The 57,671-nt window shown below is 40.3% G+C and carries 41 protein-coding genes (1 of these 41 only partly in view); 27 read left to right on the forward strand and 14 right to left on the reverse strand.

Going from position 1 to position 57,671, the window contains the following annotated elements; all coding sequences use genetic code 11:
* The 4 genes from yajC to AC1EU0_RS11830 form a co-directional block, all read left to right on the forward strand.
* On the forward strand, window positions 1–301 hold the 3' portion of the coding sequence (yajC, locus tag AC1EU0_RS11815) for a preprotein translocase subunit YajC (RefSeq protein WP_480302610.1). It extends 29 nt beyond the left edge of the window; 301 of the gene's 330 nt are visible here — the last part of the coding sequence; the start codon falls outside the window, past its left edge; its stop codon occupies window positions 299–301.
* Window positions 302–316: 15 nt separating this feature from the next.
* Complete coding sequence (gene secD / locus AC1EU0_RS11820; RefSeq protein WP_480302612.1) at window positions 317–2,164, forward strand: protein translocase subunit SecD; 1,848 nt, start codon at window positions 317–319, stop codon at window positions 2,162–2,164.
* 13 nt (window positions 2,165–2,177) lie between these two features.
* On the forward strand, window positions 2,178–3,125 hold the full coding sequence (gene secF / locus AC1EU0_RS11825) for a protein translocase subunit SecF (protein WP_480302613.1): 948 nt from the start codon (window positions 2,178–2,180) through the stop codon (window positions 3,123–3,125).
* 72 nt (window positions 3,126–3,197) lie between these two features.
* On the forward strand, window positions 3,198–3,500 hold the full coding sequence (locus AC1EU0_RS11830) for a putative signal transducing protein (protein ID WP_480302615.1): 303 nt from the start codon (window positions 3,198–3,200) through the stop codon (window positions 3,498–3,500).
* A 2-nt stretch (window positions 3,501–3,502) separates the two neighbouring features.
* On the opposite strand, the gene AC1EU0_RS11835 is transcribed toward AC1EU0_RS11830, so the two are convergent.
* The 9 genes from AC1EU0_RS11835 to map all read right to left on the reverse strand — a co-directional run bounded on the left by AC1EU0_RS11835 (window position 3,503) and on the right by map (window position 21,745).
* Window positions 3,503–6,994 (reverse strand): hypothetical protein, encoded by a 3,492-nt coding sequence (locus AC1EU0_RS11835; protein WP_480302617.1) that lies wholly within the window; start codon window positions 6,992–6,994, stop codon window positions 3,503–3,505.
* A 192-nt stretch (window positions 6,995–7,186) separates the two neighbouring features.
* On the reverse strand, window positions 7,187–8,923 hold the full coding sequence (locus tag AC1EU0_RS11840) for a S8 family serine peptidase (protein ID WP_480302618.1): 1,737 nt from the start codon (window positions 8,921–8,923) through the stop codon (window positions 7,187–7,189).
* Between the two features lie 176 nt (window positions 8,924–9,099).
* Window positions 9,100–10,386: an OmpP1/FadL family transporter gene (locus AC1EU0_RS11845; protein ID WP_480302619.1), complete on the reverse strand. Its 1,287-nt coding sequence runs from the start codon at window positions 10,384–10,386 to the stop codon at window positions 9,100–9,102.
* A 545-nt stretch (window positions 10,387–10,931) separates the two neighbouring features.
* Entirely contained in the window at window positions 10,932–12,383 is a 1,452-nt protein-coding gene (gene putP / locus AC1EU0_RS11850; RefSeq protein WP_480302620.1) for a sodium/proline symporter PutP, read from the reverse strand.
* Window positions 12,384–12,466: 83 nt separating this feature from the next.
* Window positions 12,467–14,908, reverse strand: a complete 2,442-nt coding sequence (locus tag AC1EU0_RS11855; RefSeq protein ID WP_480302622.1) for a hypothetical protein — start codon at window positions 14,906–14,908, stop codon at window positions 12,467–12,469.
* 169 nt (window positions 14,909–15,077) lie between these two features.
* Complete coding sequence (gene dapD / locus AC1EU0_RS11860) at window positions 15,078–15,902, reverse strand: 2,3,4,5-tetrahydropyridine-2,6-dicarboxylate N-succinyltransferase (protein ID WP_480302623.1); 825 nt, start codon at window positions 15,900–15,902, stop codon at window positions 15,078–15,080.
* A 16-nt stretch (window positions 15,903–15,918) separates the two neighbouring features.
* Window positions 15,919–18,492 carry a [protein-PII] uridylyltransferase gene (gene glnD / locus AC1EU0_RS11865; protein ID WP_480302625.1) on the reverse strand — a complete coding sequence of 858 codons (2,574 nt, stop codon included), beginning with the start codon at window positions 18,490–18,492 and terminating at the stop codon, window positions 15,919–15,921.
* A 124-nt stretch (window positions 18,493–18,616) separates the two neighbouring features.
* Window positions 18,617–20,533, reverse strand: a complete 1,917-nt coding sequence (asnB, locus tag AC1EU0_RS11870; RefSeq protein WP_480302626.1) for an asparagine synthase (glutamine-hydrolyzing) — start codon at window positions 20,531–20,533, stop codon at window positions 18,617–18,619.
* 411 nt (window positions 20,534–20,944) lie between these two features.
* Window positions 20,945–21,745 (reverse strand): type I methionyl aminopeptidase, encoded by an 801-nt coding sequence (gene map, locus AC1EU0_RS11875; RefSeq protein ID WP_480302627.1) that lies wholly within the window; start codon window positions 21,743–21,745, stop codon window positions 20,945–20,947.
* 368 nt (window positions 21,746–22,113) lie between these two features.
* Between map and rpsB the strand changes: the two genes are divergently transcribed.
* The 20 genes from rpsB (at window position 22,114) to AC1EU0_RS11975 (ending at window position 46,485) form a co-directional block, all read left to right on the forward strand.
* Window positions 22,114–22,839, forward strand: a complete 726-nt coding sequence (gene rpsB, locus AC1EU0_RS11880; RefSeq protein ID WP_480302628.1) for a 30S ribosomal protein S2 — start codon at window positions 22,114–22,116, stop codon at window positions 22,837–22,839.
* Between the two features lie 159 nt (window positions 22,840–22,998).
* Complete coding sequence (gene tsf, locus AC1EU0_RS11885) at window positions 22,999–23,847, forward strand: translation elongation factor Ts (RefSeq protein WP_480302630.1); 849 nt, start codon at window positions 22,999–23,001, stop codon at window positions 23,845–23,847.
* 176 nt (window positions 23,848–24,023) lie between these two features.
* Entirely contained in the window at window positions 24,024–24,755 is a 732-nt protein-coding gene (gene pyrH / locus AC1EU0_RS11890) for a UMP kinase (RefSeq protein WP_121838883.1), read from the forward strand.
* Window positions 24,756–24,796: 41 nt separating this feature from the next.
* Window positions 24,797–25,354, forward strand: coding sequence for a ribosome recycling factor (frr, locus tag AC1EU0_RS11895; RefSeq protein WP_480302632.1), 558 nt, complete (start codon window positions 24,797–24,799; stop codon window positions 25,352–25,354).
* 122 nt (window positions 25,355–25,476) lie between these two features.
* The gene (uppS, locus tag AC1EU0_RS11900; protein ID WP_480302634.1) at window positions 25,477–26,307 is read left to right on the forward strand and encodes a polyprenyl diphosphate synthase; all 831 of its coding nucleotides are present in this window, start codon (window positions 25,477–25,479) and stop codon (window positions 26,305–26,307) included.
* 18 nt (window positions 26,308–26,325) lie between these two features.
* Entirely contained in the window at window positions 26,326–27,180 is an 855-nt protein-coding gene (locus AC1EU0_RS11905; RefSeq protein WP_480302635.1) for a phosphatidate cytidylyltransferase, read from the forward strand.
* Window positions 27,181–27,183: 3 nt separating this feature from the next.
* Window positions 27,184–28,374: a 1-deoxy-D-xylulose-5-phosphate reductoisomerase gene (ispC, locus tag AC1EU0_RS11910; RefSeq protein ID WP_480302637.1), complete on the forward strand. Its 1,191-nt coding sequence runs from the start codon at window positions 27,184–27,186 to the stop codon at window positions 28,372–28,374.
* A gap of 16 nt (window positions 28,375–28,390) precedes the next feature.
* Entirely contained in the window at window positions 28,391–29,785 is a 1,395-nt protein-coding gene (gene rseP / locus AC1EU0_RS11915; protein WP_480302639.1) for a sigma E protease regulator RseP, read from the forward strand.
* A gap of 96 nt (window positions 29,786–29,881) precedes the next feature.
* Window positions 29,882–32,353 (forward strand): outer membrane protein assembly factor BamA, encoded by a 2,472-nt coding sequence (gene bamA, locus AC1EU0_RS11920; protein ID WP_480302641.1) that lies wholly within the window; start codon window positions 29,882–29,884, stop codon window positions 32,351–32,353.
* Between the two features lie 236 nt (window positions 32,354–32,589).
* Window positions 32,590–33,039, forward strand: a complete 450-nt coding sequence (locus AC1EU0_RS11925; protein WP_480302831.1) for an OmpH/Skp family outer membrane protein — start codon at window positions 32,590–32,592, stop codon at window positions 33,037–33,039.
* 113 nt (window positions 33,040–33,152) lie between these two features.
* Entirely contained in the window at window positions 33,153–34,181 is a 1,029-nt protein-coding gene (lpxD, locus tag AC1EU0_RS11930; RefSeq protein WP_480302643.1) for a UDP-3-O-(3-hydroxymyristoyl)glucosamine N-acyltransferase, read from the forward strand.
* Between the two features lie 13 nt (window positions 34,182–34,194).
* On the forward strand, window positions 34,195–34,665 hold the full coding sequence (gene fabZ, locus AC1EU0_RS11935) for a 3-hydroxyacyl-ACP dehydratase FabZ (protein ID WP_480302645.1): 471 nt from the start codon (window positions 34,195–34,197) through the stop codon (window positions 34,663–34,665).
* Window positions 34,666–34,667: 2 nt separating this feature from the next.
* On the forward strand, window positions 34,668–35,438 hold the full coding sequence (gene lpxA, locus AC1EU0_RS11940) for an acyl-ACP--UDP-N-acetylglucosamine O-acyltransferase (RefSeq protein ID WP_480302647.1): 771 nt from the start codon (window positions 34,668–34,670) through the stop codon (window positions 35,436–35,438).
* 62 nt (window positions 35,439–35,500) lie between these two features.
* The gene (gene lpxB / locus AC1EU0_RS11945) at window positions 35,501–36,661 is read left to right on the forward strand and encodes a lipid-A-disaccharide synthase (RefSeq protein WP_480302649.1); all 1,161 of its coding nucleotides are present in this window, start codon (window positions 35,501–35,503) and stop codon (window positions 36,659–36,661) included.
* A gap of 1 nt (window position 36,662) precedes the next feature.
* Complete coding sequence (gene rnhB / locus AC1EU0_RS11950; RefSeq protein WP_480302651.1) at window positions 36,663–37,283, forward strand: ribonuclease HII; 621 nt, start codon at window positions 36,663–36,665, stop codon at window positions 37,281–37,283.
* A 440-nt stretch (window positions 37,284–37,723) separates the two neighbouring features.
* Entirely contained in the window at window positions 37,724–41,200 is a 3,477-nt protein-coding gene (gene dnaE / locus AC1EU0_RS11955; protein WP_480302653.1) for a DNA polymerase III subunit alpha, read from the forward strand.
* A gap of 2 nt (window positions 41,201–41,202) precedes the next feature.
* Window positions 41,203–42,537, forward strand: coding sequence for a tRNA lysidine(34) synthetase TilS (gene tilS / locus AC1EU0_RS11960; RefSeq protein ID WP_480302832.1), 1,335 nt, complete (start codon window positions 41,203–41,205; stop codon window positions 42,535–42,537).
* 111 nt (window positions 42,538–42,648) lie between these two features.
* Window positions 42,649–44,184, forward strand: coding sequence for a hypothetical protein (locus AC1EU0_RS11965; protein WP_480302654.1), 1,536 nt, complete (start codon window positions 42,649–42,651; stop codon window positions 44,182–44,184).
* A 143-nt stretch (window positions 44,185–44,327) separates the two neighbouring features.
* Window positions 44,328–45,311, forward strand: coding sequence for an isopenicillin N synthase family dioxygenase (locus tag AC1EU0_RS11970; RefSeq protein ID WP_480302655.1), 984 nt, complete (start codon window positions 44,328–44,330; stop codon window positions 45,309–45,311).
* 19 nt (window positions 45,312–45,330) lie between these two features.
* Window positions 45,331–46,485 (forward strand): trans-sulfuration enzyme family protein, encoded by a 1,155-nt coding sequence (locus AC1EU0_RS11975; RefSeq protein ID WP_480302657.1) that lies wholly within the window; start codon window positions 45,331–45,333, stop codon window positions 46,483–46,485.
* Here the strand turns inward: AC1EU0_RS11975 and AC1EU0_RS11980 are convergent.
* Window positions 46,454–47,449, reverse strand: a complete 996-nt coding sequence (locus AC1EU0_RS11980; RefSeq protein ID WP_480302658.1) for a sigma-54 interaction domain-containing protein — start codon at window positions 47,447–47,449, stop codon at window positions 46,454–46,456. The two genes, AC1EU0_RS11975 and AC1EU0_RS11980, sit on opposite strands and share 32 nt — an antisense overlap.
* 275 nt (window positions 47,450–47,724) lie before the next feature.
* Between AC1EU0_RS11980 and AC1EU0_RS11985 the strand changes: the two genes are divergently transcribed.
* The gene (locus AC1EU0_RS11985; protein WP_480302659.1) at window positions 47,725–49,677 is read left to right on the forward strand and encodes a methyl-accepting chemotaxis protein; all 1,953 of its coding nucleotides are present in this window, start codon (window positions 47,725–47,727) and stop codon (window positions 49,675–49,677) included.
* A gap of 19 nt (window positions 49,678–49,696) precedes the next feature.
* Here the strand turns inward: AC1EU0_RS11985 and AC1EU0_RS11990 are convergent, their stop codons facing one another.
* The 3 genes from AC1EU0_RS11990 to AC1EU0_RS12000 form a co-directional block, all read right to left on the reverse strand.
* The gene (locus tag AC1EU0_RS11990) at window positions 49,697–51,970 is read right to left on the reverse strand and encodes an aminotransferase class V-fold PLP-dependent enzyme (protein WP_480302660.1); all 2,274 of its coding nucleotides are present in this window, start codon (window positions 51,968–51,970) and stop codon (window positions 49,697–49,699) included.
* Between the two features lie 314 nt (window positions 51,971–52,284).
* Window positions 52,285–53,253 carry a cysteine synthase A gene (gene cysK / locus AC1EU0_RS11995; protein ID WP_480302662.1) on the reverse strand — a complete coding sequence of 323 codons (969 nt, stop codon included), beginning with the start codon at window positions 53,251–53,253 and terminating at the stop codon, window positions 52,285–52,287.
* 188 nt (window positions 53,254–53,441) lie between these two features.
* Entirely contained in the window at window positions 53,442–54,287 is an 846-nt protein-coding gene (locus AC1EU0_RS12000) for a class I SAM-dependent methyltransferase (RefSeq protein ID WP_480302663.1), read from the reverse strand.
* 192 nt (window positions 54,288–54,479) lie between these two features.
* Here AC1EU0_RS12000 and AC1EU0_RS12005 point away from each other — a divergent pair, with 192 nt between their 5' ends.
* Window positions 54,480–56,429, forward strand: coding sequence for a DNA topoisomerase III (locus tag AC1EU0_RS12005; protein ID WP_480302665.1), 1,950 nt, complete (start codon window positions 54,480–54,482; stop codon window positions 56,427–56,429).
* A gap of 74 nt (window positions 56,430–56,503) precedes the next feature.
* Entirely contained in the window at window positions 56,504–57,142 is a 639-nt protein-coding gene (locus AC1EU0_RS12010; protein ID WP_480302667.1) for a class I SAM-dependent methyltransferase, read from the forward strand.
* A gap of 13 nt (window positions 57,143–57,155) precedes the next feature.
* On the opposite strand, the gene AC1EU0_RS12015 is transcribed toward AC1EU0_RS12010, so the two are convergent.
* Window positions 57,156–57,479, reverse strand: a complete 324-nt coding sequence (locus AC1EU0_RS12015) for a hypothetical protein (RefSeq protein WP_480302668.1) — start codon at window positions 57,477–57,479, stop codon at window positions 57,156–57,158.
* Between the last annotated feature and the right edge of the window lie 192 nt (window positions 57,480–57,671).

Raw genomic sequence — 57,671 nt, forward strand, 5'->3', positions numbered from 1 at the left:
AGCTCCTGGCGCTCAAGGTGGAACCATGGAATTAGTATTCATGCTGGTTGTTTTTGGCTTGATCTTCTACTTCATGATTTTCCGTCCACAAAACAAGCGTGTAAAAGAGCACAAAAACCTAATGTCTTCGATCTCTAAAGGTGATGAAGTACTTACTAATGGTGGCGTGCTAGGTAAGATTGCCAAAATCAGTGATGAAAATGACTACGTTCTACTTGATCTGAATGAGTCTACTCAAATCACTATTAAAAAGGACTACATTACAGCAGTATTGCCAAAAGGCTCGATCGAATCGCTGTAGGCCTGGAGGCTTAACGTGTTAAACAAGTATCCAATTTGGAAGAACCTGATGGTGGTGTTAATGCTCATCATCGGGGGCTTTTATGCTTTACCTAATATCTTTGGTGAAGACCCAGCCGTTCAAGTGGCGGGTAGCCGTTTTGCTGAAGTAAATGTATCTACGCAAACTCAACTTAATGACTTACTGACTGAAAACGGTATTGATGTTAAAAAATCTGAGCTTGCCAATGATCAATTACTGTTTCGTTTGGCTCATGCCGACGATCAGCTGAAAGCCAAAGAACTCATTTCTAGCCAACTTGGCGACAAATATACCGTAGCGTTAAACCTTGCTCCTGCAACCCCTGATTGGTTGGCCGATTTAGGCGGTGCACCAATGAAGCTTGGTTTGGATTTGCGTGGTGGTGTTCACTTCTTAATGGAAGTGGATATGAGCGAAGCGATTCGCAAGATGGAAGAAGCCAAAGTGGCTGATTTCCGAAGCCAACTTCGTAAAGAGCGCATTCGTTACTCTGGTATCAAAATCAAGTCTCGTGGCATTGAAATCAAATTCCGCAACGAAGAAGCCCTCTCTAAAGCTGAATTCCAACTAAAACGCACGAATAACGAAATGGTATTTACTGATGTATCGAAAGATAGTCAGCCAATGCTACTCGCGGTTATGAGCGAGGAATACATCAAACAAGTTAAGAATGATGCGGTTTCTCAAAACATGACCACGATTCGTAATCGTGTTAACCAGCTAGGTGTTGCTGAGCCTGTGGTACAACGTCAAGGTGCGGATCGCATTATCGTTGAGCTACCGGGTGTTCAAGATACAGCTCGTGCTAAAGAAATTCTTGGTGCAACGGCGTCTATTGAACTTCATATGGTAGACCAAAATGCTGATGTCGGTCGTGCGGTAAGAGGTCATGTTCCAGCCGGTTCGGTACTTTACTATCGCCGCAGCGGTGAGCCAGTTGTGCTTAAGAAAAAGGTTATCCTGACGGGTAACTATATTACTGACGCACAGCCAAGCTATGATGAGTATTCTCGCCCACAAGTTAGCCTTAGTTTAGATGCTAAGGGTGGCAACATTTTTTCTGATGCAACGAAAGAAAATGTTGGCAAACCAATGGCTACCGTGTTTATCGAGTACAAAGATAAAGGTAAACGTAACCCTGATGGCAGTGTAAAACTAGACAAAACTGAAGAAGTTATTAACGTAGCGACAATTCAGCAACGTCTAGGTCGTAACTTTGTTATCAACGGGTTAACTCAACCAGAATCACAAGAGCTAGCTTTGCTTCTTCGTGCTGGTGCTTTGATTGCGCCTGTTTCGATTGTTGAAGAACGTACCATTGGTCCGAGCTTAGGTGCTGAGAACATTCAAAATGGTCTAAGTGCGATGATCTACGGTATGGCTATCGTATTGGTATTCATGCTGATTTATTACCGTGCCTTTGGTTTAATTGCCAACCTAGCATTGAGCTTTAACCTCATCATGGTTGTGGCTGTAATGTCGATGCTAAGTGCTGTTCTTACGCTTCCGGGTATTGCGGGGATGGTGTTGACTGTGGGTATGGCAGTTGATGGTAACGTACTGATATACGAGCGTATTCGTGAAGAGTTACGTGCTGGTCGCAGTGTTCAGCAAGCGATTCATGAAGGTTATGGCAACGCATTCTCTACCATTGCTGATGCAAACATCACCACCTTTATTACGGCACTTATCCTGTTTGCTATAGGTACTGGTGCAGTTAAAGGCTTTGCGGTAACGCTTATGATAGGTATTGCAACTTCAATGTTTACCGCTATTGTCGGTACTCGTGCGATTGTGAACGCTCTTTGGGGCGGCAAGCGTATCAAGAAGTTGTCTATCTAGGGAGAGATTGATTATGTTTCAGATTTTATCATTTAAAGGCACAGTCAATTTCTTACGTCATGCTGTACCTATCAGTTTTCTGTCTATGGTATTGGTGCTGGGTTCGCTTGCATCTTTAGCGACTAAAGGTATTAACTGGGGATTAGATTTTACAGGTGGTACTGTTGTTGAGCTTGAGTTTGAACATGCGCCAAACCTTGAAAGCTTACGTGCTGATTTAGATCACGACAGTCTATCTGGTGCGGTTATCCAAAACTTTGGCTCAACTCGTGACATTCTTATACGTCTTCAAGTTAAAGAAGGTGTTAAGAGTGACGATCAAGTTAGCTTGGTATTGGATGCGGCACGTCAGGTTGATAAAAACGTAGTTCAAAAGCGTGTTGAGTTTGTTGGTCCACAGGTTGGTAAAGAACTCGCAGAGCAGGGCGGTTTAGCGGTACTTGTAGCGTTAATCTGTATTCTTGTGTACGTGTCGTTCCGATTTGAGTGGCGTTTAGCAATGGGTTCTGTAGCCGCATTGGCGCACGACGTTATCGTAACCCTTGGTGTGTTCTCAGTATTGCAACTAGAATTCGACTTGACCGTATTGGCAGGTCTACTAACGGTTGTGGGTTACTCACTTAACGATACCATTGTTGTGTATGACCGTATTCGTGAGAACTTCCTTAAAATGCGTAAGGGCTCACCAAGCGATATCGTCAATGCGTCGATAACTCAAACCATGAGCCGTACCATTATCACGACGTTGACAACCTTAATCACTGTTGTTGCCTTGTTCCTAAAAGGCGGTAGCATGATCCACGGTTTCGCAACAGCGTTGCTAATGGGTATTATGGTTGGTACTTACTCATCGATTTATGTAGCAAGTTACTTGGCTATCCGTTTGGGTATTAGCCGTGACCACATGATGCCTGTTGAGATTGAAAAAGAAGGTGCAGATCAACCTTCAATGATGCCTTAACTGCTTTTATCAATAGCAAAAACTTGATACTGTAAAGCCACCATTTGGTGGCTTTTTTATTAGGTGAATTGCATGTCGAATATGCACTTATTATGTAAGGACAATAGTTTAGTAATACATGCACTAAAAGGCTTGTTGCAGACTCAAGGTGTTGAAGCTGAAGTGCGAGGAGAGGCCCTGCTTGGCGCTATGGGTGAATTAGCTGCCGATGTAGCTTTAGTTGAGCTTTGGGTTGAAAAAAATGATTTAGATACCGCTAAACAAGCCTTAGCCTCAACTAAGCAAGAAGGCTCACCTTGGGTTTGTAGAGAGTGCGGTGAACCTAACGAAGCCACATTTGAGATTTGTTGGCAGTGCGGTACTGAATCGCTTTAATTCTATAAAACATAAGCAGGAGCTAAAATTGGGTCGTATTCTTGCCCAAGCTGTTCGTAAAAATGACTAGGGGTAAACTGAGGTTGGCTTCCTATGGCTTTATCCACTTTTTGGCTTAGTTCTTTACGTAGTAAAACAAGTTGTTCAGTATTGCTTTGATTTTGTTTAACGGCTTCACTTTCGGCTTGAAGTTTGAGTTGATCTAGTTGTTGCATTTGATATTTTGCATCTTTTTCTAATTGAGCTTTCTTTTGCGTTTGTGACTCTGCCTCTATTTCACTTAATCTTGCCTCTTGCTCAAAAGTTTGTCGTTGTCGATCGATTACCTGTGTTTTACTCAATATTGCTCCCAGTATTTGTAGGTGCAGTTGTTTTATATTGTGCCAAGGCTGAGGAAGAACTAGCTTATCTTCTCCAAGTTCCATACATCTATGAAGTATTTCTATATGTGAAAGGAGTTGATCCATAAATTTAAATTGTTTAAAGCGCTCACCCACTTCAAGTTTTGTCGTAGGTAGCATTGAATCATTGGCATTTGTAATTTGAGAGATAAGACTTTCTGTTAGGATGCTCGGTGTCTGTTGTAGTTCTTGCATTGTACTATTGAATAATTGTTGAAATTCTTCAATAACTTGTGGAACTTCATTGTTTTCTGATTTTGCAACAATCAATTGTAGATACAAATCTTTAATGGCATTCAAGGTAGCATCAGAAGAACCTTGTGGTTCAGCCTTATCAAGTTGTCGTTTTACATGTGATATTTTTACAAGTAGCGCTTTCTCGGTTACTGACATCCACTGTACTGTTTGTTGTTTAAAGTCCACCCCTTGTTTTTTAAGTATGGCAACCCGTAATGTTCTAACTTGTCTTAGCTGCTTAAAATGTTCTTCAGCCATTTTATTTAATTGTTGGAAGTCTTCTTGTTTTAGTTTATCAATATTTAAATTTGCTAATGGGGCAAATATCTCTTGATGGCGTTGATTTGCTTTAGCGACTATTTCTTCGCAAATTGGTAATACAGTTAAGCGAGAATCTCCTATTTCTTTAATTTGGCGTTGGTACGTTGGCCAACATTCAGAAAGTTGCTTTAAGGCTAACTCCGAGGCCCGAATAGGATCGCGATTAGCAAGCTTCCAAGCATTTTGTTTTAATTTCAATTCTGCTTCTTGGTGAGATAAAGTGTATTCAATATGTTTTATTTCTGATTGTATTTTTGCTAGCTGCTGCTGAGCACTATATATCTTTTCAACGGTTTGACTAAGTTTTGCATGCTGTGCTAATTCTGGGTGATTGGCCGTTAGCCATGAGTGCTCAGCTGAATCGGGTAAAACTGGTATGATGCATAAAGGCGTACATAAGCCTAAAGTATGTTCAATGACTTCGATAACGATGAAAAGTTGTTTGCATTCAGGGCTATTTTCAGCTTCGGGCAATATATGACACTTGGGTGTCAGTGCAACTGTAATATCTTCGGGTTTTTTTGTTAATTGTTGTTTTCCTGTTTGTATACTATTTATACTTTCTAATCTTTGCTCCATTGAACTGGCTGAGCTGCATAAAGCTTTAAAGTCAGCTTTAGCATTCGCATCATATAACGTTCTTAAAGCACCATCGTTGTTGTCAAACATTGCTTCAACTTCTGCATCAGATTGAAAAATAAATACTGCGGGAAGTTCGATTTGACTTTCCAAAGTACGAAGCCGAGCGATTGATTGATGTTGTAACCGAGTGAATTCATCTATGGCTTGTGAGGCATGGTTTGTTAGTTTTCCTGGGTTACGTACAACAAGCTTAGCCAATCTTTGTTGGTATGCTTTTTGTTCAGCTATAGCTCCTTTTTCTTTAATCTCCCTAATGCATTGTTCTTTAACTTTTTCTTTTTCCAAAAGGCTCATCGGGTGACCCGCTTTGGGCGAAAATTGATGAAAAACAATTGCAGCGTCTTGCAATTTATTGATGCAGCTATCGACAAATTGTGCGCGTTTTGTTACTTGCAGAGCCTTTTCTTTTTCAGCTTGTAATTGCTCTTCCATCCGTTGTAAGTGAGCTTCTTCTGTTCCTTTACAACAAACTAGCTCAATCGGGATTTCACCCTCAATACAGCATTCATATACCGTATGGGGAATGTTGTCTTTTGTAATGACTCTACTGGTAAAAGCTGGCTTTATACCTCTGGTCCCTAAATAATCATTTAAGGAATCCTTAGCGATTATTAACATTGAGATGTCTTCGTCTGGTGAAGTAAGCGTTTCTAGGTACCCTATAAGATCTCTGTCACCTCTAATCGCAATTCGCATGCTTTTTAATGCTGATTCTACCGCTTCAATTGCTGGGTTTTCTTGCGTTAGTTGTGTTGAGTTAGCTTTACTGATTGATGAATCAAACATCTGTGGGATATGCTGCTCTGCCAATTTTGCGGTTTCATAATCTGAAATAAGTTGATACTCACCAATGCAAAGCGTCATTGGTTGATCTTGAACGGTTTTTCCATTTGGAGCTGTCAGTAAAGGTTGAGGGAGTACGCTAAAGTTTGCACCTTCTATCCCAGAAAGCGCTCTTGCCAGCTTCGGTTTTAACAATAATTTATGTTGTAAGTTGCTGGTAAAAGTAAAGCTCCTGATCATAGTAACGACATCAGAATGTTTATGGGGATAGATGATTCTTGCTTGTGTCAGGTCTGCAAAAAATTTAGACACTTCTTGCTCTTTTTTCCATACTGCAACCGGAGCATCCATAAAGGGGAGTATCTCAAAATAAGATTTATTTACTCTTTTTTTACCTGGTGTATGGTCAAGCCCCATCAATTGCCACTGAGCTTTGCCGGAGGATTCTGAATTAGAAATTACTATTATTTCAAATTTGAAATGCTCTATGACTTCATTGAGATTGCGCAAAACTCTTAAAACTTCATGAGGAGTTGTAGCTTTGTATAGATCCGTTAACAGTGTTGTTAATTTTGTTTGGTCTGTTATTTTTAAGCCTTTAGGGATGGAATCATACGACTTAGATACGCATAATTTTGCTTCCATCTCTGCAAATACTTCTTGAACTTGATCCTGAAAATTTTGACCAAATTGGGCGTTAACAGTAAAGAATTTCTCCCCTTTAAATTGTGGGTTGGGCTTAACATGAAGCGCACAGCTAATCATATGGTCAGAATGGGAAGATGATGAATCTGAAACGGATGTTGAGTCATTCGGGTCATTAGCTGGTTCAAATGATAAGTATTGTGCATTGTTGTCAGCCAGTTGCTGCAACCTAAGAAAACACCAAATTGCTTGTTTGGGGTTGGATTCTTGAATTAATTCAAGAAATACTATGCGCGCCTCAGTATGGCATATTGGGTTAAAAAATTTGACTAGTAAACGGTTAAAGAAAGTTTCGGCTTTTTGAACAGGATTTTTAAGGCTTTCATGTGTTGCATTAACCTGTACACGGTCATCACGAAAAACACGTTGTGGTAAAGAGCTTGAGCTGACTTTAGCTGTTGCCATAATGATTTACTGCCTTCAAAAAAGCGACGAACTGTTGGCGCCAATAATTTTTGGGTTTTATAACGAAAAGTAGGTAACTTCAGCAATGACTGCTCGTTAATATCTAATGTTACTTCGCAATCATCACCGACATTATCTTGTCGCAAGGCAGTTGTAAATAAATCTAAATATATGTTAATTGCTAGAGAATCTTTAGTTCACCCCGCAAGACTGCCCGAGAAATTTATCGAGATTTTGACCATTAATAAGACCGTAACCGAATTCAGGATTGCGCCCTGATTCGCCGAGGTGAGAAGCAGAGTGATCAATGGCACTCCTTACTTGGGTTGCTGAGCATTCAGGGTGCTTACTCCAAACCAATGCGCTGACTGCTGCTACGTACGGTGTCGCCATAGAAGTACCGTTGTAATAAGCATAATCTTGTTTTGGTAGCGTGCTTACCGTTACTTGTTGATTTTCTTTACTCTTCATCTTGGTTGCAGTTGCTTTTGATATTGAAACAGCGATGATTTTGACAGCTCTTTTGTCATCAACCAAAAATGGATTTTGCAGGCCAGAATATTTGTTGCTGCTGAAAACGATAGCAGCTTTCGCACCAGCATTTTGGCAAGCCATTACTGGGTTTATATCTGGGTATATTTCTTCAATATTCTTCGCTCTAGGCGTACGTTGCTGATCGTTAAGTCGCTGTATCAAACAAATACTGTTTGTCATATCACCACAGTCATATTTACCTTTAATAACCTGACATTTTGAAAGCTTACCTGTAAACGAGCCATTTATGTTTTTAACAATATGAGAGCCAGAACGGGTAGGGATGTTACGCTCTAATGGTACAACGCCATCTGAAAAATAGGAGTGGTTGCCAGCTTTAATATCGGCTAATCGTCCATCTCCCGGAATGACGGATGAAAGTATGGCTTCTCCCGGAGCGGAAATTTCAACTTGAGAGTTTGATTGTGAAAATGCCGAGTGCGCCATTTGGCTATCAACGGATCCTACGGATATAACTTCAGGATAAGAAGCAGGGTAGGATTTGGAATTATCACCAGCGTTACCTGCGGCAGCTAAAATTAAAATACCAGCCTTTTGAGCAGCTTTGTAAGTTTGTTCTTCAAGCTTGCTTTTTTCGGGACCTCCGAGACTCATGGTAATCACATTGGCATGATTATCTTTACACAGATTAACTGCTTTGATGACATCTGAAGTAAGAATGCTGCCACTATCGCTCTCCACTTTAGCCATAAATATATTGATTTGGCCGTTAGGCATGATTCCACGAACACCTTTATCCTCCTCGGCTAAATTGGGTTGCATTGCGGCAATGATCCCTGCGACATGAGAACCATGGGAGCTGTGTGGTGTATCCCAGCTACCTGATTCTGTGACATCTTTACCAGCTACATTATTGCTGATTAAAGCTGGGTGATTGATGGCATATCCTGAATCAATAATACAAACTGTACGGTTACCGGCATCAGAATCTGAAATATCGTTAGTTTTAATTAGAAATGGTTCCCAGTTGACATTGGTCGTCGCTTTGGGAACGGTACTATTTATTGTTGTGTTGAGCTGTTCTGAATACAAATATTTGGGATAGTCTGGCTCTACATATTCAACATTAGGATTGTTTTTAAGTTGTTGAAGTTGGCTATCTGAGAGTTGAGTCGTGTATGAATTATGACTGTCGATAGCTGTAGCTGATGTAAGATTTAACTGATTGAAAGTTTGCTTTGCAAGTTGTTGACGGGGCAATGTATTAGCGTTTGTTTTTGTATATTCTTTGAATTTTACGATGTATCTATGAGGCTGTTTTGATGAAGCGTTTATATGTTTTGGAGTTAAGGAAGTATTAGCGAGAGCAGGTGTTATGCTTATTGCTGAAAAAAGAAAAAATAGCAAGGTCTTGTATTTGTGGGGTAATGCCATGGTTTAACCTCATTATTAGCGGAGATTCCATGCGCTGAACACGTCCATAACCAATTGATATGTAGATATATATCAAACCTGCCTATATGGAATAAAGTTAACAATTATTCATGTTCATGATTTTACATAAAAAAACCGCAGACTAGCTGCGGTTAATTAGTAAGCACTGATTGAGATTAGAACTCTCTGCTGTACTGAACTGAGAAGTAATTAGCGCTACCTTTTGTGTAAGCGATAGTGGCGCCAAAGACTTTACTGATTTCATTTACTTTAGTGTACTTGCCTCGAACGTTGGCATAACCAAAGTCAATGGTTGAATTTTGATCTAACTTGTAGCTAAGGCCTGCAGTATACCAATTACGGTCTGAGTCAGGCAGTGAGATTGAAGTAAGTTTATCAATAACTGATTGGTCAAACATGTAACCCGCTCTTACTTTCCATTTATCATTGATAGTGTAGGTACCACCTACTGATAATAACCAAGAGTCTTTCCATTCATAGACTTTTAATGGCTGATCAGGAACTGGGTTGCCACCTAGTTTCCCACCCTCTAGAGAGATTTGATCGAAGCGACTCCACTGAGTTAACTTAGCCGTGTAATGTACAGCAAACTTATCATTTAGCTGATGGAAACCAGCCACTTGAAAGATGTTAGGAAGTGGAAGAATGAGTTCATCAAATGATGCGGTGGCTTTTGCTTGAGGAACGAATAAATCCAAGTCACCTTTGGCTTTGAATTCAGGGCTTACACGATAACTGATACCCCAGCGATTATTTTCATTAAGTTGGAATAAAGCGCCAACTATACCGCCTACCGCCCAACCTTCGGCGTCTACATTAACCAGACTCGCATCAATTAATTGGCCGTTAGGACCAAATGGAAGTTGACCTTTACGGCTTAATTTACCGCCGCCTTTAATGATGTCTAACCCGAAACCAAGAGATACATGCTCATTGATTTTGTATGAAATACTACCATTTAAGTTGATTGTAGTTACTTCGGTATTACCTAATAGATCAACAGGCAATACTTGATTTGGATTATCTTTTAAAATGCTGGTGTTATCAGTACCTGTACCAAAGTTGGTAAACAAGCCTGCACCAAAAGCAATTTTATCGCTATACGGGTGAACATAGAATAGATTTGGGATAGCTCTATTTTCTGCAGCACTGTCGTTGTGTCCAAAGCTTACAGGGTTGGCTACATCTTTGGCTACGTCTCTTACCTCAACATCTGCTGCAGCGTATGTAATACCGCCTGAAAAAGCACGCTTTTTAAACATAGACATGGCTGCAGGGTTTCTTGCTAGCACGGCAGCATTATCTGCAATGGCGGCATCACCGGACCAAGCACGGCCAATACCATTAGCAGATTGGGCGTTTACTTGAAAGCCTGCGGCAAAAGTTTGTGTAGAAAGTAATGTGGTTGCAATTGCGAAACTTAATTTTTTTAAGTTGGTCATATTATTATCCAATGCACTGATGTCGTAGGGATTCAGGCTGTGGCCTGAAAAACATGTGAGGAACAGATAACTTCTCACCCACGGTATAGTGATTTTTGTAATTAGTTTTTATGAAAATACCAATCGTACCAATTAAACATGCTATAAATGAATCCTTAGCTTTGCCATTACTGCGTTGCTGTTCCTTGCCATAGCGATGGCTATGACTCGTTACAGCGACTTGTTTTGTCTTCGCTAATGCTCCCTAATGAACATATTTAATTAGTGTGATTGGTATTAGGTCGTAATATTATGATGGAGCTGGTTTTGTTGTAGCAAGTCTGACCAGTAATGGTTGGCGTTTTCTTGCTCAAAATTCCCCCTCGCAGCCCCACAAATGTTTATGTGCTTTTTTGACACACAAACTCATCCTAGTGATTTAATTAGATAATTTCAACATAGGAAACGAATTGAGATAAAAAGCTCATGCGAATTAATTATGATTAATCTTCGTACAATGGCGCTAAAGTCCCCTTTAAGCGCCATATTCAGAAAACGGCAATAAGTTATAGCTTAGATTCAAATTCGCTAAATTCGGCATGTGTTTGTTCGTTTGCAGGTGCTGCATAGCTGGCGATAACACCAGCTATAGTTGCAAAGGCGAACCCTGGTAAAATTTCATATAAATCGAAAATACCACCGGTTAGCTGTTTCCAGATAATGACAGTAAGGGCACCCGTAATGATAGTGCAGATAGCGCCAAGTTTGCTGTACTTCGACCAGAACAGAGATAGCACTACTACAGGACCAAAGGCGGCACCAAATCCAGCCCAAGCGTAGCTGACTAACGATAGAACGCTGCTTTTTGGATCTAATGCTATAAATCCAGCAATTAATGAAATTGCAATAACGCTGAAGCGACTGATAAACATTAATTCTTTGCTGCTGGCTTTCTTTTTAACCCAACGTTTATAGAAATCTTCAGTAATCACACTTGAGCAAACCAATAACTGAGAATCAATGGTACTCATAATGGCTGATAAAATGGCTGCAACCAGCAGACCGCCAATCCAAGGGGAAAAGGCAACTTGGGTTAAATGAATAAACACGGTTTCTGGGTTTTCTAATGGTTCACTTGAGAAGTAAATAGCTCCTGCTAGACCTGTACCTAAAGCACCAATTAAAGATAAAACCATCCAGCTCATACTAATGCGGCGAGAGGTTTTAAGATCATTATGATCTCTAATTGCCATAAAGCGTGACAAAATATGAGGTTGTCCAAAGTAACCTAGTCCCCAAGCTAACAGAGACAGTAAACCAATGACTGTGGTTTTATCATTGAACATGCTTAGCATACTTGGATCGAGTGCTTCGAGTTGGTGTTGATGTTCTGGTGAGAGAAAGATAAAGGTAGGAACCAGTAATAAAGCGACTAACATTAAGCAGCCTTGGACAAAGTCAGTCCAGCACACGGCAAAAAAACCACCTAAAAAGGTGTATGAAACAATAATCACACTACCTACTATCAGGGCTATTGTGTAATCAAGGCCAAAGACCTTTTGGAATAAAATGGCTCCGCCTACCATGCCTGATGAGGTATAAAAAGTGAAGAAAATTAAAATGGTAACTGCTGATATCAGCTTCAATATACCTTGTTTATCGTGAAAGCGTTTTTCAAAGAAGTCCGGTAAGGTTAAGGCATTATCGGCTTGCTCAGTATAAATTCGAAGGCGTTTAGCAACAAAAAGCCAGTTAAGCCAAGCACCAAAAATAAGGCCGATACCAATCCAAGCAGAACTTAGCCCTGTTAAATACACGGCTCCCGGAAGCCCTAGCAATAACCAGCCGGACATGTCAGAAGCCCCAACACTCAACGCGGTAACGGCAGGCCCCATTTTTCGGCCACCTAAAATATAATCATCAAGGCTATCTGTTGATTTATAGGCCCAAAATCCAATGGCTAGCATGGCAATAAGATAGCCACTAAATGTGATAATTATGGGTAGGCTAATTTCCATAGTGTTCTGTTTCCATTATTGTTATTTGTATTGTTTTGAATACTAACAGAAAGTCTATAGAAAAATCAGCTTATCTTCTTTTGTCACAAATATAGGTGGCCATGTGATTCTAATGCATCTTTTAACGTCATCTTTGTGCCGTCACCTCCTGCTTTAACATCGTATGAAATAAGCTCTGCTCCCCAAATCGGTACCAATGCTGAGTCATCCCAGCAATTAGCAGGCAATACGTGCTTTTTGCTTTGAAAGTCTTCGCTCTTTAAGTATTCCAACATACTACTGACATTGCGGTATTGTGTAATATTGGTAACCATTTCTTTTGCCAGTGCTTCAGCGGTTAGAGGCTCAGGAGTAGGTAAGGGGAGTTCTAGTGCAACGCTCTTTGGCACGTCTGTATCCGTTTTAAGGTAAGAACAACTGAACGTTGGTTGTCGGGTGCTTTTAGCCTTAGTCGCGGTTGAAATACAATAGTCAGGTATGTCTAACCAAATTCTTTTCGCGCGTTTATGAGCGGTAATGAGTCCCGCTGCTGTATGCTCAACCTTAGGTAAACTCGGAGTTGCAGGGTAGCCAAGAAGCTCTTTAATTTCGTTTATACTAGTTGGACCGCTTTCTTTCATTTTTTTGTCTAATTCTGTATTACCTACTTTTAAGTGCAAATAGTATGAGCCATTTTCGTATATAGGTTCGAAGCTAGCAATGAAGAGGGGAACTACTTCAGGAATAAGAAAGTTTCTTAAAAGATAAAAAGCATCGAGTTTTGTTTGTGGGTTTATGGGGAATTTATATAGTGCATCATTCCCCAATGCATTAAGTAGAGTTGTATATGCATTAGAGAAGCCTTCAGTTCCAGGCCGACGCCAACTGTCTATTTTGGCTTTCAAGTCTTCAAATGAAATGGTAGCGGTAAATTCAAGTTCTAAATAAGAAGTGACTTGGTTTATCGTTTTAGCTTGTAATGATGATTCTGGGTATGAATCTGAAGCAAACAAGATTTGCTGATTAAAGCAGACCTGCAATTGTATTGTATTGTTAGAATGCACTTTACTGCTAACTGTCAGTAGCGGTTTTGCTTCTGATTTGAGGGTTTCTCTCAATTCCCTTAAATGGGGCAATAAAGCGTTTATTAACTCTTTATCGCTCATTTCCACTGGTACTTGAGACTGAGTGCTAACTATAGCCTCAAAGGTTTGATAAGCGGTTTCATGATTGTCTTTATCACAAAATTTTTCCATCACCATCCATAGGTTATATCTAGCTTTTTTCTGGTTGAGTTCAGCTTCTACTTTGGTTAGTTGCTGTTGATATTTTTTTTGCTCAAGACTTTCAGAAATTAACTTGTCAACATTATTAAGTAAAGTAATGATGCTTTCTTGGCTGTCATCATTAAATTCAATGTTCGCCAAAGTTAGAAGTATGTGTTCAATCTCTCTATTTATTTGGTTTTGCTCTGTTTTTTTATTAATGGTATTAATGAGGGCTGTAATGCCTTCCATATTCGTTTTCATATCTCCAACAACTATCGAACCATCTACTAAGGTTGCGATGGGACTGGAGTTGAATATAGGAGTACCGTTGAAGCTTAAAGTGAGAAACTTGATATTTGCGTTTTCAAGCTCAGCTATTTCGGCAGTTAGTTTGGTATCGTGTTGCTCTATGCATAACTTCTGTATCTCTTGAAATGTTTGTAGATGCTCGACAAGGCTTTGCTCTTGTTCAAGTTTTGCCAATAGATGTAGAACTTCAGGTGTGTCATCTGGTTTACACATGCAAAGCAGGTATTCTATCTGCTCAATACGGTTTAGCCGTTGATAGTCATCATGCTCATCCCCTTTGAATTTAGGAGAGTGTGTCATAATACAAACGTTGGGAAGTAAAGGGGGACCACCTGCGTTTTCAACTGGTTGGTAACGTTGGACTTCGAAATACCATCCGTCTTCTTCATCATGTTTAACAATTTTGAACTGTGACTGTATTTCTTCAGGGAGCAACTCGATTAATCGTTTTGCAGCTAAGAAGTACGAGTGCTCTGAGCTTGTCTGTAGTTTAGTTGCTTGCTCGAATAACTTTTCGATTTCGGCCTGAGGTTGCCCTGCGCAGGTATCGACAAACCACTGCCGGCAACTCAATTGATAGAACTCATGCAGACAAACTAAATCATCATTACTATTAGCAGGGATTCCATTTTGAATGAATACAGCTTCACCATTAAAGGTAATGGAAAAGCTCCATAGCTTCTGCTCCTCAAAATAGTTTGTCGTCAAATTGAGTTTGGAGGCATCCTCTTTAGGCATTAATTGTTTTAATTGTAGATATGCCGACATGCGATCTAACGGAGGGAGATCTTGAGCAAACAGCTTGGTAACATGAACAGTAAATTTGGCTTTGTCATTTGCTAATAATTTCGCTTCAAGTTCGTTGAACAATGCAGGGTAGGGCTCGGCCTGTTCTTGGAACTGTAATTGATTTTGCCCTGTAGCAGGTATAATTTCAGCTCGTTGGAGAGAGGGTGAAGCTAATGACATTGATAACCTCAGAAAATAACAGCCATTAAAACAAGATATTAGGCTTATTTGAGGAAACAAGCATGTTAAATATGTTTAATAAGAGTATCCAAAAAAATTCATGGTTTTCTGAAAGAGAGTAGTCAGAGTGTGAGAAAAGGTTGGTGCTTATACACCAACCTAGGAGAGATTATTCAGCGCTTCTTAACAGTTCGTTTATACCGACTTTGCTACGAGTCTTAGCATCAACTTTCTTAACGATAATTGCAGCGTATAAGTTGTAGTTTCCACACTTGGACGGCAGTGTACCTGAAACAACTACTGAGCCAGCCGGTACTCGACCATAGTGAATTTCACCTGTTTCACGATCGTAAATTCGAGTGCTTTGACCAAGATATACGCCCATTGAAATTACCGAGCCTTCTTCAACTACAACACCTTCCACAACTTCAGAGCGTGCACCAATAAAGCAGTTGTCTTCGATGATGGTTGGTCCCGCTTGTAGTGGCTCTAATACCCCACCGATACCCACACCACCAGATAAATGTACATTTTTTCCAATTTGTGCACATGAACCAACAGTTGCCCAAGTGTCAACCATAGTCCCTTCATCAACATAAGCGCCTAAATTGACGTAAGACGGCATCAAGACCGTGTTTTTACCGATAAACGAACCTTTACGAACAGTGGCTGGTGGCACGACTCGCATTCCTTCAGCTTTAAAGCGGGCTTCGTCATAATCAGCAAACTTTAGAGGTACTTTGTCGTAATATTTAGTTTCGCAACCATCTACAACTTCGTTATCAAAAATGCGGAAAGATAACAGCACGGCTTTTTTTAGCCATTGATTAACGACCCACTCGTCATTGATTTTTTCGGCAACACGGGCTTCACCGCTATCCAGCATTGCTATTGTGTTTTCAATATCCAGCTTTAACTCTGCGCTTACTGTGCTCGGGGTTATTGTTTCGCGTTCTTCAAACGCGGCTTCAATTCGTTGGCGTAAAGCCTCCATTGAATACTCCTATCATTTATGATTTTGAATTTAATCGAGAAACTAATGTTTCTTTTAAAAGTTGTTTCTGGTTATCGTCAAGCGCTTTGCCATCATGAGTCTGAATGCGGAAAAAGTCTTCAGCTCGTTCGCCTATGGTGGTAATTTTAGCTCCAACTAAGGTTATATTGCATTGATAAAATATCTCGCCCACTTTTGCAAGTAATCCCGGTGTATCTAACGCGACTAATTCCATCATTGTGGTGGCGTTCCGCTTACTGGGTAAAAAAGAGACTTGAGTATCAACTTGAAATGGCCGCATTTTTCGAGAGAGTTTTTTAAAGTTAGGCAGTTTATTGTCATCGGCTTTAATTGATTTTACCAATGCCTTTTGAATTGACTGGATACGAGATGCTCCAGATACAGTTTTGCCACTTTGCTCAAGAATAATAAAGGTATCCATAGCGTAGTTAGACTTAGTCGTCAGAATACTTGCATCGTGTACTGTGAGGTTTTTGTTATCCAGTACTGCCATTACTGTGGCAAATAATTTAGGGCGATTCAGGCAGTGTACAAATACTTCCGTGCCACCACGAGTTGCTTTTTTAGAGACCAATACCAATGGATCTTCGCTGTCATGCCGAATAATAGACTGGGTGTGCCATACAACTTGTTCAGGGGTATGTCTTAAAAAGTAATCAGCTGGCATAGATTGCCAGAATTCATCAGCTTGAGCTGAATCAAAGCTATTTTCAATCAAACTTTTTTTAGCTTTAGCTTGGTGCTCTCTTACTCTGGCTCTAATGTCGGTAGTTTGTTCCTGACCACGAGATAACATTCGTTGAGTAGCAAAATAAAGCTCTTTTAGTAAAGAGTCTTTCCAACCATTCCACAAGTTATCGTTGGTCGCTCTAATATCTGCAACAGTTAGGCAGTAGAGATAATTGAGGCGATTATTATCTCGCACTTTTTCGGCAAAATCTAAGATGACATCGGGATCCGAAATATCTCGTCTTTGAGCGATCATAGACATTAATAAGTGATTTTCGACTAACCAACTGACTAGCCGACCGTCATGATTATTCATGTTGTGATGCTTACAAAACGTTAACGCATCTACTGCGCCTAGCTTACTGTGGTCACCGCCACGACCCTTTCCAATGTCATGGAAAATAGCAGCTAATACTAATAACCCTCGTTTGGGTAAATGACTTGATATCTTTGAAGCTAAAGGAAGTTCTTGATCATGTTCGGGCATGAAAAAGCGATTGATGTTTTTTAATAACCGATGCGTATGTTCATCAACTGTATAAGCATGAAATAGGTCAAACTGCATTTGACCTTCTATTTGTTGCCATGCAGGCAAGTAGTTACTTAGCACACCGTGCTTATGCATAAATGAGAGGGCCGCGATACCTCGCTCGTGCTTCAGAATGGCTACAAATAACTGACGACATTCAACAAAATCGACTAAAGGTCGATTGAGAGCGTTAAGCCCTTCACGCATTCTTCTTAAGGTGGTGGCATAAATGCCTTTAATACTTGGGTAATTGAGCGCAGTTACCAGCATGAGCATGATGTTTTGTGGTACATGTAAGTCTACGTGAGGTAATGCGTCAATATAGCTTCCACGGCGTTGATAATCATCATTAATACGCTTTAGCGGTAATTTTGAAGCATGTCCTAAAGTTGCTTGATAGAACAATTGCAGTAACATTTCGTTAAGTTCCATTACCCTGCGAACGGAGCAATAGAAGCGTTTCATCATTTGTTCAACGGCAAGCTGATTTTCGTTGTTTTTAAATCCCATCATTTCAGCTACATCTTTCTGGTAATCGAACAAAAGCCGGTTTTCATCTCGCCCAGTAAGCATGTGTAATGCAAAGCGTAGCTGCCATAGATAATCGCGACACTCAAGGAGTTCACTGAGTTCATCTGGCTCTAAAAAACCACGAGCAACAAGTTCTTCAGTACTACTTGCTTTAAAATGGCGCATGGCGACCCAAGTGATATTTTGTATATCTCTAAGCCCACCGGGGCAATTTTTTAGATTAGGCTCTAAGTCAAAAGCATTGTTTCTATCGTGTCTGTCTTTTTGTTCTTGATGCTTTGCTTGGTAGAATTGATGTTCAGGCCAAAAGCCCTCTTGGTGGATGGCTTGCTGAAGCTGATAAAAGAGTACGGCCTCACCGCATATCAATCGTGCTTCTAATAGTGACGTTGCAATTGTGACATCATCACGTCCAAGCTCTGTACTTTCTTCAACGGTTCGAACGCTGTGTCCTAACTCAAGGCCAATATCCCACATTAGGGTTAACACATCACTGATCGCGTCAAATTGCGCTTTGTTTGGGGTTTCTGCTACTAGAAATAATAAATCAATATCCGATTGAGGATGCAAAGTGGCACGACCATATCCACCAACAGCAACTAAGGCAATGTCTTCTTTTTGTAATTTTTTATCGTTCCAAACTTGCTTTAAAACACGGTCAATTTGCTGACAGCGTTGTTGAACTAAGTCTTCAATCGGCAGTTGTTGTTCAAATTGAGAGAGTAAACTTTGATTATGATCTATGAGTGATTGTTTTAGTTCTACTATGGTTTTGTTCATGGGAGTACAGAGTGTTAAGGCTTATCTTACGTTAACATAGAGTGAAACTTAGAAAAAGTAGTCAAAAAATAATGAAAAGAAATGCAATCTGAGTTTAGAGGCCATATACGGCCTCTATGAATTCCTAACTCGATAAATTAAATTTATCACCAATGATGATTGTACTTACGGCAATATGCATTTGAATGTCGAGCTGACCTAATTGTGATGGTGTTTTTTTAGCTAGGTTCGCGCAAGCCTTCCTAAGTTTGGCGGCATCGAAAAATGGCACTGAATGAATTTTGTCACTGTGAATTGTGTCTAAAAAGAATTCAAGTAGCCTTGGGCTTTGGGATTTTACCGCAGGTGGTGCAAGGAAAGGGTGTTTGCTTCTCTTGTACATCGTATCGGTAAGGTATGGTTTCATGGCCTCACGTAAAAGATATTTTTCTTTTAATCCTCGGATTTTTAAGTTTTCAGGTAACTGTACCAATAATTCAACCAATTTATGATCTAAAAACGGTAAGCGAGCCTCAATGGAATGAGCCATTTCCATTCTGTCGCCCAAGTTTGTGAGTAAATAATGAGGAAGTATGGTTCTGGTCCATGTGTACAAGCTTTGATTGAGTTTGCTTCTACCTTTGATTGCAGAGTTAAAGTTAAGCTGTTCTATGAAGTCTTCGCAAGGATTTCTCTTGCCAATGTGGGCTAGATAATCTTTTGTTGAGATATCTCTGAAGAAACTGGCGGCGTGACTGAAAGCAGCTACCCAGCTAGGGGTAAAACCAAGTTGATTTTGTAATAAAGGTAAGCTAATTTCATCTTTCGCCATGACTATGCCTTTACTGACGGCATTGGCTCGTTTAAGGTGCGCTTCAATTTGTGCTTTTTCGTCTTTACTTAGTTCATCGCTGTGATATTTCAAATAATCCTGCCGAAAGCTGGGATAACCGGCTAAGAACTCATCTGCACCTTCTCCGGTTAGAACAACTTTGAAGCCTTGTTTTTGGGTTTCTCTACTGAGGATGTATTTGGATACGCCATGACCATTAAGCATTGCTTTTTCAGAGCTATAAACGGAGTCTGCAAAGTTATCTGCAATGTCATCTGCCGTTATCGGTATTGGAACAAATCGGCTATTTGTATGTTCCGCCATTTCTTTTGCAAAAGAAAATTCATCATAATCTTTATGCTCAAAACTCAATGTTAACCCTGTTATTTGAGAGGTTGAAAGACATTGTGCCATACCTAAAATGGAGCAGGAATCAATGCCTCCACTGAGGTAACAAGCGACAGGGACATCGGCCATCAATCTAAGTTTAATCGCCTCTTGAAATTGTTCAGTAAAGGCTTCAACGGCTTCTTGCTCACTAATGTTTAGGTTATGACCTTGCGTGGGATAATAAAAATCCCAATATGAAATTAAATCGATAGAGTGTGAATGCAACGGTTTTAGCAGGTAGTGAGCAGGCTTAACTTCTTTAACTTGCTCAAACAAGGTGGCATCAGGGGTATGAAACATTGTAATTTCAGAAAAGAAAGTATCTTTGTCCCAATTGAGTGGTAAGCCAAGAGCTTTAAAGGCTTTTATTTCAGAAGCAAAATAGATATTTACTTCATCTTGATAATAATAAAGCGGTTTAATGCCAAAACGGTCTCGCCCTGCAAAGACACGATTTTTTTGTCTATCCCAAATGACAAATGCAAACTCACCTCGTAAATGTTCTAAGCAAGCTGTGCCATAGTGCAAATACAGGTTAATTAAAATTTCGCTATCACAATAGGTTTTGAAGGTATAACCCTGTTGCTGTAATTCTTGAGTGATTTTTTTGTAATCGTAAAATTCGCCATTAACAATTGCAACTATGCTTTTATCTTCACTTTGCATCGGCTGATGTCCACCTTTGAGATCAATGATACTCAAACGGGTATGACCTAGAAATATCGAGGTTCCATTTTCTTGCCAAATGCCAGTTTCATCTGGTCCACGATGATTTAGTGCTGATAAAGCTGTTAATACTTGAGACTCAGATATGGAACGAGTTAAAGAAAAGGCTGCCAAGATACCGCACATAAGCACAACTCATTGATTCAACATAGTTGTTTAATGTGGAGTAATAAAAAGAAAAGTTTAAATATCTTGTTGTTATAGCTTATATACTCGTGATACTTGAAGATGCAGCTTTCAGGGCTTATTCAGCGTTGCATTATTCGAGGCGTGAAAGTGCTGAACTAGCGGGCTAATTTAAGCTTTCACAACAAAGAAGAATCAACGCTGAAAAGCCCACGCAGTGCGACGTACTTATATTTTAAGAGCATTGCCATTTATACTGCGTTACTTACCCTTGAAATAGAATACTATTCCTACGGATAAGCGCCTTGCCTAAATGGCAATTAATTCTCGCTGAAACCCCGCAACTTCAGGTATCACGAGTATATCAGGGCTCTTTTGGAAAAGAGCCCTTAATGATCATTACTTATGATTGATCACACGAGGAAAGTCTTCTTCTTCACGAAGAGTCAATACTTCAACACCAGTTTCAGTAACTAATAAAGTGTGTTCCCATTGCGCTGAGTTTTTACCGTCAGCGGTGCGAACTGTCCATTTATCTTCAGTATCAAGCACAGAGGTATTACGTCCCGCATTGATCATAGGTTCGATGGTAAAGCACATACCGGGACGAATAACTGTCTTATCATTATTTTTGTAATGCACCACTTGAGGTTCTTCGTGAAATACCGCACCGATACCATGACCACAGTAGTCTTGAACGATTGAATATTTCTCTAGTCCAGTTTTACTGGCTTTGATGAACTTCTCGATAGTTGTTCCAATTTCACCCAGTTTCATGCCCGGGCGAACTTTACGAATAGCAAGATATAAGCTTTCTTGAGCGATACGACACAAACGCTTGTTCTTAGGGGTTACATCACCGATTAAGAACATTTTCGAAGTGTCACCATGATAACCGTCGAGAATTACGGTGATATCTAGGTTAACAATGTCGCCGTCTTTTAAAGGGGTTTCATTTGGAATGCCATGGCATATGACTTCATTGACAGATGTACAGATTGATTTTGGAAAGCCGTGATAATCTAAAGGTGCAGAAATGGCATTGTGTTCTTCGGTATATTTCGCACAAATGTCATTAAGTTCGTTAGTTGTTACACCTGCTTTGACGTGTGGCTCAATCATTTCAAGGACTTGTGCTGCCAGCTTACCCGCGGCGCGCATTTTTTCAATTTCTTCAGCAGTCTTGATTGTGATACTCATTCAACGATTCTCATATTGTAAATTTAAGGCGCGATAAATTGCATTGTACACCGTAATTATGGTATAAAGCGCGCCGTTACGTTTATTCTCACAGCTTGGGTAGAAAGTTACTCAATAATTTTCAATGTTTCTTAGCTGTCGAGCATAGATGTGGCCGCCATTATACATGGCAAACATACTTGTACTCAACGAAGATGAATCTAAGTTAAGTAAAGGTAAATTAACTACTAAATCACACACGTATCGTCACATTTTTCGGGGTGCTTGAAATCAATTTTCGGGTCGAATCAATGGGGTGCGTGGAGGCGTGTTTGAAAACGATTGTCGTTTGGCAAGCACACAACCCCTTTACAATTTAAGGTATTACAATGAAACAAGTTTCAATGCGCGATATGCTAAAGGCCGGTGTACACTTCGGTCACCAAACCCGTTACTGGAACCCTAAGATGAAGCCATTCATCTTCGGTCCTCGCAACGGTGTACACATCATCAACCTAGAGCATACTGTGCCAATGTTCAACGAAGCACTTGCTTTCATCAGCAACATCGCTGCTAAGAAAGGTAAAGTACTATTCGTTGGTACTAAGCGTGCTGCAAGCGAAGCTATCAAAGAAGCTGCAGTTGCTTGTGATCAATTCTACGTTGACCACCGCTGGTTAGGCGGTATGTTGACTAACTGGAAAACAGTTCGTCAATCTATCAAGCGTCTTAAAGAACTAGAAACTCAAGCGGTTGACGGTACTTTCGACAAGCTAACCAAGAAAGAAGCGCTAATGCGTACTCGTGAGCTAGAAAAGCTTGAGAAATCTCTTGGTGGTATCAAAAACATGGGTGGCCTACCTGACGTTCTTTTCGTTATCGGTGCTGACCATGAACACATCGCAATCAAAGAAGCTAACAACCTAGGTATCCCAGTTGTTGCTGTTGTTGATACTAACTCTAATCCAGATGGTGTTAACTACATCGTTCCTGGTAACGACGATGCGATGCGTGCAATCCGTCTTTACACTGAAGCTGCTTCTGAAGCTGCTAAAGCTGGTCGCGGTCAAGACATCGCTGAACAAGCTGAGCAAGACGGATTCGTTGAAGCTTAATCGAGATTTTCTCGAAGTGTCATAATGCTTGTTTATTATGATGCGCTAACCAATTGATTAAATTGGTTTCAGGGGCCGATGAGCCCCTGTTCTATACCTGTTGTACTCAAGAATGAGTGTGCAACAACACTGGTCGAATTTTCTATAGAGGATTTAACAATGGCAATTACTGCTGCCCTAGTTAAAGAACTGCGTGATCGTACTGGCGCTGGCATGATGGATTGTAAGAAGGCGCTTACTGAAACCAACGGTGATATCGATCTAGCGATCGAAAACATGCGTAAAAGTGGTGCCGCTAAAGCAGCTAAGAAAGCGGGTAACATCGCTGCTGAAGGTACTATCATCATCAAGCAAGGTGAAGGTGTCGCTGCGCTAGTTGAAGTTAACTGTCAAACTGACTTCGTTGCTAAAGATGGAAGCTTCGTTGCTTTCGCTAACGAAGTAGCTGATGCTGCACTAGCTGAAAAGCTAGACATCGAAGCGCTTAAAGCTAAGTTCGAAGAAACTCGTGTTGCTCTAGTAGCTAAAATCGGCGAGAACATGAACATCCGTCGCGTTGAATACATCGAAGGTGCTAAGCTTGCTTCTTACCGTCACGGTGAGCGCATTGGTGTAGTTGTTGTTGGTGACGCTGAAGAAGAAACTCTTAAGCACGTTGCTATGCACGTTGCAGCTTCTAAGCCTGAGTTTGTTAACCCAAGTGACGTTCCTGCTGATGTTGTAGAAAAAGAGAAAAATCTACAAGTTGAAATCGCAATGAACGAAGGTAAGCCAGCTGAAATCGCAGAGAAGATGGTTGTTGGTCGTATGAAGAAGTTTACTGGTGAGATCTCTCTTACTGGTCAAGCATTCATCATGGAGCCTAAGAAATCTGTTGGTGATTTCCTTAAAGAGAAAAACGCTTCTGTTTCTGCATTCGTTCGCCTAGAAGTAGGTGAAGGTATTGAGAAGAAAGAAGAAGATTTTGCTGCAGAAGTTGCTGCACAAATCGAAGCTTCAAAAGCTTAATTCTCAAGCTTGCGGCTAATATTTAGTCGAATAAAAGACCGTGGCTATGCTGCGGTCTTGTTATATCCACATAATTATTTGTGTTAATATTTGATTTGTTCTTAAGATTCAGTATCGACAAGTCAAATCTTAACGCAGCTACAATACCTTTCGATGGGTATAAAAGGATAAGAATTATGAGCACCAACCCAAAACCTGCATTTAGACGTATTCTTTTAAAACTGAGTGGTGAAGCCCTAATGGGCGATGAAGGCTTCGGTATCGATCCAAAAGTATTGGATCGCATGGCCCAAGAAATCAAAGAATTAGTGGAGCTTGGCTTACAAGTTGGTGTTGTTATCGGTGGTGGTAACTTGTTCCGTGGTGAAGGGTTAGCCCAAGCAGGCATGAATCGCGTTGTGGGTGACCATATGGGCATGTTAGCAACGGTAATGAACGGTCTTGCTATGCGTGATGCGCTTCATCGTGCTTATGTTAATGCTCGTGTAATGTCAGCGATTCCATTAAACGGCGTTTGTGATGATTACAACTGGGCTGAAGCTATCAGTTTACTTAAATCAGGCCGTGTGGTTATTTTCTCTGCTGGTACCGGTAATCCATTCTTCACGACTGATTCAGCGGCTTGTCTTCGCGGCATTGAGATTGAAGCTGAAGTAGTCTTAAAAGGCACTAAAGTCGATGGCGTATATTCTGCCGATCCGATGAAAGACGCTGATGCTGTTAAATATGATGAGTTAAACTACAGCGAAGTTTTAGAAAAAGAATTAAAAGTGATGGACCTTGCTGCCTTTACTTTGGCACGTGATCATGACTTACCTATTTTGGTCTTCAACATGAATAAGCCGGGTGCACTAAGACGTGTTATCATGGGCGAAGAAGAAGGCACATTAATCCACAGTAAAGCTTAAGAATTTCAACATTACGTCTTATTAAATAAAGGAATCTTATTGTGATTGAAGAGATTAAATCTAGCGCTAAAGAGCGCATGGCGAAATCAGTAGAATCTACTAAAAGTCAAATGGCAAAAGTTCGTAGTGGACGTGCTCACCCAAGCATTCTAGATGCGATTCAGGTTTCTTACTATGGTTCTATGACGCCACTTAACCAAGTAGGTAACGTGAGTATCGAAGATGCTCGTACTCTTTCTGTAACCTTGTATGATACAAGCATGATCCAAGCGGTTGAGAAAGCAATTATGTCTTCTGATTTAGGTCTAAACCCTATGTCAGCTGGCACAATCATTCGTATTCCATTACCACCATTAACAGAAGAACGTCGTCGTGACTTAGTTAAAGTGGTTCGTGCAGAAGCTGAAAATGGTCGTATTGCGGTTCGTAACGTTCGTCGTGATGCTAACTCTGAGTTCAAAGCGCTTGAAAAAGACAAGGGCTGTAGCGAAGATGATGTTCGTCGTGGTGAAGATGACATTCAAAAGCTAACCGATGCACATATCAAACAAATTGATGAAATCTTAACGGCTAAAGAAGCCGAGTTGATGGAAGTTTAATCGACCATTGATTTTTTAAGCGTATAACCGCTTTTTCTTGGTTTCACAAGATAATTTGTAGAGATTAAACGCCGTGTAGGGGTATACTACACGGCGTTTGTTTTTTTATGGGGTTGCAATTAATGTCGTCCATCAAGGATTTCGAATCGGAGGATGCTGTTGTTGAAAAAAGTAACCGGGAGTCGGGAGCCTTACCGCAGCAAATTGTTGAGTTGATCAAGCAGGCTGCTCCTCAGCATGTTGCCATCATTATGGATGGGAATGGACGCTGGGCGCAGGCAAAAGGTCAGCCTCGAGTGATGGGGCATAGGGCTGGTGTTAAGGCTGTTCGGCGAGCTGTTAGTACTGCTAGAGAACTAGGGATAAAGTCATTGACCTTATTTGCTTTTTCTAGTGAAAATTGGCGTCGACCTGAGCAAGAAGTCGGTTTGCTCATGGAGCTATTTTTTACAGTATTGCAGCGAGAAATTAAATTACTCCATAAAAATGGGGTTCGATTAAATATCATTGGTGATACCTCACGTTTTTCTGAGCGTTTACAAAAGCAAATTCAAAAAGCTGAAGCTAAAACGGCAGACAATAAAGAGTTAGTTTTGAATGTTGCAGCGAACTATGGTGGTCGTTGGGATATTCTGCAAGCGACGCAAGCGCTTTCAAAAAAAGTCGCGACTGGGGAAATGGATGCCGACACTATCACAGAGGCTGATATGTTCGACTTGCTGAGCATGTCTGATCAACCAGAAGTCGATTTAATGATCCGCACCGGTGGCGAATATCGCATCAGTAACTTTATTCTGTGGCAAGCCGCTTATGCAGAATTAGAGTTTATTGACACCTTATGGCCAGATTTTGACGAACAAGTTTTTTATAAAGCTCTACTGAGTTTTACCCGCCGTCAACGCCGTTTTGGCTTGACTGGGCAACAGATCGATGAGCTTCAGGCACTGTCTTGAAGCTAAGAGGATAGTTTTTTGTTAAAACAACGTGTAATAACAGCTGTATGTTTGATCCCTATTGTTTTAGGGGGTCTTTTTTACGCACCTATTGATGTATTTTCTTGGGCATTGGTTGCTATTTTTGCTATTGCCGCCCATGAGTGGGGCAGGATCATGTCCCCTGAATCTAAAGCTAATCAGTTGAGTTTTACGTTAAGCTTTACCTTGATTCTTGTCGTATTAAATTTATTGGTACCTAGTAATCAGATTTGGTTTGGCGGGCATTTGCACCCATTATATTGGTTCTTAAATGCTGCAGGAGTCCTTTGGTGGATGGCAGCTTTACTGTTGGTACTCACTTACCCTAAGAGCGCAATAGTTTTAAATAATTCGTTTTTAAACACTGTTTACGGCCAGTTAATTTTGCTTCCCTGCTATGTTGCACTTGTCACTTTAAAGTCATTAGGAACAATGGGGACACCACACTTAGGTGCTGTGCTTATTTTACTGGTTATGCTAGTCGTATGGGCTGCTGATACGGGAGCTTATTTTGTTGGTAAAGCGATTGGTAAGCGTAAATTAATCCCGAGCGTTAGCCCTGCCAAAACGATAGAGGGATTGTTGGGTGGACTGCTCACTACTATGTTAGTGGTTTGGCTTGTGATGACTATTTCTCCTGAGCAGGAGCTGGGGCTTATTATGGTTGTGACGATAGCAGTTGCTCTTACATCAGCATTAGGGGACTTAGTTGAAAGCATGTTTAAACGTATTGCAGGGGTTAAAGACTCTGGAAACATTCTCCCCGGTCATGGTGGTGTGCTAGATAGGATTGATAGCTTAACCGCAGCCTTGCCTGTTTTTACTGTTATTTACCTAAGCTTCTGGATGTAACCTATGCAGAATTTTGTAGTGCTTGGTGCAACAGGCTCAATAGGAACAAATACACTTGATGTGATAGCGCGAAACCCTGACTTATATCAGGCGTATGCGTTAGTGGCCCATCGAAATGTTGAGAAAATGCTTGAGCTTTGTTTACATCACAAGCCAAGTATTGCGCACATGGTCGACGCCGAAGCAGCGTATTCATTACAACAACGGCTTCCCACTGAATTGAATATTAACGTTACTACTGGTGAAGATGTCTTACTAGAGTTAGTTAAAAGTGATTCAGTTGACACGGTTATGGCCGCGATTGTTGGTGCCGCAGGTTTAATGCCTACCTTTGAGGCAGTAAAAGCCGGTAAAAGAGTGTTACTTGCCAATAAAGAGTCGCTAGTAATGTCTGGTCGATTATTTATTGACGCGGCTCGGAAATCTGGTGCCAATATTCTACCTGTTGATAGTGAACATAATGCAATTTTCCAATGTATGCCTGAACGCATTCAAAACCACATTGGTCATTGTGATTTAGCTTCAGAGGGCATTTCTCATATTTTACTTACTGGTTCAGGCGGGCCTTTTCTCTCTCGAGATTTGAATAGTTTCGATACTATTACTCCAGAACAGGCTTGTAATCACCCGAACTGGTCTATGGGAAAAAAGATCTCCGTTGATTCGGCCAGCATGATGAATAAAGGTCTTGAATATATAGAAGCTAAATGGCTGTTTAATACCCAAAATGAGCAGTTAAAAGTTGTGATTCATCCTCAAAGTGTCATACATTCTATGGTTCAATATCGAGATGGCTCAGTGATTGCTCAAATGGGTAAGCCTGATATGCGTACTCCAATTGCTCACTGTATGTCCTATCCACAAAGAATTTCTTCAGGTGTGGAACCTTTAGATTTTTTTAAAGTCGGACAATTAAGCTTTTGTGAGCCTGACTTCGAAAGATACCCTTGTTTAGGCTTAGCTATCGAGGCATGCCATCAAGGACAAGAAGCTTCTACAATTTTAAACGCGGCCAATGAAGTTGCAGTAGAAGCATTTTTGAATAGTAGAATTAAGTTTACTGATATTGCTAAGGTGAACCAAGGGTGTTTGTCAGCCGTTGTTAACTCAAAACTTGATAGCATAGAAGATATTGTGGCTTTAGACAGGGAAGCTCGAAGTCGAGCCAACGCCGAATTACAAAAATTGATATAGGAATGCAACTCACTCAATGATGGAAATTATACGGAATCTAGGCTTTTTTATTTTGGCGATAGGTATTCTAGTGACCGTTCATGAATACGGACATTTTTGGGTTGCTCGTCGCTGTGGCGTTAAAGTTGAACGTTTTTCTATAGGCTTTGGTAAAGCCTTATGGTCTAAATACGGAAAAGATGGTACTGAATATGTGATCGCCATGATTCCCCTTGGTGGTTACGTCAAAATGCTTGATGAGCGGGTAGAAACTGTACCTGAACATTTGCTAGATCAAGCTTTCAATAGAAAAAACGTATGGCAGCGTATTGCTGTCGTTGCAGCTGGGCCAATAGCTAATTTTCTGTTTGCTATATTTGCATTATGGATTATGTACCTTATCGGTGTTCCATCGATAAAACCCATTTTTGAAAGTACCATTCCAAATTCACCTGCATCAATTATTCAGCCAAAAGAACCGACTCAAATCCTTGCCGTAAATGGTCATAAGGTTCGAGATTGGGATGAAGTCAACCTTGAGCTTGTTGGCGCTATAGGCAGCAAAACATTACCTATAACGGTGTCACCTCTTTCATCACAATCTCAATCTAATGCCGATGAGCAAGCTGTCATGAAACAAGGAAGAACTTACCAATTAAATACGGAGAGTTGGAAGTTTGATCCTGATAAAGAATCTCCAATTACTTCATTAGGTTTACATATTTATCGACCTAAATTTGAACCAATCATAGCCCAAGTGACTCCAAACAGTGCTGCGGAAAAAGCGGGTTTACAAAAAGGCGATAAAGTCCTTGGTGTAGATGGAAAGCCTTATAAATCATGGCAAGAGTTTGTTAGTTTGGTTCAGAGTTCAGCAAATAAATCGTTAAATGTTCTTATTGAACGTAATGGTAATTTTATTGAACGAATCTTGGTACCAATGGCTGTTACAAACAATCAAGGTAAAGAGATTGGTCAGATAGGTGTCGCACCAGAACTACCTAAGTGGCCGGAAAACATGCGTATTCAGTTAGAGTATGGCATAGTAGGCTCGCTAACCAATGCTATAGACAAAACATGGCAATTAACCAGCGTTAGTCTAAAAACGATTGCAAAGCTTTTCACAGGCGATGTGTCTGTTAAAAGTTTAAGTGGCCCCATTTCTATTGCTCAAGGTGCTGGTCGAAGTGCTGAGTATGGTTTAGTTAGATTTTTAAGTTTCCTCGCATTGATCAGTGTGAGCCTTGGCATCATTAATTTGTTGCCGATACCGGTACTGGATGGTGGACACTTAATGTATTACTTAATTGAAGCGGTAACTGGGAAGCCTGTACCAGAAAAAGTGCAGGATATTGGATTCAGGATCGGGGCAGCGCTACTGCTGATGTTAATGGGTGTAGCACTCTTTAACGACTTTTCCCGACTTTCATAGATATCGGCTAGCGTAAACTCTACCAATGCTTGTACTACGAATATTGGTAATGAGAAATGTAGTTGGTGTAAGGATTTTAAAAACAAGAAGTGGTCTATGAGATTAAATAAACTTTTTGCCTCAATGTTATTAGTGGGCGCGGCGTATTCTGGAACAGCCCAAGCGGCTTTTGAACCATTCAAGGTAACCGACATTCAAGTTAATGGCTTACAACGTGTAGCATTGGGTGCAGCGTTACTTAACTTACCTGTGAAGGTAGGGGATACCGTTGACGAACTTAAATTGCAGCAAGCAATCAAAGCCCTTTATGCATCAACAAACTTTGTAAATATCAAGGTTAGCCATGATGGGGGAGTCTTAATTGTTGATGTCAAAGAAAGAGCCACTATTAGTGAAATCACATTTGACGGCAACAAAGACATTAAAGATGAACAGTTACAAGAAAGCTTAGATAGCTCTGGTGTAAAAGTCGGTGAATCTCTTGATCGAACCATGCTTTCTGGAATCGAAAAAGGGTTGCAAGATTTTTACTATAGCGTTGGTAAATATGGTGCAAAAGTAAAAGCGGAAATTGTTAACTTACCTCGTAACCGTGTTGAACTTCGTTTGAAGTTTACTGAGGGCGATGCCGCAGAAATTCAGCAGATCAACTTTGTTGGAAATACGATTGCTAGTGACGAAGACTTACGTGACAGATTAGAACTTAAAGACTATGTTGCTTGGTGGAACTTATTTGGTAAACGTCGTTATCAAAAGCAAAAGCTGCAAGCTGACCTCGAAACGATTAAGGCTTTCTATCAAAACCAAGGTTATATCCGTTTTAAAGAAAACTCTACGCAAGTTGCGATGACGCCTGATCGTAAAGGCTTATATATCACGGTTAATATTGATGAAGGTGCTAAATATAAGGTTAAAAAAGTAAACCTGACTGGCGACCTTATGGGGCGTGAAGAGCTACTTGAAGCCCTGCTGCCTATAAAACCAGGTGATACTTACGATGCCAGTGAAGTCACTTTTACCGAAGAGCTTTATAGTAAATATCTTGGCCGTTTCGGTTACGCTTATCCAGAGGTTAAAACTTTCCCTGAGATAGATGATAAAACCAAGGAAGTGACGCTAAATATTAGTGTTAATCCGGGTAAACGTGTTTATGTCCGCTCTATTAATTTCACCGGAAATACAGTTACTAAAGACGAAGTAATGCGTCGTGAGCTTCGTCAAATGGAAGGGGCTTGGTTAAATTCTGCTGCGGTTGACCAATCTAAAGTATTCCTCGACCGTCTTGGATTCTTTGAAAAAGTCGATGTAGACACTCAGCAAGTTCCGGGTTCTGATGACCTAGTTGATGTCGATTTTAAAGTAAAAGAACAGCCATCAGGATCGTTTAATGCTGGTGTCGGTTATGGCTCTGCAACAGGTGTAAGCCTACAGTTTGGTGTTCAACAAAATAACTTTTTGGGAACGGGTAACCAAGCTGGAATTAACATCAATACCAACAAATTCCAAAAGAATATTAGCTTGTCATATACCGATCCTTATTGGACAAAAGATGGTATTAGTTTAGGTGGCAGTATTTTCTGGAATAAGACTGACTTTGGTCGTCAAAATCTAGAAGCTTATAAAAATCAAGCTTATGGTGTTGCACTTAACTCCGGTTTCCCAATTAATGAAGTAAACCGCATCAACTATGGTGTAGCTTACCGTCACAATACCTTGTCTGAGTTAAGAAGTAATCAGCAAACTCAGCGCTTCTTCGACATCTATCGCGATGGCGATAACGACGATTTAAGTTTTGATAACTTTGAGTTGAGTTTAGGTTGGTTCAGAAATACGTTAAACCGAGGTACGTTCCCAACTAGTGGTTCCCAGCAACGCTTAAATGGTGAAATGACTGTACCTGGTTCTGATGTTCAGTATTTCAAATTGGATTTTGATACCAGTTTTTACTTCCCACTAACCAGAAGCCATAACTTTGTATTCCTTGCTCGTGCTCGAGCTGGTTACGGAAATGGTTATGGTAAAACTGGAAAGAATGACAACATCTTGCCTTTCTGGGAAAACTATTACTCAGGTGGAAATACCACATTACGTGGCTTTGAATCCAATACCGTTGGTCCTCGCTCATTTGTTGTGACTCGCGGTACAGAACCTTGTCCAAGTCCGATAGGTGGTGGCTGTGGTATTCCTACGGATATTAACCAAATTCAAGTGACCAATGGGCGTTCCATTGGTGGTAACGCGATAGCAACGGCCAGTTTGGAAATGATTTTCCCAATTCCATTCCTAGATGAAGCTTATAGTAAATCGGTTCGTTCATCTCTGTTTGTAGATGCCGGTAGTGTTTGGGATACAGAGTTCGATTATGATTCTTACCGCACTCTTCCTGAAGATGAATTTAAGAAAATTGCCGATTACAGCGACCCAAGCCGCTTCCGTGCATCATATGGTTTAAGTGTTCAGTGGTTATCACCGATGGGACCAATGATCTTTAGCTTAGCTCGACCAATAAAATCTTTTGAAGATGACGATACTGAGGTGTTTTCATTTAACATTGGCCGAACTTTCTAGTTAAATTTAACTCTAACCAAGTTGATTTGCATTTAGACTCAGCATTAACCATTTAAATCAATAAAATGGTTTAATGCTGAACGCTAATAAAAAAGATGATGCATTTTATCGAAAACAAGGTTTATACTCGACAAACCAATTTTAAAATCAAATAATTAAGAGAGAACAAGGAGTAAATTTTGAAAAATACGGTAACTAAGGCGTTATTGACGTTAGCCTTGATTGGCGCCCCTTTGATGGCTCAAGCTGAAAAAATTGCAATTGTTGATATGGGCGCAGTGTTTGAACAGTTGCCGCAACGTGAGCAAGTCGCAAAAGCCTTGCAATCAGAATTTGCTGACCGTGAAGCTGCACTTAAAAAGAAACAACAAGAACTTCGTGGGCTATTAGAAAAGCAACAACGTGATGCAGCGATCATGAGCAAAGATCAGCAAACTGAGCTGCAACGTAAAATGGAGTCAATCCGCTCTGAACTTCAGTTAAAAGGTAAAGCGCTTCAAGAAGACTTCCGTCGTCGTAGCGGTGAAGAGCAAAACAAATTACTTTCTAAAGTTCAAAAAGCCATTAACGCTTTAGCTAAGAAAGAAAAGTATGATCTTGTTCTTCCACGTAACGCTGTTATTTATTTGAAGCCAACAGCTGATATCAGCAGCAAAGTGGTTGAAGCTGTAAGTAAAAGCAAATAACTGGATAATACCATGGCGTCAAGTTTTGGAATTATGCAGATATTTCTGTAAACTTGCGCCTTATTCTAAAACCTTTCGTCTTATAGAAGATGAAATAAATGGAATTGGTATAAATGCAATCCATATCTCTAAAAGAGCTGGCTATTAGGCTTGATGGTGAAGTTCAAGGAAACGGCGATACTGTAATCAACAGTGTTGCAACTCTTGAAGCAGCCCAAGCAGGCCAGCTCTCTTTTTTAGCCAATCCTAAATATCGTAGTCAGCTAGAGTCAACCCAAGCTGAGGCTGTATTGCTATCAAGCAAAATGCAGGGTGAATATTCGGGAACGGCCATTTTTGTAAAAGATCCTTATGTTGCCTTTGCTCGAGTAGCACAGTGGCTAGATACTACCCCTAAAGCGGCTGATAGTATTCATCCAAGCGCACAAATTCATGCTTCTGCTCAGCTAGGTGAAGGGGTTACTGTTGGTGCCAATGCGGTCATCGATGCTAATGTTATTCTGGGTGATAACGTTGAAATTGGTGCAGGAACTGTAGTTGGACAAAGTTCTATTATTGGTTCAAATACGCGTATTTGGGCAAATGTGACTATTTATCACAGAATCACAATTGGTCAGCAATGTATTATCCATTCTGGTACTATTATCGGATCAGATGGGTTCGGCTATGCAAATGATGCTGGCAAGTGGGTTAAAATACCGCAAACAGGCAGTGTCCGTGTTGGTGATAACGTTGAAATTGGTGCCAGTACGACTATTGACCGTGGGGCATTAGATGACACGATTATCGAAGATGGTGTTATTTTAGACAACCAAATTCAAGTTGCTCACAATGCTGTAATTGGTGCACACACTGCAATTGCAGGCAACACGACTTTAGCAGGAAGTTGTACCATAGGTAAGCATTGTATCATTGGTGGAAATTGCGCCGTTGCTGGGCATTTATCTATTGCGGATGGTACTCATGTGACTGGTAGTACAAATATTACCAGTGTTGTGCGCGAAAGAAGCATTATGTCTTCAGCTACCATTGCGATGCCGAACAAACAATGGCGTAAAAATACGGTTCGCTTCAGACAGTTGGATGAATTGTTCCAGCGAGTGAAGACGTTAGAAAAAGCCGCAGAATCAAAAGAAAGTTAGAGGAAACGTATTCGTGTCAAATGAAATGAATACTATGGATATTCACGAGATCATTAAGTTTTTGCCTCATCGTTATCCATTTTTATTAGTAGATCGTGTTTTGAATTACACGATTGGTGAAGGTCACACCGGTGAGTTGCACGGTTTAAAAAATGTAACCGTAAATGAGCCTTTCTTTCAAGGACATTTCCCTGTAAAGCCAGTAATGCCGGGTGTATTATTGCTTGAAGGTATGGCTCAAGCTTGTGGATTATTAGCGTTCAAAACTATGAGCGACGAACCTCCTGGTGATAATGTACTTTTTTACTTTGCTGGTATAGACAAAGTACGCTTTAAGCGTATTGTCGAACCAGGAGATCAAATTAATTATCACGTTAAAATGATTAAAGAGCGTCGTGGGATTGGCGTGTTCCAAGCAGAAGCTAGAGTGGATGGCGAGCTGGCGTGTTCAGCTGAAATTATGTGTGCCCGCAGAGAGATCTAATTGTGATTGATAAGTTAGCGTTCGTTCATCCAGATGCAAAAATTGGAAAAAATGTCACTATAGGACCGTGGAGCTATATTGGTGAAGGCGTCGAAATTGGCGACGATACATGGTTAAGCTCTCATGTTGTGGTTAAAGGCCCAACTGTTATTGGCAAAGGCAATCGTATTTTCCAATTTGCATCAGTGGGTGAAGGGTGTCAGGACAAAAAGTTTGCAGGTGAAGATACTCGATTGATTATTGGTGATAACAATATCATCCGTGAGTTTGTAAGTATCCACCGTGGAACCGTTCAGGATAATAGTGAGACTCGTATTGGTTCTAATAACCTGTTTATGAACAATGTTCACATCGCTCACGACTGTGTCGTTGGAGACAACGTTATTCTTGCTAGTAATGCTATGATTGCTGGACATGTTCATGTCGGTGATTGGGCAATTCTTGGTGGCATGACTGGTGTGCACCAATTTGTGCATATTGGCGCCCATGCATTTACTGCTGGTGCATCGTTGGTTTTGCAAGACGTACCGCCATTTGTAATGGCATCAGGTTCTCCTGCTATTCCAAGAGGTTTGAACCGTGAAGGCTTGAAACGTCGCGGTTTTTCTAAAGAAAGCCAGCAAGCAGTAATGCGTGCATACAAAGCCTTTTACCGTAATAACTTAACAGTAGAAGAAGCAATCGAGTCGTTGCAGCAAGATGCTGAAGACTGCGCAGAGGTGAAATATTTAATTGATTTTGTCTTAAACTCAAGTCGTGGCATTATACGCTAAGGTTTAATGTTTACTTATTAAGGCCTCTTCTGAGGCCTTAATTATTTTTAAAGAATGGATTTATGACGCAAAAAAAAGCTCCAACCTTTGCCATTGTTGTCGGTGAGGTTTCAGGTGATATTCTTGGAGAAGGTTTAGTTAAATCTCTGCAGCAACGGTACCCAAACGCTCGTTTTGTTGGGATAGGTGGCCCAAGAATGGAAGCTCTTGGTTTTGAGTCATTGTTTGCTATGGAAGAGTTAGCGGTGATGGGGCTAGTTGAAGTGCTCTCTCGTTTACCTCGATTACTCAAAGTTCGTCGTGAATTGATTAAACAAATCACAGCAATTCGGCCTGATTGTTTTATCGGCATTGATGCACCAGATTTTAATATCGGTCTTGAGCTAAAGCTAAAGCAACAAGGCATTAAAACCGTTCATTATGTTAGCCCGTCAGTGTGGGCTTGGCGCCCTAAACGTATCTTCAAAATTGATAAAGCGACTGACATGGTGCTTTCTTTACTGCCTTTTGAAAAAGCGTTTTATGACAAACATCAAGTGCCATGCACTTTTGTTGGACATACACTAGCGGACGATATTCCTTTAGACAGTGATATGCTTGCAGCACGGAAGCAGCTAGAATTAAACCCTGAAGACGAATACTTAGCAATTTTACCGGGTAGCCGTGGTGGTGAGCTCAAACAATTGGCTGAGCCATTTGTTAAAGCGGCCGCATTACTCAAAAAGAAGTACCCTGATTTAAAGTTTGTCACTCCACTGGTTAATGAAAAAAGACGGGAGCAATATTTAGAGGCGTTAAAAGCATATGCGCCTGACCTAGAGATTCATTTAGTCGAAGGGCAATCCAGAGAGGTGATGGCTGCAGCTAATTGCATTTTATTGGCGTCCGGCACAGCAACATTAGAAGCCATGTTAGTCAAACGTCCAATGGTTGTTGCATATCGTGTCAGCCCAATCACTTATACAATTGCTAAGCGCATGATGCAGATCGAACACTATTCTTTGCCTAATCTATTGGCTGGAGAAGCAGTTGTTAAAGAGTTAATCCAAAGTGACTGTACTCCTGAAAAAATTGTTGATGCGGTATCAGCACAATTAGATGGTGACTTTGCACCATTGAAGCAGAAATTCACAGAAATCCATAAATCCATTGCTTGTAATGCCAGTGAACGCGCGGCCGATGCTGTCGTTCAATTGCTCAACTCTAGTACAGAGGCCAAATAATATGGCTGTATTCAAAAATATTACTGAAGAACAAATAATCTCGTTAACAAGCGGTCTTCATGCTGGAGTAGATGAAGTTGGGCGTGGACCTCTTGTCGGTGATGTTGTAACAGCTGCAGTAATTTTGGATCCACTGAATCCAATTGAAGGTTTGCATGACTCAAAAAAACTGTCAGAAAAGAAACGTGATGCTCTTTATGTGCAAATATTAGAGAAAGCGTTAGCGGTATGTGTTGGCAGGGCTTCAGCCAAAGAAATCGATGAAATTAATATTCTTCAAGCAACCATGGAAGCTATGCAACGAGCTGTAGTTGGATTATCAATAACCCCTGATACTGTGTTGATTGATGGTAATAGAGTGCCTGAATTGCCAATGGCAGGACATGCTATAGTAAAGGGCGATGGTTTGATTGAAGCCATTAGTGCAGCTTCTATCGTAGCAAAAGTCGTTCGCGACCGAGAAATGTTTGAGTTAGACAAAAAGCATCCAGAGTATGGTTTTGCGTCCCATAAAGGTTACCCGACCAAAGCTCATATGGAAGCATTATCCATCCATGGAATATTGCCTGAGCATCGAAAAAGTTTTAAGCCTGTGCGGGAATTGATTGCTTTAACTGAGTAGGCTTTATTAAGGTTAATTGCCTGCTGCTACGATCAATACGATGATGAGCTTTACAACAACTGCATACCACTCGATATTGATTGTGATGAAATAGCTTTTCCATGAACTTTCTTTTTGTTCTGAACATTGTTTGTTGCGTACCGCAGTTTAAACACGTTAAATTAGCAAAAATCATACTCTTCCCCTCAAGTGATTTTTGGGGATTAGAACAGCTAACCAACTGATTATCAATGAAAACATTAGTAGTAAAAACTCTAGAAATGTTAAATTTTGAGCAGTCATAAAATTGTTAGTTAGTGCTAAATTTTGATTCTAGAATTAAAGCTCTTTGGTAAGTTCTTGTTATAGTTGAAAGGATGATTTTTGATCTAAGTCACAGATTGTCATAAAACTGACACATAAGTATTTTTAAAAGTTATAACCATATAAGAAATAAATATATGCCAGAACCACGTTTCGTTCACCTTCGTGTCCACAGTGACTTCTCTATGTCTGATGGCGTTGCTAAGGTTAAACCCATTCTTGCTCGTGTAGATGAGCTGGAAATGCCCGCTATTGCACTCACCGATCAAAATAACCTGTGTGGATTGGTTAAGTTCTATAGTGGTTGTCATGGAGCAGGTATAAAACCAATAATTGGTGCCGATTTTTGGATGCAAGTGCCAGAGATTGATGAGTTATGTGCTGTTACAGTGTTGGCGATGGATAACGATGGTTACCAGAATCTGACTCAATTGATCAGTCAAGCCTATTTACGTGGAGAGTTCAAAGGAAAGACAGTCATTGATCAAGAATGGCTAGTGAAATATAACTCAGGCATTATGTTGTTATCAGGTGGTAAAGAGGGTGATCTAGGTAGAGCTTTACTTAAAGGTAATCAAGCGCAAGCAGAGCAACTGGTTGATTTTTATCATACTCATTTTCCTGAACGTTATTACTTAGAGCTAATCAGAACTGGTCGAGCAGACGAAGAACGCTATTTACATATGGCGATTGAACTTGGTTTACAAGCTGATTTACCCGTTGTAGCCACAAACCAAGTTGTATTTCTTGAAAAGGATGATTTTGATTCCCATGAAATCAGAGTTGCCATTCATGACGGTTATACCTTAGCTGATACAAGACGCCCTAAAAAATACAGTGAGCAGCAATATCTTCGCACCGAAGATGAAATGTGTGAGCTGTTTGCGGATATTCCAGAAGCCCTCCAAAATTCTGTAGAAATTGCCAAGCGTTGTAATGTCACCGTTCGTCTTGGTGAGTACTTTCTTCCAAACTTTCCAACAGGTGATATGTCGATTGAAGACTTCTTAGTCGCCAAATCAGAAGAAGGGCTTGAGGAGCGACTTGAGTTTTTATTCCCTGATGAAGAAGAGCGAAAAGAAAAGCGTAAAGAATATGATGAACGCTTAGAGATCGAACTCAAGGTTGTTAACCAAATGGGTTTTCCCGGCTACTTCTTGATCGTTATGGAATTCATTCAATGGGGTAAAGATCATGGGATCCCTGTAGGTCCCGGGCGTGGTTCAGGTGCGGGCTCTTTGGTGGCCTATGCATTAAAAATTACCGATCTTGACCCACTTGAATTTGATTTACTGTTCGAACGCTTCTTGAACCCTGAACGTGTATCCATGCCCGATTTCGATATCGACTTTTGTATGGATAGACGTGATGAAGTTATTGATCACGTTGCCGAGCTTTATGGACGAGATGCGGTATCGCAAATCATCACTTTCGGAACCATGGCAGCAAAGGCGGTAATTCGAGATGTCGGTCGTGTACTCGGTCACCCTTATGGTTTCGTTGACCGAATATCAAAAATGGTGCCTGCCGAGCCGGGAATGACGCTGGCAAAAGCGTTTGAAGTTGAACCCGGTTTGCCTGAAGCTTATGACGCAGATGAGGATGTTCGCGACCTCATTGATATGTGCCGTAAACTTGAAGGTGTAACTCGAAATGCCGGTAAACACGCCGGTGGTGTTGTTATCTCACCTACAACCATTACTGATTTTGCGCCATTATATTGTGACTCTGAGGGCAAGAACCCCGTAACTCAGTTTGATAAAAATGACGTTGAAACTGCTGGTCTCGTTAAGTTCGACTTTCTTGGATTAAGAACCTTAACCATTGTTGATTGGGCGCTAGAAATGGTTAATCGTCGTCGGGCGAAACAAGAACTAGAGCCCGTGAATATCGAAGCTATTCCGTTAGATGATGCTAAATCATTTAAGTTATTGCAACGCTATGAAACCACTGCGGTATTCCAGCTGGAATCTCGTGGTATGAAAGATTTGATCAAGCGATTACAGCCAGATTGCTTCGAAGATATGATTGCATTGGTAGCACTCTTCCGTCCTGGCCCATTGCAATCAGGGATGGTAGATAACTTTATCGAACGTAAGCATGGTCGAGAAGAAGTCTCATACCCAGATCAGCAATGGCAACATGACTCATTAAAGGTCATTCTTGAGCCAACGTACGGCATTATTTTGTATCAAGAACAGGTGATGCAAATCGCACAGGTTCTAGCGGGTTATACCCTTGGTGGCGCAGATATGTTGCGTCGTGCGATGGGTAAGAAAAAACCCGAAGAAATGGCCAAACAGCGTGGCACCTTTAAAGAGGGAGCAATCAATAACGGTGTTGACGGCGAACTCTCCATGAAGATTTTTGACTTGGTAGAAAAGTTCGCTGGTTATGGTTTTAACAAATCTCACTCAGCAGCTTATGCACTCGTTTCTTATCAAACCTTATGGCTAAAAACTCATTATCCATCAGAATTTATGGCTGCGGTAATGTCGGCCGATATGGATAACACTGACAAAGTCGTAACCCTAGTTGATGAATGTGAACGCATGGGGCTGCCATTACTTCCACCTGATGTGAATAAAGGCTTATACAAGTTTACCGTTGATGATGAACAAAACATCGTTTATGGCATTGGTGCCATTAAAGGTGTAGGTGAGGGTCCTGTAGAGTCCATCATTGAGGCTCGTGAACAAGGTGGGACATTTAAAGATTTATTCGATTTTTGTGCTCGCATTGATTTAAAAAAGCTAAATCGTCGAGTGATTGAAAAGCTTATTTGTGCTGGTGCACTGGATAATTTAGGTCCACATCGTGCATCTATGATGGAAACGCTACCAGAAGCGATAAAAGCGGCGGATCAACATTCTAAAGCGGCAGCGATTGGTCAGGGAGATATGTTTGGCCTACTGAACAGTGAGCCAGATGATGTTAAACAGCAGTTTGTTGATTGTACTCCTTGGCCTGATAAAGTGTGGCTTGAAGGTGAACGAGACACATTAGGTTTATACCTTACTGGTCATCCAATCAATCAGTATCTAAAAGAACTCAAGTACTACACCAATGGTCGTTTGAAAGATACTCACCCAACAGGACGTGGTAAAACCGTTAAGGTTGCAGGCCTCGTGATTGCGAGTCGCGTAATGATGACTAAGCGAGGCTCTAAAATGGGCTTGATGACTTTGGATGATAAAAGTGGTCGTTTAGAGGTCATGTTTTTTACCGATGCTTTTGAAAAGTTCAATCACCTTATCGAGAAAGATCGCGTGCTGATTTGTGAAGGTGAAGTCAGTGTTGATGACTTTTCTGGTGGTAATAGAATGACCGCTAGAAATGTTATAGATATAAGTGAAGCCCGAAGTCATTTCGCTAAAGCTGTTGAAATTGATATGGAAGGTGAACAGCTTACTAATTCATTGTTAGAGTCTTTTAAAGAAACGATGTCACCTTGGCGTGAGCAAGGTAAAGTTCCTGTTGTCATTAACTACCATTTACCAGAAGCAAAAGGGCAATTAACGCTTGGTGAAGATTGGCGTATCAATCCAACGGATGATTTACTGCTATCTCTGCAAACTATGATGGGACCCGACAAAGTCAGGATGATGTTTTAGTGATGCAATCAAACTTGATAGAGGATGTGTGGCAAACTTTTACCTCAATTGCTCAATTAGAACAACGCACCATCATTTTAGGTTATAGCGGTGGTGTTGATTCTGAAGTATTGGCTTATATTTTAAGTCAATTGAAACTACGTCAATCGCAGTTATCAATAAAGCTGGTATACATCAATCATGGTTTGAGCACCTATGCTGATGATTGGCAGAAGCATTGTGAACAACGGGCAAATCAATACCAGCTTCCTTTTACGGTTAAAACTGTAAAGGTTAAACAAGGGGCGCGTTTGAGCTTAGAAGCTGAAGCGAGAAAAGTCCGATATCAAGCGTTATTGGAAGAAATGAGTGAAGGTGATGTGTTATTGACGGCACATCACCAAGATGATCAGTTGGAAACATTGTTACTTGCACTCAAGCGCGGGCAAGGACCAAAAGGATTGTCAGCAATGGCAAGCGTGCAAGTCATCGAAAAAGACGTGATTCAATGTCGCCCTCTGTTGCATTTAAGCAAATCTGATATTCAAGATTTTGCTCAACAAAATCAACTTTCTCATATAGAAGATGACAGTAATCAAAATGATAGTTTTGATCGTAATTTTTTGCGTTTAAATATCATTCCAGCGTTAAAGCAACGTTGGTCATCCATTGCGACGACAGCAAGCCGAAGTGCAGAACTTTGTGGTGAACAACAAGCATTGCTCGATGAAGTCGTAACAGAGAAATTAAGCCGACACTTAGACGATTCGCCATTTGCTAAAAAAGTATTAACGCTGGCAGGATTTAATGAATTATCACGCCCTTGGCAACGGCAACTATTCCGTGGATTCATTAAGCTGTTAAAACTGCCTGTTCCTTCAAGGGTTCAATTAGATGAAATTCTGGAGCAAATATTAAATGCGAAGTCTGATGCCAACGTTGAACTTAATGTCTCTGGGTTAATAGTTCGCCGTTATCAAGGCCAAGTATATGCCTCTGCTTCATCAAGAATTAAGCCCCCCTTATTACAACAGGTTGAACTTGGAACTAAAGAGGAAATTGAAGCCGCTGATTATCAAGTGACTTTACCTGATGGAAGAGAGCTCAATTTATCTTCTGTACTTAAACAAATAAATATTTCAGATTCCGCGTTTTTAAGTCTGCGCTTTAACATTGCTGGAAGTACTCGATGTCACCCTCATTTTAGACATAAATCACGCGCGCTTAAAAAACTTTGGCAGGAGTTAAAAGTACCGACATGGGAAAGAAGCAACATTCCTATGTTATTTGTGCAAGATAATTTAGTTGCTGTTATTGGTTTTTGGGTTGAAGCTGAATTTTATAATCGTGATACTTGAAGCTAAAGTATTAAGTATCACAAGCATACTTCGAAACACACGAATCTTGTTAAGTCCGTCTCAAGGTGCTTTCTTTTAGAATCATTTCATTAATTCTAATGAGATGAAAACATGACCTTATTGTCCAGCCCTACAGATGTGCATCAAGCCATATTGAATGGACAGTGCAAATTATATACGGATAGCCATAGGCCGTTAATCCGTATCGAGATTGCTTCGGGAATGACGAATGCCATTTATTTTTTATCATTGGAGAATAATTCACTACTTCAAGAGAAAAATGAGCAATTCCATTCTGTTTCACCCAGCCGAACACCAAAGTTTTTCCGTTCTCCAAAATCACTATTAGATTGTTCTGTACTTGCATGGTCTAAAGAGTTTGATATTCGCCAATATTGCTACAACCCAAGTGGGACAGCGTCCGATTGGAATGTTTTGTCTTTTGGGGCTTCAGTTGAGGTAAATTTACAAGCCCTTATTAAACGTGACGAAGTGAACGTTTGGGGGTATATATTCATCAGGCATGGTAACCATTGTTTTTATGTACTTCCCTCAAAGGTTCAGCAATATGATGAAGTTGAACATGAAATAATTCAGTTTACATCAGCAGAACAGAGACAGTTTTTGACAACAGACGAGTTAACTAAAGATGCTTTTTCTCCACCTGTTTTGTATATTCCGCCTTGTGGCGCTAAATCATTTATCGGCAAAAACCGTGAAGCAGTATTTGCTAGAAGGCTTCTTAGGCATAACAGTAAGCCTTCAGATGTTATGGCTGCTTCTCCTAGTTTAATTGCCGTTACAACTGCTGTTAGACAAATCAGGCTTAGCCAAGCCAATATCAACCTCTATAGAGCAGTGATACTGCAAATTATGGAGTGTAAATCTGCTTGTCGGCTTGTAATTGCATCCAATACTACTATTTATTACGAAGATACAGGCGTGTCTGTAAAAGATTTCTTTTGTCGAAACTCAATTTCGCCTAACAATACCAAATATTTCAGGCAGTTGTTACAGGATGTGGATGCGCTACACAAACAAAAGATTGTCTTAGGCAATATATCTCTTAACTCACTGGTTGTAGATTCGGGTATCGTTAAAATTGCTGATGTGTCACATGCAATAGCCAGTTTATCTAGCAATGGCAAACAAGTGGTGGTTAAACACCCAGTAAGAAGCCTTTTTCCAACTTGCTATTTGCCTAAAAGCGTAATTTCGATGTTCATCAAAGCATTTAAAGTGTATTCAGCATTTCAACTTGCCGCTTTGGTCAATGTTGACAATATGGGAACAGAAGAAACTAAACTACACAATGATAAGTCAGAGCAAAGAGTAGTATTTCAGCTGGAAACTCAAGGGAGTAAAGTCAATTATCCACTTGAATTTGAAGGAATTGTAAAATTAGAAAACTACAATGTACTGATGACGTTATTATGCTGTACATCTTCTGAAGTCTTTAATACGTTAACAAATGATTCGTTGAAAAGAGATGATAAAGTTTGTTCTCCCACAACAGAGCCTTTGTATAGAAAAGCGTTAAGCCAAATTATGGATCAGGGTTGTGTTGAGGGCACGATAGCGTTTTTGAAAAGTCCGTTAACCTCAGAGCTTCATAAAGATTTATTTGATTTGATCAAATTCGAATAAAAACCATTAAATATAGTAGTTTTTCTTTTTCATTCAGAAGTTGTTGCTCTGGTTGAAATAAAAACTCAATAGTATCAGTCGATTATAAATTGGCACACTTTTCGCGTTGTATGTTTAAGTTGTAAACTTATTGAGGTCACCGAATGCAGCCACTTCCAACGCTCACATTTAGCCAATACTTGGTAGGTGGAGTACAAAAACAAGATTTTCTGAAGCAATTAAGAGAAACCAGTAAAGAAGTTGGTTTTTTCTATCTTGATGGTCACGGCTTAGATACCTCCATTCAAAAGAATACATTTGATTTAATGCACTCGTTCTTTGATTTATCTAACGAAGAGAAGTTGAGTATTGAGATGAAGCACTCTCCTCACTTCCGTGGTTATTCACAAATAGGGAGTGAGTTGACGCTAGGCGAGGAAGATCAACGGGAACAATTTGATTTCATGAGAGAGGAGCCGTCACCTTATGTAAATGGTGAGTCTCCAATTTGGTTGAAGATGCGTGGCAGCAACCAGTGGCCCAATCAGTTGCCACAGATGAAACAACAGCTATTGAGTTTTCAAGACCGATTAACTGATTTAAGCGTTCTTTTATTAAAAGCATTTGCTGAATCATTAGAACAAGATCCTAATATTTTCGATGCCGGTTTATCTGAACTTCCTCATCAACACACCAAATTGATCCGCTATCCAAAACCGTCACAAGGTTCGAATCAAGGTGTTGGTGCGCATAAAGATTCTGGTTTTCTGACGTTACTTTTGCAAGATGAAATGTCTGGATTAGAAGTGGAAACGGATGATGGCTGGTTACCCGTTCCACCTAAGCCGGGAACGCTAATTGTCAATATTGGAGAGTTATTGGAGCTAGCTTCCGATGGTTATTTAAAAGCGACCGTTCATCGAGTAGTCAGCCCTCAGTCAGATAAAGACCGTTATTCTTGTGCATTCTTTTTATGGCCAAAATTGGATACCAGTGTGCCTTTATTAAGTTTACCTGCGCATCTAAAAAAGCAAGCTCATGGTCCTGATAGCGATCCTAATAATCCACTTTTTTATCAAGTTGGCGAGAACATTCTGAAGGGACGATTACGGTCTCATCCTGATGTAGCTGCATTACATTATTCATAAAAAGCGAAAAAGAATAACGATGAAAATTAGAACTAAAGTTTTACATTCACACCCCGTTTCAGATCAACACGGAGCGTTAAATATTCCTATTTATCAAAGTAGCACTTACGATTATCAAACCTTTGAGTCGGGTAAAGCACGATTTTCTGGGCAAGAGCAGGGGTTTATTTACAGCCGAATGGCTAACCCTACGGTTAATGCTTTGGAGCAGACCATTGCTAAAATAGAAGGTGCTGAGCAAGCTTTGGTTGTTTCAAGCGGTATGGCGGCACTCAGTAGTATTTTTATCACCTTATGTCATCAAGGTGATCATATCGCGGTAGTAGAACCTGTATATGGTGGAAGTTCTGCGATGTTAAGCCAAACACTGACTCGATTTGGCGTTAATGTTCACCGCTATTATAGTGATGATGATTTACTTGATCGTATTCACCCACGAACTCAAATTATCTTATTTGAGCCAATTTCGAATCCAACATTAGCCGTAAATGATTTCCGTAAAATAAAAAAAGCGGCTGAAAAGGTTGGCGCAATTACCGTTTGTGACAATACCTTATATTCTCCCTATTTTTTCCGTCCATTAGAGCATGGAATGGATCTTGTGATGCACAGTGCCACTAAATATTTGAGTGGCCATGGCGATATTATTGCTGGCGTTGTGGCTGGTTCCGATTCATTAATGGAACAAGTACGAACGGTTGGATTAAAGCATGTAGGTGCATCAATTAGTCCCCAAGATGCTTATTTGTTATCACGAGGTTTGAGAACCTTGCCTTTACGAATGGAGGCTCATCAACAAGGTGCGTTACAAGTTGCTGAGTTTTTGGAAAAGCATCCTAAAGTTGAAAAGGTTCATTACTCAGGTTTGGATTCAAGCCCATACCATCAAGTTGCATCGGAGTCGGTAGGTCATTTTGGTGGCTTAGTCAGTTTTGAATTAGTGGGAGGTGAAGCCGCTTGCCAAAAGGTATTGGACAGTCTTCGCCTATTTACTCAAGCGGTAAGCTTAGGAGATTTAGAAAGCTTAGCGTGTCATCCTGCGACAACCACTCATGCTGCAGTATCGCCTGAGTTGAGACAAGATGCAGGAATTTCAGACTCTTTGATTCGATTGAGTATTGGGGTGGAAGCGCCAGAAGATCTTATTGATGATTTACAGCAGGCGCTTGCGTAATACCATATTTTTTTATCTTTGAACGTAAAGTGCTTGGGTTAATGCCCAAGAGCTTTGCGGCTCCGAAAGGGCCTTCGACACGGCCGTAGCTCTTCTTAAGGGCGTGTCGAATGTGCTGAACAATGATATCGTCTAATTTGGCAAATATAGGTTCATCTATATGAAGTTGGAGGTTCGGTGAGTCATTGCTTTTTAAAGACTCGGCTAGCTTAATATCACTGTTTTTGATAAATAGCGCACTTTCTATCGCTAACCGCTTTCCTCGGCCTAATATGGCGGCTCGTTCAATCACCGCCTGTAGTTCACGAACATTACCCGGCCAAGAGTGTTGTTGTAGGTAATGAATTTGCTGTTGAGTTGGCAAACAAACGGGTAGGGCTAATGTATTTGCTGCTTGATTGGAAAACTGCTCTGATAGTGCTTTGATGTCATCAAGTCTATGCCTAAGCGGCGGTAGGTTTATAGGAAATACATTAAGCCTGAACAGTAAATCCTCACGAAAACGTTTGTGTTGTACTTCTTCGCTTAAATTTTTATGGGTTGCGGCTATCACTCTTACATCAACTTTGATTTCTTGTTCGCTGCCAACACGTCTTAGTGTGCCTTCTTGAATGACTCTAAGCAACCTAACTTGTGCCGCTAAACTCAATTCTGCAACTTCGTCTAAAAATAACGTACCACCATCAGCTTGTTCAAACCAACCGCGTTTTTGGTTTGTTGCTCCAGTAAAACTGCCTTTTTCATGACCAAATAATTCAGAATCGATCAGTTCAGAAGAAATAGCACCACAGTTCACTCTGATAAAAGCTTGTTGCTGCCTTGAGGAGTGTGTGTGCAAATGTCGTGCAATAACTTCTTTACCCGTACCTGTTTCACCCAGAATTAATACAGTTGAGTCAGTGGCAGAAACAAGCTCAATCTGCTGCATAATTTCCTTTAGACTGGTTTGGCTTCCTATGATCATTTATTTTTTCCGTTAACTTGGTGTATCGATCTGCATAACTTTTTGCGAACCTGTATCAGTAAAGCATATTGAATTGATCTAATAAAATTAATCTATATACCGTTTGGTTATATGTGATTTCGAGAATTTTTATCATTACACTAATATTTTGTTAACCATTGCCGATATAAGGTGAAATAAGTTCCAGTTTTTAAAGGTCTTGTAACTGGTTTCCCTCTCTATTCGATGGAAAGGGATGCTTGAAGAAGCATAATAAAAATAGAGGTAATAGGTAGATGTCAGGACTGCTGTCTTTAGGGATAAAGCTATTTAATCGGTTAGCGTTTAAAAAGAAGTTTATGTTGTTAGCTTCGGTGACCTTGTTGCCTTTAATTTTTGGAGCTTATGGCTACATCCAATTTCAAACTGAAAATGTACAAATCAGTGAACGTAAGCTTGAAGGTAAACATATTATTGACCAGTTCAATGCATTTGCCTTTAAGATAATAGAATTAAGAAAGAGCGGGGTTAGCTCTGCTGATTTGTCCACTCAATTAGAGTTTTGGTCAAATAATTCTGCTTTGTTTCCAAGATCTTCTGCTCAATTCTCTGCATTACACAACTTATCTTTATCTAAACAACTTACGCCAACAGTATTGGAGCAACTGGCGGATATAACCAGTGAAGTAAAAGGGAGTGTTGCCGAAGAAAGTAGGTTGTCACTAGACTCTGATCCTGCAATTTACTACCTCACTGAGTTTTATTTGTCTAAGCAACTTGTGGTCAGCGAATTTAGCTCAAGAAGCAGTACTCAAGCCTTAAACATTCTTAAAGCGGGTAGATTTTCCCCACAATCCTACACTCAATTGGTGGCAACGAATAATCGCTTAAAAGAATTACTCGTTTTATTTAAAAAGAGTGCTGATAGAGTTGAAGAGTATTATGCAGACGAAACAAGCTGGCAGAAAAGTGTGCGTAATGTTGATACTAATACAGAGAAACTCATCAACGCTATCAATGAAAAAATAGTAGAGCCGGACAATTTTGGTATCAGTTTGGCTCAATTCTCTCAATTAAGTCGAAATCAGCAGCAAGTTTTAGAGCATTTAACAGCTGAAACTAAGCAATTACTAGAGATTCAATTGTCGTCGAAATTACAGTCTCAGCAACAACAAATGTACTGGGTTGCTGCAATGATATTAGGCGTTATTGCTATAAGCTTTTATTTTTTCTTCTCGGCATATTGTGCCATTACTCAGAATGTTTCAGTTATCAAGTCAATGACTGAACAAATGGCTCGTGGGGATTTGAGTCAGGATATAAAAATTGCTGCTAAAGATGAGTTTTATCAAATTGCACTGTCATTCAACGAAATGCTGCGCAGTATTAGAACCTTGATACATGATGTTCAGCAATTAAGTGACAATGTGGTATTGGCCAGCCATGAAGTGAAATCAGAAACCTCAAGTGTAGAGTTCAGCTTGAATTCGCAGCAACAAAAAACGTATCAAGTCGTTACTGCCATTGATCAGCTTGTGACATCGGTTAACGCTGTTGATGAAAATACTCGAGCCGCAACCCAAATTACGGTGGAAACTCAAAAAGACGTTGATCTTGGTCAGCAAGTGATCAACCAGACGGTTAGCGAGATCAACCATATTGCAGAAGAAGTCAGTCAAGGTGCTGAAGTCATTAATCAATTAGCGGTGTATGCCAATGACATCGGTAAGGTGGTGGAAGTTATCCATGGAATTGCAGAGCAAACAAACCTTCTGGCTTTAAATGCAGCAATCGAAGCGGCTAGAGCTGGGGAACAGGGGCGAGGCTTTGCTGTTGTGGCTGATGAAGTAAGAACACTTGCAAGCCGAACAGCGAGTTCAACAGATGAAATTAGAGGAATGATTGAGCAGATCCAAAAATCAACGTCTATCGCTGTTTCTACGATGGAATCAGGGACTCGAAAGGCGAATAATGGTGTTAATCGAGCTCATGAAGTGAGTGAAACTATTACAAGCTTAACTCAGCAGGTCTCCAGAGTCGTAGGCTTGATTCAGCAACTAGAAGAAATTGTCACCGAGCAGAGGGAAGCTACAGAGCAAGTTAATACGAGTACCCAAGTGATTAAGAACAACGCTAGTGAGGTGTTAATTGCGGCTCAAAAAGCTTCTATGGTTGGTGAGAAGTTAGAAGTTGATGCAAACGAATTAGCTAAGCAAATCAGTGGCTTTAATATCTCCAGCTCTCATTAAGAGCTGGAGAAAAGGGAGGTTATAACCCTAAGGCATAACCACCTTTTAGATGAGCAACGTTTTCAAAGCCAAGACGGCCAAGGGCTTGAGCAACAACTAATGAGCGAGAACCACTTCGGCAAACAAGAACATAATTGTCTTGTTTCTGTTTTGAGCGCTCATTAATGAAATGAACTAAACGGGTCATTGGCACATTCATCTCGACATTGGTACTGCGTTGTAACGCATATTCGTGTGGCTCGCGAATGTCTACCAATTTGATGTTTTGATCTGTTTTTAGCAACTTCGCCAAACTTTCTTTATCGTATTCTCGAATCTTTAATGCTGCATCGACTTCGACATAAGCACCACATTGGATTTCTTGACCTTGCTCATCATTGAGATGTGAATCCAATACCGACTTTTGCTCGCAGAATGTATCAACATCAATATTGTTTGAAAGAACAGAGTTCAATAGCTGGTTACGACCTCTTTCAAGAGCAATGTTGGTGGCAAATTCATTGTAATAGTCATGGCTGGCGCAAATCAAAGACTGGTCATCAACTAATTGATTTAATAGTTTTAAACTTGCATACATTTTTGCCGATGAACTGGTTTCAAAATTAGTTCTACCAAGGCTTCCCATCAGAATGGTATCGCCACAAAAAGCAAAGTGACACATCGAAGAGTGATACTCACCATTAAAGTCTTTGGTTAGTAAGTAACTCACACTGTCTTCTGTATGTCCGGCGGTCGGTACCTTGACCAAATTGTGGTTACCAATCTGAATCAACGAATAGGTTTGACCTAGCATATCAATGCTGTCTGTTTCGGTTGGCCATCCTAAATGGCAAGTATCAGTAGACATACCGAGAGCCTGAACTATTTCATTACGAGATGATTCATGGTCAGCGTGGCCGTGAGTGTCTAATACGGCTTTTAACGTCAGGCCCTGACAGTTTATTAGATTAACAATACGTTGGACTAGCTCATGAACTGGGTCAATTACGACAGCAGTTTTTGTTTGCTTGTCTGCATAAATCCAACAACAATTATTGCCTGAACGTAACTCTACTAAGCCATCTAATGGTGTTTCATTAATCTCATTGCTGGTTACCAGACAGCTTTGTTTCAATGCTTTTGCTGCCGATATAATGCGTTCACAAGCTTGGTCGCAATCATCTTGAGTGAACATAGGACCAAATGACATTCGAATCGCCGATTCACTTTGCCATGCAGGTAAACCCATTGCATCTAAAACATAACTTCGAGTTACTTTAGAAGAGCAAGCAGAGCCAGAGCTGACGCGAATATTAGCCGCATCAAATAAGTCCATAATTTCTTTACTGCTAAATCCAGGGATTGCAAAGTTGATGGTGGTTGGGACTGTGTTTTCTAATGAATGATTTAAGACGATGTCACCAAAGGCTTCTTTTAATGCTTTGATGATTTGTAAGCGATAACCTTGCAATTGTGAGTAGCTAGAAAACTGGTGTTCGCTATCACCATTTAAAATATCAAAAATAGCTTTTAACGAAGCAATTCCGGGTAAGTTTTCTGTTCCCGAGCGTTGACCGCTTTCTTGGCCACCTCCGGCAATAAAAGGGGTAAATGGTGCACTTGAACGCACATAAACAAAGCCAATCCCCTTAGGTCCATACAGCTTATGGCCACTGAAAGGGGCGTAATCTATGCTGATGTTTTCAATGTTAAGGTTTCGTTTGCCTAGTACTTGAACGCAATCAACCATCCAATAAACATGAGGATTGTTGGATCTAATAGTTGTTTCTAGAGCCATTAAGTCTTGATAAACACCAGTTTCATTATTTACCGCCATAGTGCATATCATTAATGAATCGGCGGCATGTTCAGCAATAAAGTTAAGATCTAGTTTACCTTGGTGATCTACTGGGATCGCTTTAATTTCTGCATTGATGCCTAAAATTTGGTTCCAATGTTCTAGTGAATTGGGAACGGCTTTATGCTCAGTAGCACCATATAAAAGGTAATATTGTTTGTTGGTAATTAATGATTTTTTAGCTTCAACTAAAGCTGAAAGAATGGCTGTTTGGATGCCTTCAGTTGCACCACTGGTGAAAATTAATCGACCTTTATCAATGCCTAATAATTTTTTACCAGCATTGCGGGTTTTCTCCATGATGTTTTTAGCGCGAATCCCCGTAATATGAGAGCTGCTGGGGTTGCCAAAGGTTTGGGTCATGGTACTCATTACCGCTTGAGCTGCGGCAGGGTGTACTGGTGTTGTAGCGTTAGAGTCAAGATAAATGAGCGATAAGTTTGTACTGTTAGTCATGGTTCCTACCTTAAAAACTAAACTCTTATTTCTTTTTGTTATATGTAATATCTAAAGTTCATACTAACAGGTTGATTATATAATACCAATGCTTATCGAAGTGTGACGGAGTCTGAGGTATGAATATGGGAAAGTACAAATATTCCAAAGCTTTATTTTGGATATGCAGGACGTAGTTTATTTTGGATATGCAGGACGTAGTTTATTTTGGATATGCAGGACGCAGTTTATATGGATCTAATTGGAAAATTATTGGCATAAAAAAGCCTAACTTATGTCAGGCTTAATCTTGGATACTTTTTATGAAGAGGTTGTTATTGAACGTTTTCTGCATCTCCGAATTCATCGTGAAATAGTGGTGAAGATAGGTAACGCTCTGCAGATGAGGGAAGTACGACTACAATGTTTTTGTCCTTGTATTCCTCTTGCTCGCTTAGTTTTACTGCAACACTTACCGCTGCTCCTGAAGAAATACCCGCTAAGATGCCTTCTTCTTTCATGAGTCGGTGAGCCATTTCCATAGACTCTTCATGGGTTACGGTTTCAACTTTATCCACCACCGATAAATCGAGGTTGCCTGGGATAAATCCAGCACCAATGCCTTGGATTTTATGTGGCCCAGGTTTAATTTCACTACCAGATAATGTTTGAGTGATAACTGGTGAATCGACAGGCTCAACCGCTACAGAAGTTATGGCTTTATTCTGAACATTTTTGATATAGCGGCTAACACCAGTGATGGTTCCACCCGTTCCCACACCGGCGATAAACACATCAATCTCACCATTAGTATCTTGCCAGATCTCTGGGCCTGTAGTTTTTTCATGAATTTCAGGGTTCGCAGGGTTATCAAACTGCTGTAATAGAACATAATGCTCAGGATTGGAGTTATAAATTTCAGTCGCTTTGTCTATTGCTCCTTTCATACCTTTGGGACCTTCGGTTAGCACTAAATTAGCACCAAGTGCTTTAAGAAGCTTCCTTCTTTCTAAACTCATGGTTTCGGGCATGGTCAAGGTGAGTTTATATCCACGAGCGGCTGCTACATAGGCTAGAGCAATACCTGTGTTGCCAGAAGTTGGTTCGATTAATTCTTTTTCAGTGGTTAATGTTCCATTTTTCTCAGCAGCCCAAATCATGTTTGCGCCAATACGACATTTAACACTAAAACTTGGGTTTCTAGATTCTATTTTTGCCAAAATGTTGCCATTACCAATTCGGTTTAGGCGAACCAGTGGGCTTTTACCTACTGTTTGTGAGTTATCTTCGTATATATTAGCCATGATCATTCCGTTAACAGTGTTTGAAATATAAATACTAGAAATAATTTATGTAATTCAAAAGTTATAATTTCTTCTTGTATATAACCAATAGTTATTAACAGTGATTGGCTAATAATAAAAAACACTACCACAAAGGGGTAGTGTCCTAACAAATAAATGCGCATACGGAGCTATGCTGCAGGAGTTGGTTATTTAGGTTTAATAAACTTTAGTGTCATTCGATCACTTTCACCGATAGCAAGGTATTTGTCTTTATTTTGATCGCCTAACCTTAATCTTGGGGGAAGAGTCCAAACTCCTGACGGATAAGTTTTTGTGTCTTTTGGGTTTGCATTGACTTCACTGCTAGCGATTAGTTTGAATCCGGTTTTTTGTGCTAATTCTTTTACGAATTTTTCAGTAACATAGCCAGACTCAATCATTTCTAACCGGGTCGCATTAGGTTTAGCGCGATGCTCAACGACACCAAAAGTTCCACCTGGTTTCAAAGCGTTATAGGCTGCTTTGAAAACCTCAATTTCGTTATTATTCGCAATCCAGTTATGCACGTTACGGAAGGTTAGTACCACATCAGCTGTCTCTGCAGGTGCCATAACAGGGTGGGCCGGAGGCATAAAGCTTGTGACGCTAATCTGACCATATCGTTCTGGGTGATCCTTAAACTTTACGTCGTATTTCGCGCGAGACGTTCTATAGTATTTCACCGCTGAATCAGATGGAAAGTGAGCGGCAATAAACTCACCTGAGCCTTTAAGTGCTGGCGCAAGAATATTTGAATACCAGCCACCACCGGGCCAAATCTCGACAACAGTATCCGTTGGTTTAATACCAAAAAAATCTAATGTTGCTTTAGGGTGACGATATTTATCTCGTGCTTTTTCTTTAGCTGTTCGGTACTGATAATCATATTGCAGTGTCGTAGGGGCTTGTTTAGCTTGCTCATGATTATCGTACCCATAAGCTGTAGCCGAGACTCCGCTTAGTCCTAACATTCCTGTCAGTATCACCAGTGCAAGAGTTGATTGTGATTTCATTATTGTTTCCTTTTACTCATGATCATCTTTGTTATAACTCAAACCTTAAGCTTAAGCGACTAATTTTTAATCTTTTATTATTACAATTTATGACGATGTACGATATGGCGAGTTACGGTCTAAATGCTGAAAGTTGCATATCAATTCTGGAAAATTTATAGTTACTGTAAATTTATCCAGTAATTGTCGTTGATGATCCTTTATATCGCAGAGAAACCTAGCTTGGGAAGAGCTATTGCCGATGTGTTACCCAAACCACATAAAAAACATGATGGCTATATTGAATTGGCTAATGGTGACTGTGTTTCTTGGTGTATTGGTCATTTACTTGAAACAGCTGAGCCAGATGCTTACGATGAAAAGTATAAAAGTTGGAAATTAGAACATTTACCAATCATTCCTAAAAAATGGCAACTCAAGCCCAAGCCTAAGACCCGAAAGCAACTCACAGTTCTCAGAAAGTTGGTAAAGCAGTCTGTTCAAATTGTTAACGCTGGAGATCCAGATCGTGAAGGCCAGTTATTGGTTGATGAAGTTATTTCTCATTTAGGGGTCAAAGGAAATAAACTCAATCAAGTTCAGCGTTTATTGATTAGTGACTTAAATCCCGCCGCTGTTAAACGTGCCTTAAATAACTTAAGAAGTAATCGTGAGTTCATTCCATTAGCAACTTCAGCTTTAGCAAGAAGTAGAGCTGATTGGCTTTTCGGTATTAATTTGACTCGTGCGTATACCATACAAGGAAAAAAAGTGGGTTATGACGGGGTACTATCTGTAGGTCGAGTTCAAACGCCATTACTTGGGTTAGTCGTCAGACGTGATGAGCAAATTCAGCAGTTTCAATCAAAGCCATTTTATGAAGTTTTGGCGCACTTATTGACAGATAAAAGTGAAGGGTTTGTAGCTAAGTGGCAACCCAGTGAAGCTTGTCAGCCTTATATGGATGAAGAAGGTAGAGTGTTGGTTAAAGGATTAGCTGAAAATGTTGTGAACCGTATAGGTAACCAAGCAGCAGAAATTACCAAACTGGAAACAAAAGACAAAAAACAAAATCCGCCTTTGACATATAACTTATCCAGTTTGCAAATTGATTGCGCTAAACGGTTTGCAATGTCGGCACAGGACGTATTGTCTATCTGTCAGAGCTTATATGAAAAGCACAAACTCATTACGTACCCAAGATCAGACAGCCGTTATCTTCCCAAAGAGCAATTACAACTTGCGCCAAAAGTTGTAGCAGCGGTTATAGCTAATGCTTCAGAGCTTGTCTCGAATATTCCTCAGCCTAATACAAGCCTAAAATCAAAAGTGTGGAATGACAGTAAAGTGGATGCTCACCACGCTATTGTTCCAACAGAAAAACGAGTTGATTTAGCTAAATTGTCAGCAAATGAAAGCAAAGTATATCAGCAAGTAGCAAGGCAATATTTGGCACAATTTTATCCTGCGTATTTATATCAAGAAACCCAAGTCGAAGTGACTATTGCTGGTGGTAAATTCAGTTGTAAAAGTAAAACTGAACAATCCTTAGGTTGGAAAAGTTTATTTAAGTCATCAACCAAAGAGAATTCACAAGATAGGACTGAAGCCCAGCTACTACCGCCTCTTACTTTGGGTCAGAAATTAACTTGCACACACGGTGAGTTACTTGAGAAGCAAACCCAGCCACCTAAACACTTTACCGATGCAACGTTATTATCGGCTATGACGGGGATCAATCGTTTTGTTCAAGATCCTGAAATTAAAAAAGTGCTAAAAGAAACCGATGGCTTAGGAACCGAAGCAACACGTGCAGGTATTATCGAATTGTTGTTTAAGCGTGGTTTTTTGAAAAGACAGGGAAAAACCATTCTTGCCACCGAAGCAGGAGTAGGTTTGATAAAAAGTTTGCCTGATAATGTCAGTCAACCAGATATGACAGCGCTATGGGAGTCAAGTTTAGAAGCAATAAGCCGTAAAGAAACGCGTTATCAGGATTTTATGCTTCCGATGCAACATCAATTGCATCAGCTGATTGAAATAGCCAGTCAACAATTGCCCACAGCACTGCAAGGAGTCAAATCGACACAGAGTAAAAAGCGTTTTTACAGAAAGAAGAGTACTTCTCGAAAGGGTAAAGCAAGCTCTAAAAAATCTACTTAATAATAATTGTTATTGTATGAACTCATACACCTTGGTATAAAACGATTCCTTTTGGCTAGGTGAGTATCATTGAAATGGATAAATATCAAACCTCAGTTGCAACTTTTGATAAATTGGCGCAGCAGTACCAAGAAAAATATATGGATTTCGAACACTACTTTGATACGTATGATGCCATCTGTGATTTAGTTACAACCCCAAATGCAAAAATTTTAGATATTGGTTGTGGGCCAGCAAATATTTCAAGTTACTTGTTAAAGCGTCGTCAAGATTATCAAGTTAATGGTACCGATTTGTCACCAGCTATGATTGAGCTTGCTAAAGCAAATGTTAAGAATGGTCGTTTTAAAGTACTCGATTCACGAGAAATTAGCAAAATCGAACAGAAATTTGATGCGGTTATTTGTGGTTTTAATGCACCATATTTAGATGAGGAAAATGTTGCTCAGTTAATTGCTAACATTTCTAGCTTATTAAAGCCCAACGGAATCTTGTATTTCAGTACTATGGAAGGCAGTTCGTTTGATAACGGCTATCAAACATCATCAAGTGGCGATCAAGTCTATATTCACTATCACTCTTATCCGTTTTGTGTGGCTCAGTTGCAAGCAAACGGATTAGAACTGATTGAAGTGAAGCGAAAAATGATGCCGCCTGAGGCCAATCAGTTACAAGCGATAGATATGTTCCTTTATGCAAGGAAAGTTTGTTAAAGAGCCCCGATTTTTATACTGATGTCGTACGGGGATTTTCTATTGAGTATTTTTCAACTTTGCGGGTAGAAGTATTTATAAATAGCCCTGATAAAATACCTAATCCCATAAATGTCGGAAGCCCAAAAGGTGAAGGAGTCAAAAAGATAGAAACAGCTGCACCAACTCCAATTGCCGAACCTGCGACAAAATGTCGTGGCCGCTCAATTGAAGGAAGGTTAACCTTATACCCGAACAGTTTGTAACCTTTCTTGTCATTAACTTCTTGTTTATCTAGTGGTATATCTATGTAAACTTCATTTTTAGCCACTATCACTGCACCTGCTTCCGTTGACATAATACTTCACCTACAAGCAACTTCTTTTTGTAAATTGTAACTCTGCAATGATGAATTCAAAGTGAACAATAAATGAATTATGATATTGGAGTCAGTATTAGCCATAAATCACAGTATAGATAACGACTGCACAGGCCGCGCCAGCACCTAATGATTCATGAAAACGACCCAATAAAAAATAGCATATTGAAA

The sequence above is a fragment of the Parashewanella sp. 2210YD4-3 genome (genome assembly GCF_056591735.1).

Bases quoted from the DNA above. Each gene is read 5' to 3' on its own strand.
- secF (WP_480302613.1), top strand. From the start codon at position 2,178: ATGTTTCAGATTTTATCATTTAAAGGCACAGTCAATTTCTTACGTCAT.
- AC1EU0_RS11830 (WP_480302615.1), top strand. From the start codon at position 3,198: ATGTCGAATATGCACTTATTATGTAAGGACAATAGTTTAGTAATACAT.
- AC1EU0_RS11835 (WP_480302617.1), bottom strand. From the start codon at position 6,994: ATGGCAACAGCTAAAGTCAGCTCAAGCTCTTTACCACAACGTGTTTTT.
- AC1EU0_RS11840 (WP_480302618.1), bottom strand. From the start codon at position 8,923: ATGGCATTACCCCACAAATACAAGACCTTGCTATTTTTTCTTTTTTCA.
- AC1EU0_RS11845 (WP_480302619.1), bottom strand. From the start codon at position 10,386: ATGACCAACTTAAAAAAATTAAGTTTCGCAATTGCAACCACATTACTT.
- putP (WP_480302620.1), bottom strand. From the start codon at position 12,383: ATGGAAATTAGCCTACCCATAATTATCACATTTAGTGGCTATCTTATT.
- AC1EU0_RS11855 (WP_480302622.1), bottom strand. From the start codon at position 14,908: ATGTCATTAGCTTCACCCTCTCTCCAACGAGCTGAAATTATACCTGCT.
- dapD (WP_480302623.1), bottom strand. From the start codon at position 15,902: ATGGAGGCTTTACGCCAACGAATTGAAGCCGCGTTTGAAGAACGCGAA.
- glnD (WP_480302625.1), bottom strand. From the start codon at position 18,492: ATGAACAAAACCATAGTAGAACTAAAACAATCACTCATAGATCATAAT.
- map (WP_480302627.1), bottom strand. From the start codon at position 21,745: ATGAGTATCACAATCAAGACTGCTGAAGAAATTGAAAAAATGCGCGCC.
- rpsB (WP_480302628.1), top strand. From the start codon at position 22,114: ATGAAACAAGTTTCAATGCGCGATATGCTAAAGGCCGGTGTACACTTC.
- tsf (WP_480302630.1), top strand. From the start codon at position 22,999: ATGGCAATTACTGCTGCCCTAGTTAAAGAACTGCGTGATCGTACTGGC.
- pyrH (WP_121838883.1), top strand. From the start codon at position 24,024: ATGAGCACCAACCCAAAACCTGCATTTAGACGTATTCTTTTAAAACTG.
- uppS (WP_480302634.1), top strand. From the start codon at position 25,477: ATGTCGTCCATCAAGGATTTCGAATCGGAGGATGCTGTTGTTGAAAAA.
- ispC (WP_480302637.1), top strand. From the start codon at position 27,184: ATGCAGAATTTTGTAGTGCTTGGTGCAACAGGCTCAATAGGAACAAAT.
- rseP (WP_480302639.1), top strand. From the start codon at position 28,391: ATGATGGAAATTATACGGAATCTAGGCTTTTTTATTTTGGCGATAGGT.
- bamA (WP_480302641.1), top strand. From the start codon at position 29,882: ATGAGATTAAATAAACTTTTTGCCTCAATGTTATTAGTGGGCGCGGCG.
- AC1EU0_RS11925 (WP_480302831.1), top strand. From the start codon at position 32,590: ATGGCTCAAGCTGAAAAAATTGCAATTGTTGATATGGGCGCAGTGTTT.
- lpxD (WP_480302643.1), top strand. From the start codon at position 33,153: ATGCAATCCATATCTCTAAAAGAGCTGGCTATTAGGCTTGATGGTGAA.
- lpxB (WP_480302649.1), top strand. From the start codon at position 35,501: ATGACGCAAAAAAAAGCTCCAACCTTTGCCATTGTTGTCGGTGAGGTT.
- rnhB (WP_480302651.1), top strand. From the start codon at position 36,663: ATGGCTGTATTCAAAAATATTACTGAAGAACAAATAATCTCGTTAACA.
- dnaE (WP_480302653.1), top strand. From the start codon at position 37,724: ATGCCAGAACCACGTTTCGTTCACCTTCGTGTCCACAGTGACTTCTCT.
- tilS (WP_480302832.1), top strand. From the start codon at position 41,203: ATGCAATCAAACTTGATAGAGGATGTGTGGCAAACTTTTACCTCAATT.
- AC1EU0_RS11965 (WP_480302654.1), top strand. From the start codon at position 42,649: ATGACCTTATTGTCCAGCCCTACAGATGTGCATCAAGCCATATTGAAT.
- AC1EU0_RS11970 (WP_480302655.1), top strand. From the start codon at position 44,328: ATGCAGCCACTTCCAACGCTCACATTTAGCCAATACTTGGTAGGTGGA.
- AC1EU0_RS11975 (WP_480302657.1), top strand. From the start codon at position 45,331: ATGAAAATTAGAACTAAAGTTTTACATTCACACCCCGTTTCAGATCAA.
- AC1EU0_RS11980 (WP_480302658.1), bottom strand. From the start codon at position 47,449: ATGATCATAGGAAGCCAAACCAGTCTAAAGGAAATTATGCAGCAGATT.
- AC1EU0_RS11985 (WP_480302659.1), top strand. From the start codon at position 47,725: ATGTCAGGACTGCTGTCTTTAGGGATAAAGCTATTTAATCGGTTAGCG.
- AC1EU0_RS11990 (WP_480302660.1), bottom strand. From the start codon at position 51,970: ATGACTAACAGTACAAACTTATCGCTCATTTATCTTGACTCTAACGCT.
- cysK (WP_480302662.1), bottom strand. From the start codon at position 53,253: ATGGCTAATATATACGAAGATAACTCACAAACAGTAGGTAAAAGCCCA.
- AC1EU0_RS12000 (WP_480302663.1), bottom strand. From the start codon at position 54,287: ATGAAATCACAATCAACTCTTGCACTGGTGATACTGACAGGAATGTTA.
- AC1EU0_RS12005 (WP_480302665.1), top strand. From the start codon at position 54,480: ATGATCCTTTATATCGCAGAGAAACCTAGCTTGGGAAGAGCTATTGCC.
- AC1EU0_RS12010 (WP_480302667.1), top strand. From the start codon at position 56,504: ATGGATAAATATCAAACCTCAGTTGCAACTTTTGATAAATTGGCGCAG.
- AC1EU0_RS12015 (WP_480302668.1), bottom strand. From the start codon at position 57,479: ATGTCAACGGAAGCAGGTGCAGTGATAGTGGCTAAAAATGAAGTTTAC.